Origin of the sequence: Clostridium kluyveri (assembly GCF_001902295.1) — a bacterium.
In the GTDB taxonomy this organism is placed as follows: Bacteria; Bacillota; Clostridia; order Clostridiales; family Clostridiaceae; genus Clostridium_B; species Clostridium_B kluyveri_B.
On the sequence record NZ_CP018335.1, the window covers coordinates 3,229,604 to 3,287,274 of the forward strand.

Consider the following 57,671-nt stretch of genomic DNA (forward strand, 5'->3'; position numbering starts at 1 on the left):
TAATTGTAACAAAACTCATAATTGTTCCTGTATAAATGTACCTATTAAATCAAATAAAAATACAATTGGATATATAACCCTTAGTACTATGACTGACTATGCATATCCCGCTCTGCTTAGTCCTGTTATAATTTATGCTAATTATATTGAAACTATGATATCAGATTCAGAAAATAGACAAAGTAACCAACCACTTTCACAAATTAACGATTTAATGGCAACTACAGTTCATGACTTAAAAAATCCATTAGCAGTAATTAGAGGTTTAGCACAACTAGGGAAAATAACTTCAGACAGAAATAAACTTAATGTATACCTAGATAAAATCATAAATCAAGCTGATGAATTAAACGATATTATCATAGAACTATTAAGCATATTTAAACCTTCCGAACTCTTTCCAAAAAAAGTTGCTCCAGTAATAGAAAAAGTAATTAAATCATTTCAATTTGAGTGTAATCTGAAAAAAATTAAATTATCCTTTAAAAATAATGGAGATAATTTTATATATATGTCTGAAAATTTATTTAAAAGATCTATACAGAATATTTTAATAAATTCCATTCAATTAATGGATAATGGAGGGCAAATTGAAATTGAAACAATAATAGAAGGAGACTATATTATTATTACAATTAAAGATACTGCTGGTGGAATACCGGAAGATATACAGGATTCACTATTCCAAGCATTTACATTTAGAAGAGAACAAGGTACTGGACTTGGCCTGTTTATGGTTTATCATACAATTACCAATACACATAAAGGCAAAATCTGGTTTAAGAGTAAACCAGATTTTGGAACTACATTTTTTATAAAGATTCCAATTGCTAAAAACGTAGAAAATACACCTCTTTCAAAACATAAATTGATTTGAACATAAAGATAACTATTTAACTAGAGAGTACAATGTGATTTCTCTAGTTATTTTTTATTAATAATTTTAACAGAAGCACTGGCACCTATCCTGGAGGCTCCTGCATTTATCATTTTTATGGCATCTTCGTAAGTCCTAATTCCACCTGATGCTTTTACCTTTAAATTAGGTGAAACTGCATCATACATTAGTGCTACATCCTCTGAAGTAGCTCCTGACATGTTAAAACCCGTAGATGTTTTTACAAAATCAGCCCCCGCCTTTTTAGCAAGCTTACAAGCTATAATTTTCTCTTCATCATTAAGGAGACAGGTTTCAATAATAACTTTAACCAGGGCTCTTCCATTAATTTTATTAACTAGAGTTTTTATATCTTCTTCAACATAATCATAATTTCCTGATTTTAAATAACCTACATTTATAACCATATCAATTTCAGAGGCTCCCCTATTTACCGCCTGTACTGCTTCAAAAGCTTTTGTTTCAGATGTGACGGCACCTAAAGGAAACCCCACAACTGTACACACTTTCACATCTGAGCCCTTTAATAACTGGTAGGCAGCATTAACATAACAGGAATTTATGCATACCGAAGCAAATCCATATTCTAAAGCTTCTTTACATAATTTAACTACCTGTTCATAAGTAGCCTCAGGTTTTAAAAGGGTATGATCTATCATTTTTGCTAGTTCCTTTTTATCCATTATTTTATCTCCTTCTTGCCGATGAATAATAAAAAATTATGGTTCACTTTCCTATTGCCCTTTTTAACACTCTAAAATGAGTAATAGGAAATGAACTTTATAGATACAGTTTTATATTACCATAGTTACATTTACTATGGAATAACCAAGTAGTAATTATCAATTTATTACTTTTCTATATAAGTTCTCCTAAAGTTCAGGTGGAGTTTCCTTACGAGCAAACTCCACCTGAACTAGATTCATTTCCCAGCATATTTAGGATTAGGACTAAATTTATTCGTATATATATCTGACGCCTTTATAGCTCCCTTTTCCAATATTCCAGTTTCTTCAGACATATCCAACCATTTTTGAATATATTCTGGATTTACATAGTCATTTTCGTCATACCAGAATGGTTCAACTTGAGAAATTTTCATATTAAATCTCTTCGCTATGATTTCATTTGCCTGCTGCTGGTGAGTATTAATCCACTTATGGGTTTTTACAAGCACTTTTACAAAACGCTTAACTGTATCTGGATGTTCTTTTATAAATTCATCACTGAATCCACGAGTAGAGGCTCCTCCTGCAGGTCCTTGTGTTACTTCATAGCTGGTAAAGAGAGAGCTTACTCCTCCATCAATTTGTGCTTTTTTAATATATGGAGGATGAAGAGCAGCTATGTCAACTAAACTCTGGCTCAATGCCTGTTCCTGCTGATTAGATGGCATAATTACAAATTCTGCATTTGACTTTGGAATATTATATTTCTTAAAATATTCAAGAGCTATTATTTCAGCACAAGAATTTCTATTTGCAACTGCAATTTTAAATTTTTTATTTTTTAAATCCTCTGGAGATTTTATAGAACTTTTACTATTTACCATATAGTTCATATGAACAAATTTTTCATTATCAATCATTCCAGTAGCTACCACTTTAATCTTTGCTCCTGCCAACTGAGCAAGGGCTACATCAATTGGATGTCCATCGAATACATCATTACTTCCTGTTAACACTGCTTGAATTGCTGTACTACCTTTAAGCACTCCAGTATATTCTAGTTGTATTCCCTCCTCTTTAAAAAATCCAAGTTCATCCGCAATATCAAATTCATTAAATCCAGTCTGAGTTGCTATTTTTATAACATCAAGCTTTTTGCCATCACTGGAAGTTGTGGTATTTGAATTTGTTTCACTGCTTTTTGATGAACATCCTACTACATTAAAAATTATAGCTAATGATAAACTTATCATTGTAACTTTCTTTAATAATTTATTCATACTTCTACACCTCATTTTTAAAAATTTAAATTTAATTTATTGCACTCTGGGGTATATCGTATAAATCTTTATTGGAGTCCTTTTCATCATCAGCTCTCTTTTCATTATCCCGACTATCCTTAAGTAATCCCCATATCCTATGTTTTAGTGCAGTAAATTCATCAGATGATTTTATGCTTCCACTTTCCCTTGGTCTTGGTATATCAATATCAATTATTTCTTTCACAGTTCCAGGATTCTTTGTCATAACAACTACTCTGTCTGACAAAAACACAGCTTCTTCTATATTATGAGTAACAAACAATATAGTCTTATGTGTCTTTTCCCATATATGAAGCAGCTGTATATGAAGATCCTCTTTTGTTTGCTCATCTATTGCTGCAAAAGGCTCATCCATTAGCAGCACTTCTGGATCATAGGCTAGTGCTCTAGCAATAGCTACCCTTTGTTTCATACCCCCTGATAGTTCATAGGGATATCTGTTTTCAAAACCCTTTAACCCCACCAATTCCAGATATTTTTTACTCATTTTCTTTCTTTCACGCTTATTGATTCTCTTAATTTCAAGTCCAAATTCTACATTTTTTTCTATACTCCTCCATGGGAAAAGTGCATATCCCTGCATAACTATGCCTCTATCTAGTGCAGGTCCATGTATTTCCTTATTGTCAATAAATATTTTCCCTGTATTTCCTTTTATAAGACCTGCTATAATATCCAAAAATGTTGATTTACCACATCCACTAGGGCCAACTATAGATACAAATTCACCATTTTTTACTTTAATACTCATTCCACTTATAGCAAGTAAATCTTCTTTATTTTCTTTTTTTCCATTTTTAACACCATATTTATATCCAACATCCTCAGATACTATCTTATAATTTGGTACATTATTATTTTTTATATATATGTCTCCAACAGTCATGAACAATTCCTCCTTTATTTTATATTTATACATTAGGCTCCTGTTTCCATTTCATAATATTTTTCTGCAGGAAAACAAGTAAATAATTCAACCCAAAGCCTATCAATGCTATAGTTACAATTGCAGCATACATATCAGCAACTTTGTAAGTTTCCTGAGATTGAAATATAAGAAAACCAAGTCCCGCATTAGCTCCTATCATTTCTGCTGCAACTAAAACAATTATAGCTGTAGTAGCACTTAATCTGATACCCGTAAAAATTGATGGAAACGCTCCGGGGAAAATTACCTTGTAAAAAAGAGCTAATGGTGATGCTCCCATGGATTTTGCAGATTTGATTAAAATGGGATCTACATTTTTGACCCCTTCAATAGTACTTATAAGTATAGGCCACTGAACTCCCCAAAATATAATAGCTATTTTAGATGTTTCTCCAATACCAAATACAAGTATAAACACAGGGAATAATGCTAGTGCTGAAGTTTGTCTAAAAATTTGCAGAAGAGGATCTATAAATCTCTCAAATTTTTTAAACCATCCGATAACGAGTCCTAGTGGAATAGCAACTAAAAGTGCCAGTGCAAAACCTGCCGCTGATCTTTTAAGACTTACGAATACATTTTCAAAAAGAGAACCACTAATTATTAATTGCCACAATGCTGCAAATACTTTGGAGAATGGCGGAAGAAAAACTGGATTAGCAATACCGATCCTAGGTGCTGCTTCCCACAGTATTAAAAATATAATGATAGAAAATAAACTGTATCCTATTCTACCAATTGTTTCAACAATTCTATCAATTATTTCTAATCCATACCTATTATCTTTTGATATATCTATTTCTTTTCTACTTTTGGTAGCATTCAATTTTATCACTCTCCATTTAGATTATATCTATTGAAAATCTTGAAGTATAACAGAATAAATATCTTCTATCAACCTCATTGCCCCTTCATATCCTAGATAAGAACGGCTAAGAATCATCCTGTCACTTATAGGTGTAGATGTTGAAAGCTGATATCCTTTTATTTCTTTTGAAATAACCCTGTCCCATCCACTTCCAAGTATTAATGGTTTAGTTCTAAAATTGCTATTTCTCAAATATTCATTTACTTTTCCTCCATCATTTGTAAATTCAATCTCTGGAACAATATCATTATAGAATCCTTTAAAATGTTGTTTTACTTGCTTTTCATATTCTTTGGGAACTCCTTCTGTTATAAACTGCTTTTTGGGTAGCAGCCCTAAGTCATTTATTAAAAACTTAGATAAAGCCAAAGAATAAGCACTATCTGCTACAGTTATAAAATGCTTTGGAAGTAGCCTAGTTTCAAGAAGAACATCTGCTGCTCTTTCTAAGTAATAAAAATATCTATCCTCCTGTCTTTCTATTTCATTTTCAATAATATTATTATCTATCCCCATAAAATTTCCCACAGCTCTTAAAAACTTTGCTGTTTCCTTTGGTCCTATTGGAAGAACAGGATATTGAAAATACTCTGTTCCAAACTTCTCTTTTAAATGTATTACATTTTCAAGTCCTACCCAGGGTGATATAATTAAGTTATATTGTGCCTTAGGTATATTATTTAATGTATTTATTCCCTTTCCATGTCCAAAAATAATATTAGCTTTTACTCCTATTGAATTTAAAAGTTTCTCAATAACCTCAAAATTTCCTGCCCAGAATGTATCTTGATATGGTACAGTAGCCCACACATTAACTAATCCTTTTTCAATTTCATCTGACGGTTTTAAATATTGATCAATTATTGCATCTATTATAAGTTGGTGACCTAAAAAATTGCTTCCTTTAAATCCTCCGGTCTCAGCATATACTATAGGCTTGCCCTCTTCTCTAAATTCATCTACTATCTCTCCTACATAATCTCCTACAATATCTGAAGTACATCCAGTTAATACAACATATAAGTCTGCATCCAATACCTTAAAGGAATTTGAAATAACTCTGTGCAATTTATCCACTCCCCCAAATATCACTTCTTTTTCTCCTACATTGGTACATGGTATTGAATGTCCCCCTATATAGCCGGTGCCCTGGCATCCATTCTGAAGCCCTAAAGTGGACCAGATTTTTGCTGCACACCCAGGTCCAGCATGTATTATGGGTACTGCCCTTTCTATAGCGAGTACGGATTCATATCCTCCAAGTGCACAGACATGTCTTAACTCTTCAACCACTCCACTCATTATTTCACCTCATTTTCAAGAAATTTAAATGTATCCTGCTTAAGCCACCAGGAAGTATACGGAAGCTTTATCCTCTTAGATAGGCTCTCTGCTAGGCTGTTATTTTCCAAAGTATCTATTATGCTGTGACCAAAATCTATAATTCCTCTATATCCAAAAGCACTGTATTCATCTGATATCATTATAGATGGGATTCCCATCTTAGTTGGCCATATTGTAGTACCTGGATGCCTGGCTATATAAAGATCTGGTTTTAATTTGTTTAGCAGATTTAATATTTCAAAATTTTGAACATCACATATGCTTATTGGGATATCTTCCTCCCTTTTGGATAGGGCAATGGATGATTCCGGTATGCTTCCATGATCATAATGTTGATCAAAATGCCAGGAAATTCCCCATATTACCTTAATACCTAATTCACCTAATACTCTCATATAATTGTGAGAAAAACTTGGTCCCATACCTACTATCGCTCTTTTACCTTTTAACTTTTTCCTGATTTTTTCAAGTTCCGGTGCTATTCTCCTCTTTTCACTATCTATATAATCTTCTACTTCTTTCTCTTTGCCTAAAGTTTTTCCAAGTCCTCTGAGCCAATTATCCATACCTGCAATACCATGAGGCTGAATAGATTTCACATAGGGAACACCATATTGCTGTTCTAATCCATTTCCCAAATATCCTCCTAAAGTACCGCATATGCTAATAGTAGCTGCAGCCTCCGACATTCTAGATATCTGCTCTATAGTAGCAAAAGGTACTACAAATTGAGGAATAAGTCCAAGTTTTGACAGTATTTCAGTTATATAATCTCTAGCACTTCCATTAAAATTTATCATATTTACAAGTTCCGGACGTCTCTTTCTAGGTGGTTTCACTATACGTGTCAATATGGCATGAAAGGCTGCATCAAAGCCTGATGCCCATATTTTCGATCTAAATCCCTCGCAGAAAACAGGTACCACAGGAATTTTTATTTCTTTTTCCATTTCATCTGTAATACTTTTAATATCGTCTCCAATAATTGCCGAAGCACAAGAAGTAGTGACAAATATGGCCTTGGGTTTAAATCTCTTATATGCTTCTTTTATACCTTCCCTTAACTTATCTCTGCCGCCAAATACAGTAGAATCCTCTGTCATATTAGTGTTTATCACATTTACATCTTTCTTTTCCCAACTTCTTATATTTTGTCCCCATTTGAAAGTAGTATTTTCCCCAATTACATCTGCCGAGCACCCAATGGCGCCGTGATTTACAATGGCAGCATCCAATATACGTGATAAGTACCCCTGAGCACATCCAGAACTACAGTTGCTAGCCTGACTAAAGCACCTTTCTTCATTTTTAAGACATCCACATTGCACTTTTTTAACAAGATCCTTAACTGTTCCACTATAACCAGTAATAGAATTAAGTCTGTTTTCCCTAGTTGCTGATTCTATTACCTTAATATTAATAGACATGAAAACATCTCCTTTATAAAAATTAATTTTTAACTGTATTAAGCTTTTACTTTTCAATCCCCTGGTATTTTATCTTAAATAATAAAAAACCAGAAACCCTTAAATAAAATTTAAATTTTATTTAAAGCCTCTGGTTTCCCAGTCAACTAAAATTGAATAATGTGAATAAAAAATCCCCTTTCAAAAGAAAAGGAATATGTGCTAAAATATTTTTTAACATTAATTTCCCTCATCTTTCAGAAATATATCTGCAGGATTTAGCACCTTGCATGTAAATAAAACATACGGGTTGCTGAAACTTCATCGGGCCAGCCCCTTAGTTTCTCTTGATAAGAATATTGATTATATTATTTTTGTATTGTATATATAGTTTCTAATTACATGGTTCATTAATTTTATCTATTCTAGAATAATATTTAATTAACTTTTTTAAAGCTTCGTCTATGGACTGATTTATATCAAAAGCTTCAATTCCATTTCTATTTAAAAATACAGCAGCTTCCCTACCTATTTGACTAACTAAAACTATTCTACACCCTGAAAGATGTTTAACAATAGACAAAATTTTATCATAGTGACCCTCTTTTTCACAGCAAAAAATATCATCTACCTTTCTCAATTCCATAAATTCATAATTGCCGTCTTCCACTTTATATATATAAAATTGACTTGCTTTTCTAAAATGTTCATTTACAAATTTGCCATCACTACTTGCAACTGCAACTTTATAATTCATATATGCCCTCCTATAAATCAATTAAATCTTGTAAGAACTACAGAATATATATCTTCCAAGAGTTTAAGTCCACCTGAATATCCTACATAGGAACTATTTATTATAAGCCTCTCAAAAACAGGCCATGAAATAGTAATATAATGTGCCTTTGTCTCTTCCGCTATTTTCTTTTCCCAGGAACTCCCTATGATCAACGGATATCCGTAAAAACCCGTACTTCTAATTTCATTATCTATCTTATATCCATCTGTACAAAATTCTACTTCTGCTTCTATGCCATCATTCAATTCTTTAAAATATTTTCTTACATTATTTTGATATTTTACAGGAGTGTCATCAGTTATATATTGTTTTGAAGGGAAGAGACCAAAATCATTTACTAAAAACTTGGTAATTGCAACACAGTACTGGGCATCTGAAATTACTACAAAACGCTTTGACATAACACGAGTCTCAAGAAATACATCTGCAAAACGTTCTATATAATAATAATATTCTTGTTCATGCCTTTCAATGATATCTTCTACTTTTTTTCTATCTATTTTTGCAAACTCACCCACCGCACGTAAGAATTTACTTGTTTCAAAAGCTCCTATAGGCAATACTGGATAGTGAAAATAAGGTGTATCAAATTTATTTTCTAAAAGTTTCATATTTTCAAGCCCTACCCATGGCGATACTAAAAGATTAAATTCCGCTTCTGGTATTTTATCTATATTACCAATCCCTCTTCCATACCCAAATATTGTATTGGGGATTAATCCAAGTTCTGAAACAAGCTTTTCTAATTGCCTTAAATTACCCAGCCAAAATGGATCATGAAGAGGTATACTAGCCCATATATTTACAAATCCTTTAGTCTTTTTATGGGAAGGTTTTAAATATTGTTCAATAATGGCTTCAATCACCCACTCATGACCTAAATAATTATTACCTTTAAATCCAGGCGTTGATGCATATATCACAGGTTTTTTTGCATTTTTAAATGAACGTACTACTTCTTCTGCATCATCTCCAACTATCTCTGAACTGCAGCTGGTTAAAACTACATAAAGATCTGCATCTATCACTTTAAGTGCATTTTCTATAGTTTCTTTGATCTTACCCTCTCCTCCAAAGATCACTTCTTTTTCACTTATATTAGTACATGGAAATATATGAGAGGAAAAATATCCTGAACTTCCAAAATCTCTTTCAAGCTTTTCAGCGCAACCAGGTCCAGAGTGCAACACAGGAATAGCCCTGGTTATTCCATGTACAGTCTGCATAGCTGCCATAGCACATTTATATCTTGGTTGTTCTAATATCTTTGTCATATTACCATACCTTTCTTCAAAAATGTTGAATTATTCTGCTCATACCACCAATCCGTATATGGCAACTTAACTCTAGAAGCAAGATTTTTTTCAAAACTCCTATTATTGATCGTATCCAGCACACTATATGCAAAATTCAGTGTTCCCCTATATCCAAAAATCATATATTCATCATTTACACACAAGGCAGGTATTCCCTGTTTTATAGCCCACACAGTAGTTCCAGGGTGCCTTGAAAAATATATATCTGGATGATATTCATTTAATATATTCAATATTTCATAATTTTGTTGTTCAGTTACACTTAATCTTATATTATGAGATGAATTTTTCATTAAATAATTGACAGCAGGGGGAATTATACCGCTATCGTGCTTTCTATCATAATGCCATGCACCTGCCCATGCTATTTCAATGCCAAGTTCCTGAAGCACACGGGATATTTCAAAAGTATAGCCAGGTCCCATTCCAAGTACTGCACTTAACCCCTTAAGCTCCTTTTTTACCTTTTCTATCTTTGGTAGGTATATTTCTCTTTCTCTTTTTATATAATTTTCTACTTCCTGCTGTTTTCCTATTATTTTACCTATACTCCTAAGCCAGGTCTCAAATCCTGCAATACCCAGTGGATTGATTGTTTTTATATATGGAACTCCATATTTTTCTTCAAGACCATTTCCCAAATATGTTCCAAGAGTTCCACATATACATACTGTAGCAAGAGATTCCGATAAACGGGATAATTCTTCTACTGTTGAATTCTGATATAGAAATAATGGTCTCACTCCAAAATTTGAGAATATATCTATTATTTCATCCCTGGCACTTTCATAAAAATTTTTAAAATTAACTATATTATTTTTTTTATTAGGAGGTTTCACAATACTGGTGAGAACTGCATGATCTGAAGCATCAAATCCTGAAGCCCACACTCTAGATCTAAATCCTTCACAATAAACAGGAGCTATTGGTACTGGTATCTCTTCTTTCAATTCCTCTATAACACTATCAACATCTTCTCCAATAATACCTGTTGCACAAGAAGTTCCTATAAAAATTGCTTTAGGCTTATATCTTTTATAAATTTCCCTTGTTATTTCTTTAAGACTGTCTGCAGCCCCAAATACTGTATCTTTTTCATTCATATCAGTTCCAACAAATACAGTGTTATTTATAATTCCTCTTTTAGTGGCCATTTGACTATTTATGACATTTATATTTGCTGACATGGCTGTACAACCTGATGGTGCATGGTTTATTATTGCTACATCTCTTATTCCAGAAAGTTGACCCAACGCACACCCTGCATTACAGGAACTGGATTGGCTAAAACATCTTTCTCTATTGGTTAAATTTCCACACTTTGACCTATTACATAAATCATGTAGATCCCCACTGTAACCTGTAATAGCCCCCAGCCGCTCTTCTCTCGTCTGAGAAAGCGAGGTTCTAAAATTAATTGACACACTTTTCATCTCCCTTTAGTATTTATTGAAATGATTATAATAAAAAAGAGATACTAAGTAAAATTCATAATACTTAATACCTCTGGTTTTCCAGTTAGCCTTATCTTAAATAACTTTTATTGTTACAGTAAATTAAAAAGGCCAGTTTTACTTTATAATAAAACTAGCCTCTAGTATCTCTAGTGAACTAACTAATATATTTGGCATGATTTGAATTAATCTTATACTTTTTATATATTAGATTTATAATTAACCTAATAGTATAAAATATAAGGTTAAGTGTATTTATTGTCAAATACACCATTTTTTATTACTATACTACTTGAGAAATTTTTTGTCAATATAATAATTATATAAATTTAAATCTATGTAAAAAATTACAATCTATATAGAAAATTTTTAAGCTAAAACTATACTTTAAACTTTTGAATGCTTTCATCAAGCTTTTGTGCCAAATGAGATTGTTCTTCCGCAGCTTTACTAACTTGTATAATACCTTCAGTGGCATAATTTATGGAACTCTTAATTTCATTAGTATTTTCTAATGATTTTTGTGCAATTTCAGAAACACTGCCTATGGTATTAGTTATTTCATCTACTGTAACTTTTATATCCTCTGTCATGGAGGCTAAATCTTTAGAAATATTATAAGTGATTTCAGAATCCTTAAAATATTGGTCTCCTGTATTTGAATAATTATCTAATTGTATATTTACATTTTTATCGATAAATTTCAATAATTCATTACTTGCCTTTGAAAGATTATTAAAAACTTCTTGAACCTTTATTACGGTATTTTGTATGATAGAAACTATTTCCGAAGATTGTTCTGCTAAAATTTTTACTTCTTGTGCAACTACACCAAATCCTTTGCCCTGTTCTCCTGCTCTTGCAGCCTCAATAGAGGCATTTAGAGCCAATAAATTAGTCTGTTCTGCAATACTTGAGATCATATCTGCCATTTCCTTTATTTCTACAACCACTTTTCCATCATCAATAGCTTTTAATATACTTGCTTCTTGCTCCTTATAAATGTTTCTACACTCATCTATGGCATTTTTTACATTCTCTTCTATGGAAAGCGCCCTTGCTTTAGCCTCATTTGCATTTTTATTCCCATTTTCAGCTTTATTTGATAATTCATTTACATTGCCATCTATTTCCTCTATGGATGCAGTTACTTCTTCTGTAGAAGAAGTAACTTCCTCAGAACAATTTACTATATTATTTATTGAACTATCTATAATTTTAAATTTTAAAGTTATTTCTTCTACCGAATTAGAAAGTTTTTTACTAAAAGAAGCAATATCTCTGGAGTTATCAATTATAGTCTTTATAAGTTCTTTAACATTTTTCTGTGCAGTATTAAGCAGCTCGGCGGTTTGTCCAAATTCATCCCCTCTTTTTATCTGTATAGGAGTACTAAAATCACAGGCAGAAAGACGTTTTGCAAAAGCCTGTATTCTTAAAAGGGGCCTAGTTATATATTTTACAATAATTATTCCACATATAATAACTACTCCAATTATAATAACCAAAATTATTGAAACCGTTATTATAATTGAGTTCAAATCCCCTATGTAATCACTTTCCGGAAGAACAGCTATGGATATCCAACCTGTTTCATCAGAACGGCTAAATCCGATCATATTCAAGAGTCTCCCATCATTATATTGTAACTCCCCACTTTTTTTATTCAAAATTATTTGTGCAGATGAAATTTCTTTTTTTATATTAGTCATTAATTTATTCTTATCCTTATGTGCAATAATTGTGCCATCAGACAAAGTTAATATGGAATATCCTGTTTTTCCGACTTTGGTAGATGCTATTTTATCACATAAAGTAGATATGTCCATGTCTATACCTACCACTGTTATCTTCCCATTACTAGATTGTACTTTTTTTGCAGCGGTTATAACAATTTTACCTGTAACAGCATCTTTATAAGGTTCAGTTATAAATACCTTATCGGGAAAAGTCACAGCCTGTTTGTACCAATCTCTAGTTGTAGGATCATATCCCGCAGGTAATTCAGTTTTAGGGTATATTGTAAAGTTTTTCTCTTCATCTCCCACATATGATTGCATTATATCCTTATTGCTATCAGTTATACTTTCAAGTTCATCGATCATGCCATTTTCATCACCATCAATTATAGATTTATCAATAGCTAAAGCTTGTATTGAATTTTTCACTGAATTAATATGTAATTCTATATATGAAGATTTCTCATTGGATATCTCCATAGTAAGCTGACTTGTTTTATTATATGCAAGCTTTGATGCCATATGAAAACTTATAATAGATAATAATAAAAGCGGTATACAGACAATTAATATTAATATAGTAATAAGCTTGTACTCTAACGATATTTTTTTAAACATATACTATATTTAGCCTCCTTCTTTACATTAGATATTTTTATTCATTTTTAGATGCCCATTCTTAAATCACATTATCATATATTACCATATATGTTTTTTAAAATCCATAAATATGCATAATTCAACACAAAATTTTTATTTATCAAAAAATAAAACCACCACTTAGCTAAATGACACTAAATGGTGGCTAAAATCCCAGCTCATATAAAAAATTTGGTTCTACTTGAATTTTTATCACCTTTCTTTTTCGGTTACTCTTTTATACTATTAAGCACATCATAAAACTTATAGTAATTTAAATATTATAAATCAGATGTCTCATAGGAACACATTTTACTAATAACTAATCTCTAACAGACTAACATTTGTACACAACAGCGATTCTTGTAAACTTAAACTTCTATTTACAAATAAACCAACTGTATTTCTTACCCTAACTATCTTTTAAAGTATTTAACATTTCAACTTACATTAAATTATGAGCTAGGATTTTCAAGAAGAATTTTTTACTTTCTTCTTGTTTACATTATACCTTAAAAATTTCGACAAGTCAACTGAATATTAAAAAAATTAATAGAACTAGTAAATTCCAATTATATTTCAAAATTAATAGAATTTTTTAAATATATAGCTTTCTTTAAATCACCTATATATTTTTCTTTATAAAAATACAAGCTTTCTGCATCCTCTAAGGAAATTTCCTTAAATATAATTTTTTCACCAGGTTTCATATGTACAATTTTCCCAATATCCACAGAAGCTATTTCTGCAATTTTAGGATACCCTCCCGTAGTCTGTCTGTCCGCCAACAGTACAATTGGATTACCATCTGGAGGAATTTGTACTGTGCCAAAAGAAACTGCTTCAGAAATCATGTCAAAAGTTCTTCTCAATTTCAATGTAGGCCCTAACAGTCTGTATCCCATTCTATCGGACTCATGGGAAATTTTAAAAGGATTGTGAAAAAATCTCTCTAAGCTCTCTTCAGTGAAATCTTTAAAATTCCTCCCCCTAATAACTCTTATAAAACTATATGTGGAATTTTCCTCCTTACATCCTCTTACATACCAATTCGCTGTAGTAAATATTTGTGATGGCAATTTCCTCCTCAGTACATTTATAATATTAACTGACTGTGCCTCTGGAGAATTGAGATTAATTCTATCACCTTTTTTCAGAGCTCTACCACTATAGCCTCCTATTCCAGCTTTAATATATGTACTTTTACTTCCCATAACTTCTGGCAGGTCAAATCCTCCTGCAACACACAAATAGCCATAACAGCCTACTCTACAATTACTAAATTTTAATATGGCATCCCTATTTAAATATACAGGTCTCCACATAGGTACAGGTTCTTCATCTATGGTTGGTAAAAAATCTCCTCCTGTTATGGAAAAAAGGGTGCCTTTTGTCATATTTAGACAAGGTCCAATTAGCGCAATTTCCAGTGCCCCCTCTCCTTCTTTATTACCAATTAAAATATTTCCCATACGGAGTGCATAAGTATCCATGACACCGCCCACTATAACCCCATACTTTTGATACCCAACTCTCCCCAAATCCTGAATAGTTGTAATAAGTCCTGACTGTAAAACATTTATATTCAATTTTCACTCTCCTTATACTTATCATATTCATCAGAAGAGATAGGATAAAATCTCACCACATCACCTGGGCGTAGAATACTTGGCGGACATTTAGAAGGAGAAAAAAGTACTTTTGGTGTATTCCCAATAATTTGCCATCCCCCAGGAGTACTGATTGGATAAACACCTGTTTGCATTCCTGCAATTCCAACAGAGCCTTTTGGAACTGATCTGCGGGGTGATTTGCGCCTTGGAGCAGCTATTTCTTTAGACATTCCTCCCAGATAAGGAAACCCAGGAGCAAATCCAATCATATATACAACATAATCATTATTAGAATGAAGTTCTATTACTCTATTTATAGAAATTTTATTATATTCAGCAACATATTGAAGATCCGCTCCAAATTTTCCCCCGTAACATACAGGAATTTTCACAATCCTTACTTTTTCGTCTATAGATACATTAAAATTATCAAGCATATTATTAATCAGAGAAGAAACTATTTCATAAGAGGGTTTTTTTATTCCTTTGTCAGCTTTCCTAGTTCTTAGTTTCATTATATCGTAAAATATAGTAATTGTTGAAAAAGCAGGCACATATTCTATCATCCCTTCAAAAGGATGCTTATCAAGGTATTCCCCAAACATTCTAACTGTCCTGTGAATGTCTTTATCAATTTTCCTCCCAAACTCTATTAAAATTGCAGACTCGCCTATGGGGAAAACATTCCATTTAATTTTATACTGTTTCATAATAATCTAATCACCTAACTTTAAATTATTCATGTGTTATTTTTTCTATATAAACGCCTAAATCCTTGAGATGTTTATTGATTTTACGTGTAAAAATCAATGAGTGAGGGCTATCACCGTGAATACATAGAGTGTCAGCCTTTATTCCAATGTCTTTTTTCTGCTCACACATAACTAATCCATATTTTATCATACGATAAACTCTTTCTGCTGCTTTATCAATATCTGTAATTATCGCAGCATTTCCTTCACTTCTGGGTGTAAGGGAACCATCTAATTGATAAGTTCTATCTGCGAATACTTCGCTGGCTGTTTTAAGTCCTATACTATTTCCTTCAGATATAAGTTCACTACCTGATAATCCAAAGAGAATAAATTCAGGATTCACATTATATACACCTTCTGCAACGGCCCTGGCAAGTTTTTTATTCTTTGCCGCCATATTGTAAAGTGCACCATGGGGTTTTACATGATGCATGACACCCCCTTCAGATTTTACAAAAGCATAAAGTGCTCCTATTTGGTATACCACCATATCATAAATTTCACCAGGAGATACATTAACATTGCGCCTTCCAAATCCAGCTAGATCCGGTAATCCAGGATGTGCTCCAATTGCCACATCATTTAATAATGAAAGCCTTACAGTTTCATGCATTATTTTAGGATCTCCTGCATGAAATCCACATGCAATATTAGCGGAAGTAATATATTTTAATATTTCTTCATCATTTCCCATTTTGTAGACTCCAAAACCTTCTCCTAAATCGCAATTCAAATCTATTTTATACATTTATCCACTCCTTTCCCAATGAAATAATTATTAGAGCCATATAGAATTCGCTACAGGAAATACTTTTCTCCACTTAAATTTTAGAAGAACCTACTGTAACTTTCTAAAATTAAATCTATTGTTTAATATCTATAATTATAGCTAACATTTATAAAGGCAACAACGAAGTAATTATTAATAGATATGTTATAAATAAAAAATATTATTATTTTTTATTTATAAATATGTTAAAATAGAGTAAATATTATAAATTTTAAGATAGAGGGGAAAATATTGATAGCTATAAGAACTAATAAGGAAATAAGCTACATGGCAGCAGCTGGAAAAATACTGGCATCCTGTCATAAGGAAATTAGAAAAATGATAAAACCAGGTTTAACCACTATGGAAATAGATTCTTTTGTAGAAAGATATCTAAAAGAACATGGGGCAAAACCAGAACAAAAAGGTTATATGGGATTTCCCTATGCGACCTGTGCTTCTGTAAATGACGAAATTTGCCACGGTTTTCCCACAAATAAACCTTTAAAAGAAGGAGATATCGTTACCATCGACATGGTGGTGAACCTAGATGGATGGTTAGCTGACTCTGCATGGTCCTATTCAGTAGGAAAAATTTCAGAAGAAGCTAAAAATCTTATGGAAGTTACAAAAAAATGCCTTTATAAAGGTATAGAAAAAGCTTTCTCTGGAAATAGAATAGGAGATATAGGACACACTATACAAACTTATGCAGAATCTTTAGGATATTCTGTAGTAAGAGATTATACAGGTCATGGTATTGGCAAGGTTATGCATGATGATGTGGTAGTGCCCCATTATGGAAAGCCGGGTAGAGGACTAAAACTTAGGGAAGGAATGGTAATTACTATAGAGCCCATGATAAATATAGGAACCTATAGAACCCTGTTGGATCTTAACAACTGGACTGCACGCACTGCTGATGGCAGCTTATCAGCACAATATGAACACACTATTGCCATCACAAAAAATGAACCTATAATTCTAACAGATCAAGATAATATATAAGTATATAACATAACTAATTTCAAATAATGATTATTGTTTGAAATTAGTTATTAAAAAATTATAAAAACTATTGAACAAATAATTTTTATGGTGTATAATTTATTTAAGAAAACATTTTATATAAAAACTTATCTCACATAAAAAAAGGGGGGAAGTAACCAAATACTGCTTTTAATACACGATTTTAAATAATATGTAAATGAGAGGAGGTATTACTTACATATTAAATTTTAATATTATGTAAGTATATGAATTATGATTAATAATAAAGCATTTTATAAACTAAGTTACGGCTTATATGTTATAAGCTCAATCTCTGAAGGTAAGAAAAATGGACAAATTGCCAATACAGTTTTTCAAATAACATCAGATCCGGCTAGAATTGCTGTAAGTATTAATAAACAAAATCTTACTCATGAATATATACAAAAAAGCAAGTTAATAGGGGTATCTGCCCTTTCCACTGAAACTCCTTTAGAATTTGTAGGTAAGTTTGGGTTTAAATCAGGAAGAACTACTGATAAATTTTCTGGAGTATCCTTCAAAACAGGTGCAAGTGGCGTTCCAATAGTTCTTGACAATGCTGCTTCATGGATTGAATTAAAAGTTGAACAAGAAATAGACATAGATACCCACACTATATTCGTTGGAAAAGTACTTAATTCAGAATTAATAAAAGATATAGATCCTATGACATATGCATATTACCAGGATGTAAAACGTGGTAAATCTCCACAAACCTCACCAACTCATGCAGCAAATAAAAATAATCCTGTAAAAGATGCTCCTAAATATCAATGTTCTGTATGTGGATTTATTTATGATCCTGCAGTTGGAGATCCTGATTCTGGTGTTGAACCAGGTACATTATTTGAAGATCTGCCTAAGAGCTGGGAATGTCCAGTCTGTGGCGTAGGCAAAGCTAAATTTAAACCTTTGGATTAAATAACCTAATCTGATTTTAAAATTTAAATTATAGAAATTTCTTAAAAGAAATTTCTATAATTTAAATTGACAATTATTAAATTTTGTAATAACATACAAATAAGAAATTAAAAACTTAATAATCAGTTGAAGGGGAGTAATTTTAAATTACAAAGTCAACATTTCGATCCAAATTTAAGGATCTGGTTTTGTAAGCCCTATGGGGTAATAAGACTTTTAACATAGTTCATAAGTTTATTTTAATTATGAATTACGTTAAAGGTCTTATTTTTATTATAAATGTAATGCCCTGATAATTAAGAATTTGGAGGTAAAATTTTATGTCTACAAGAAAATCTTTATTACGTCTATGCTTTTGGGTGGGACTTGCTTTAATATTTAACATAGGAATTTACATTTTTATGGGACCTGAAAAAGCTCTATCTTTTTTAGGAGGATATGTAATTGAACAGAGCCTAAGTCTTGATAACATTTTTCTATTCCTACTTATATTTGGAAGTTTTTCAATAAAACCAGAATACCAAAAAAGAGTACTTACTTATGGAATTTTCGGCGCAGTGGTATTGAGACTTATATTTATAATACTTGGAGTAACTATTATTAACAAATTTCACTGGATGCTGTATATATTTGGCCTGTTACTTATATTAAGCGGTATTAAAATGTTTTTTAAACATAATGAATCAAAGGATTTTCATAACAGCAAAATAATTAAATTATTTAATAAAATAATTCCTGTTTCCAAAGAATTAGACGGAGAGAAATTCTTCACTAAAAAGAATGGCATACTGTATGCCACCCCATTATTTGCTATATTAATACTAATAGAACTTTCAGATATAATTTTTGCAATAGATTCAATACCTGCTATATTCTCTATAACTACAGATCCATTTATAGTATATACTTCAAATATATTTGCTATATTGGGACTTAGAAACATGTATTTCCTTCTTGAAAAACTTCACAACAAATTTGATTATGTTAAATACGGGGTTGCGTGCATACTGATATTTACAGGTATTAAACTTTCAGTTACCTTTTTTCACATAAATATTTCAATAATAGCATCACTATTAATTATATTTATAATAATGTCAGCAAGCATTTTAACTTCTGTTATTTTAAATAAAAGAAAAAAATCACCTTGTTCTTCTGAAGTTTCTAAAAATATTATATAGATGTATAAAAAACTACCATCTTAAATAAAAGGAGGCTTAAAGTCTCCTTTATTTATTCAACTAACTTTTTAAAATACTTAAATAAGTTCATACCTTCTTACTAATACCCATGTATTATTTTTCCACATATAAAGAGAAATATTATCAAAATATTCATTAAAATTACAGGGATAGTTATTAACATAATTCCATATTTCTTTAAATCTATCCTTTATTCTCTTAGATACTATAGTACAGTGAAAAACTTTATTTTTTCCTTCATTGTGTTTTAACTTTATCCATGGTACCTTTTCTAATTCATCTATAAAACTATCGTGGACTTTTTTAGCTTGTGATGACATCTTTATATCCATATAAATTACATCTTCTCTAAATGCTCCGTAACCTTCAATTTTTATTGGTGACTTATAATTACTTTTAGAAAATTTATTTAAGATATTTGTTATATCCTGAATTTTATCAGTTTCAAAAGGTGCTTTTATTGTAAAATGGGCCGGTAATTTAGTACGTTTTTTATTGAATTTATAACAGACATCATTAGTCAATTTCTCATGAAATTTTAATGCACCGCCACCTATAGTACACATTATGACATATCTCTCCATATACTATATATTCCTTTCAATGGATTTATCATTTTTATCTTTTTCTAAAAATTCCATGAGCAGTTGAATTCTTTCATTTTGTTTTTCTTGTAAAAATTCTGGTGTCCAATTATAAAAACCTTTTCCAGTCTTGCTGCCTAGATTGCCACTGTCCACCTTACTTTTTAAAAGCTTAGAAGGTTCAGTATCGTTGCAAAGATCTTTAAATAGATAGGAAGATATATTATTAAATATATCAAGTCCTCCTAAATCCGCACTACATATAGGACCCGTAACTGGTAGTCTTCTTCCATGGCCATATTCTATAGCCTTATCTACCTCTTCTGCCGTTGCAAACCCCTGCTCAACTATATATAATGCCTCTCTAAGCAATGCAAGCTGGAGACGATTACCTATAAATCCAAGGCATTCTCTTCTCATTTTAACCCCTTTTTTACCTATATGCTCAATCCAATCCATAGTTATATCCACGGTTTTTGAATCAGTATGTTTTCCCGGTACCACTTCTACCAATGGTATAAACTGTGGTGGATTCCAAAAATGGGCAATCACCACCCTCTCAGGATGCTTTGTATTTATCGCTATATCTGTGGGGCTAAGTCCTGAAGTATTAGAAGCTAAGATAACTTCAGGAGCACATATTTCATCCAGCTTAGAGAATACTTCTTGTTTAAGTTTTAAATCTTCAGCTATACATTCTATTACAAAATCGACGCCTTCTACCGCTTCTTCAATAGTTTTAACGCCCTTTATCCTTCTTAATGTTTCTTTTGATATATTGGCTTTTATTTTTCCCTTTTCCTCAAGGTTCTTAAGACTACTTTTTATATTTGTAAACCCTCTTTCCAAACTAGCATCAGTTCTCCCGAACATATTTACATTTAATCCGCTTTCCGCACAAAGCTGAACTATTCCATTTCCCATAGTACCAGTACCAAGTACAGCTACATTTTTTATATCCATAACATCCTCCTGAATTCTATATTTATAGATTATATTATAACCCATATTCCATATTTTTTAAAATTTAGGACTTCCACTTTAATTCCATACATATATACATATATAAAAATATAATGTTCGGCAAGAACCATCTTTACCAAACATTATATTTAATACTTCTACGATGCTTCATCAGCACCTTATTTGATTAATCCCTTCTCTTTCAGGAAATCTTCTGCTATTACCCTAGGATCTTCACCATTATCTGCTCTATAATTCATTTCTCTCATATCCTCATCCGTAATTTTTCCTTCTAGACTTAAGAGTAATGGTTTAATTTCAGGATACTTTTCTAACACATCTTCTCTTACCAAAGGAACTGCATAATAAGGAGGGAAAAAGTTTTTATCATCTTTCAGAAGTTTTAAATCAAATTTCTTAAGCAGCCCATCTGTAGAGAAAGCATCTGTTACCTGAGTTTCATCATTTTCAAGAGAAGAATATCTAAGCCCTCCATCTAGACCTTTTACAGTCTTAAAGTTTAGTCCATATAATTTTTGAAGTCCCGGGTATCCATCATCTCTGTTGGCAAACTCCATAGTACAGCCTAAATTTATATTATTACTTATTTTTGTCAAATCCGATATGGTATTTATGTTATATTGATTTGCCAACTCCTTTTTCATTGCCAGCACATAGGTATTGTTAAATCCTAAGGGTTTAAGCCACTGCATACCATAGTTTTTCTTAAAATAATCTTCTACTATATCATAAACACGGTCTGCATCGCTTATAGATTCTCGTTTCATTATGTTTACAAGGCCTGTACCTGTATATTCCACATATAAATCTATATTACCGGACTTCATGGCACTAAAAACCACACTGCTGCCTCCCAAATTTAATTTTCTGTCTACTTTATAATCCGTATTGTACTCTATTAAAGAAGAAACCATATTTCCAAGTACTATCTGCTCATTAAAATTTTTTGAGCCGACCACTATGGTTTTTTTAGTTAATCCACTATACGTCATAAATGCAATAATACCCAATATCAATAAAGCCACCACTGTTAAAACAGGCTTTTTATTCTTTAATACTTTAGTAATAACTTTATTAGTTTTTTTCTTGGATTTTTTATGTGAAACTTTTATACCTCTAGGCGTTACTATATCTTCAATCTTTCCTATAATAAAATCAAAGAATATAGCTAGAAAACAAGCTGGAATTGCCCCTGCCAAAATCATATTATTGTTAACAGTCTGTACTCCTGAAAATACCAGATACCCCAGTCCTCCAGCTCCTACAAAAGCTGCAATAGTCATAAGTCCCACTGCAGTAACTGCGGATATTCTTATACCAGACATTATAACTGGCATTGCAAGAGGCAGTCTAACCTTTATTAAAATCTGACTTTTGGTAAGTCCAAGTCCCTCTGCAGCTTCAATTATAGAGCCATCTATGTTAGTAAGTCCTGTAAAAGTATTTTTTATAATTGGAAGTAGGGAGTATAAAACTACCATGGCAATTGCAGGTTTACTTCCTATCCCAAGCACTGGAATTAAAAAACCCAGTAAAGCCAGACTAGGTATAGATTGTATAACATTTGCAACTCCAATTATCCCGGCGGAAAGCTTCCTGTTCCTTATTATAAACATTCCCAAGGGAATTCCTATGATCACAGATATTAAAACTGCGAACAACGTCAGCTGTATATGTTCCATGAAAAGACTATATATTTGTAATTTTCTATCTATGACAAATTGGAAAAAATTATTTATAGTATTCACTAGATATCCACATCCTTATTAATAAACTGATTACTCATTACGGACAAAAGACTGCTTCTAGTAATAAGCCCTACTAAAGTTGATTTATCATCTATAACAGGAATATATCCCATTTTGTTATATTCCATTTTTTCTAAAGCATTTACTATGGAATCTTCAAAGCTAACTGTTATTACCTCTGTTTCCATAATATCTTTCAACCTCTTATTTTTATCCATATTAAGTCTGATTTTTTTCAAAGTAACAAGTCCCATTAGATTATTATTCTCATTCACTATAAGCAAACTATCTACATGATTTGATTTCATTATTTCAAGTGCCTGTACCACTGTTCTTTCACCACTTGACTTTATTGGATTTTTTATCATTATATCCTTTGCCTTAATTAAATTCGGTTGATTCCAAATTCTGTTTTCTCCAATAAATTCCCGTACAAAATTATTAGCTGGATTTTTCAGTATTTCTTCTGGAGTATCAAATTGCAGTATAGTCCCCTTTCCCATAATACATATACGGTCACCAAGTTTTAGTGCTTCATCCATATCATGAGTTACAAAGACAATGGTCTTTTTAAAATTTTGTTGAATATTAAATATTTCATCTTGAAGTTGACCTCTTGTTATTGGATCCAATGCATTAAAAGGCTCGTCCATTAATATTATATCCGGATTCATAACCAGTGCTCTCACTATTCCAACTCTTTGCTGCTGTCCTCCACTTAATTCATTAGGATACTTATGCATGTAATCCTTAGGAGACATACCTACCAGAGTCAATAGCTCTTCCATCCTTTCCTGGATTTTTTTATTGTCCATTTTTTCAATATTAGGTATTAAAGATATATTCTCAGCTACAGTCATATGAGGAAAAAGACCTGTCTGTTGTATTACATAACCTATATTTCTCCTAAGTTTGATGGTGTCCTCCTCTTCAATTTTATTTCTATTTATAAAAATTTCACCTGAACTTGGAGTTATCAATTTATTGATCATTTTTAAAGTAGTAGTTTTTCCACAACCGCTTGGGCCGATAAAAGTTACTAATTCTCCCCTATCTACATTTAAACTTATATTATTAATAATAGATTTGTTGTTTATAGTTTTACTTACATTCTTAAATTCTATCAACATAATCCCTCCTTTTAAAAACCAGTAACAACTTTAATTTATCACAAAGTTGTCACTTTGTAAAGATTTCCGCCATTTATCCAACAGTATCATAAGACTTATCTAAGTAAATAATAGTAAAAAAATTGTTAAAAACTATCCATATTTTAATATAATATAACAAATTTACTATAAAACTGAAGCTTATATGGTCTTAAAAAATCTTTTTGTAATATATATTAAAATAAAAAATTTAAAGTTTTGAAATTTTAAAATAATAATATCATATCTAATTATTTGTCAAATCAAAAAATTTAAGTAAAAATACAAAATTAATTGTATTATGTATACTAATATAGATGAAAATAAAAGAACATAGACTTTTTTAAATAAAATCTATGTTCTCTAAATTATATATTTAAATTAGCAAATAAATTTTTTAATTCTATAATAACTTGCCTCATCACCTATGGCTATAAAAACATCCTCTTCTTCAAATACAGCATAGGGTCCTGGAGAAAGTATTAAATTACCTCGCCTTCTTATACCTATTATAGTGGCAAAAGTATTTTGCCAAAACCTACATTCAGATATAGTTTTTCCAATAATATTAAATCCCTTATATATTTTAAACTCAAAAGGTATAAAAGAATTAGTGCTGGTAAATCTATTAGAATAATCTATAAGTTCATTAAGTACTCCTTCAATTTTTTTCTCTAATATATTCTTTTCATCCAATAATTCAAGCATTTCCTTTTTCAAGAAATTCATAGAATCTATATCTTTAAATTTACCTATAAATTTTAAACAGTTATCTACAGATTTAACAATGATTCCACTGCCTTTTGTTACTTCCACAATATCCATATCATTTAAAAGAATCATTGCCCTTCTAATAGTTTCAGGAGAGACATTATAGTGGCTTGCAAGAGAGGATCTGCCATAGAGTTTATCACCTATAGAAAAATCCCCAGCTACTATTCTATTCGCTATATCTATTGCTATTTTTTGATACACAGGTTTCATAACATATTGTGATGACATTTTAGATTTACTTTAAGACTGTCTAATCCTAAAGCAATTCCCCCTTTCAAATACATTCTTTAAGCCATTAATTAGTATAGATTATTCTTAGCTGTATGTAAATAATAATTTAACTAATTTATAAATAAAAATTACTGCTGCACAATATTCATAATAAAAATAAGTACAAATAAAAAAAATAAAATATAATTAGTTATTAATGACAACAAACAACTTTTATTGTATAATAAAGTTGTTGATATTATTAAATACTAATCTATATCAAGAGAAGACCTTATCCAGGCGCGTTAGCCACGCTTATCTCCCACTTTGAAGAATATGGGAGCACTAGATAATTGCCGCGTTCGGATAAATTAAACTTTATAAAAATAAAAAGGAGGTAACCAACATGATTAAAGTAGGCTTAATAGGTTTAGGTAAAACAGGACATCATATAGCCCGAGGAATTTCAGAACAAAACAATATGAAAATCGTAGCAGCAATATGCAGCCCTGAAAGTACAAAGAAAGGCATGAACTTAGGAGAATTACTTGGAACTCATAAAACAGAAATAAAAATAAGCACTTCTGATGAGCTTCAATCCATTATTTTTAAAACTAAGCCAGATGTAATTGTAGACTTCTCAAAGCCTTCATCTACTATGGAAAATGCTTTGACAATCTCCAAGATGAAAGTAAACTTAGTAATAGGTACTACAGGTTTTACTAAAGATGATATCAGTAAATTTCAAGACATGGCTTATAAATTTAATAACGGCATAGTATACACTCCAAATATCACTTTAGGAGTCAATGTATTAATGCTTTTAAGCAATATTGCCGCAAACATATTAAACAAATATGATTTTCAAATTACAGAAATTCACCACAAAAATAAAAAAGATGCACCCTCTGGCACTGCTTTAAAAATATCTTCCGAAATAGAAAATGGACTTGAATCTGCAGGAGTATGTAACAAAAATATACCTATAAATTTTGTACGTGCTGGTGGTGTAGTTGGGAAACATCATGTTCTCATAGTAGGAGAGAATGATAAAATAGAGATAAGCCATGAATCCTTTTCAAGAAAAGCTTTCGCCGAAGGAGCTATTAATGCAGTAAACTATATCTATAAAAAATCTGGATATTATGAAATGAAAAATATACTGGATCTTAAAAGAATACTTTATAAATATATTGATACTATGGATAGCGCTTTATGTTAGCATAAAATCGGTTTTTTATAACTTTCAAACATTTTACCTATTGACAAATTTCACATAATAATATAAATTCATTTCTTACATTATAATTTCACCATAAAAAATCAAAAATTTAAAGGCTTATCATCATTATGATAAACCTTTAAATTCACAGAAAATTCTTAATTATATGTTCTCTCTTGCAGAACATATAATTGATTTAATCATTTGAGCTGCTTATATGAAAAAGATTTTCAGTATAATTTATCCATATATGATTATTCATGTTAAATAAATCGTCTAGCGGACTTCCTCTTTGTATAATAAATTTTTGCTCACCTGTGACTTGCCCATCATACATGGAAATCACACTCATACCGTTTAAATAAATATTACGTGCATCACCATAAGTTATCTGTTTTGTCTCAAATTTGTCCAAACTAAATTGTTGAGTTCCAGCTGTATTTCCAGGGTTTTCTCCATCCCTTATATAAATTGTAATAGCCAGCTTTTTATCCGTACTGTTTGTAAACTTTTTTATTCCTGCCATAAGACACCTCATAATTTTAATATTTTAACTTAACCATCTTAAAGAATTTTAGCCTTATTTGAAAAATCATATGCTTCCATTGCAACCTTTTCCCATTCAGATATAGCCACACTTATATTGATGCTGGCTATAAAAGGTTCATCTACTTGAATCTCTCTATTAAATATTAAATCAATATAGTCTAAATCTTCCTTAATTGAGACCCAAACACCCCTAAACCTCTGTATATCTGCCAATGGAGGTGTATGTATTTTAATCATAAGTAAAGAAAGTTCAACTATAGCTTGAATTGTTTGTTGTACAATATCCATCCCACAAGTATTTTTCATTTTCGAATTAGAGTCTATATTTATTATCCAATCATTTGCCCTTATATACATATATTGTTGGCATTCTCTATATGTATTTTCAATAGAATTTGAAAAATCTATCAAATCATCTACTACTATTGACGATAAATTAATGATATTTTCAATCTCATTAATACAATTTAAAATAGTGTTATGAAATAGTAATCTATCATGTTCTGATGGCTTCATACCCTGAACAGAACACAAAATATCCTTAAGCTTACAATATTCTACTTTTACCGTTTCCATTCCAAATTTATACAAATAATCTGAAAGTTTAATAATATTTAAGAATGTAGACTCCTCCCATCTAGCTGCACACTTTTTAAGTATCTGAAAAGATGAAATGAATACCTTAATATTTTCCTCGGCTTCGCTTCCTATTTTTGTGATTTGATTTGCATAACCTTTAATAATGCCCCACTCGTCAATAGTAACTTCAAATGGAGTATTGTTTGAAATTTTTAACAAATTAGGTCCAATTCCTTTTATCGATTCTAATATTTTCATTTTTAATTTAATCTCCTTCGTTAAAATATTCAATTTTAATGAGCAATAACATTACCTGCATATTCAATTTGAATTGCTTCAAGTGTAGACAAATCAACACCTTGATTATAGGCTTCAGGCACACTTATAGTCCACTGTGTAAATGGCGTTGGCTGAAAATATTTGTATTTACTGCGTTCTTCCACTTCGCCCTCTATAATTATGGAACTCTCATTTCCCACTATTCCATTATATTTAAATACACGTCTTAAAGATGCTGAAGAAAATTCAAAATTTTCCTCTCTAAGTCTATCATAGTAAATACCTGATGTTGTAATTTCTATATACACTGGATTATTTTTGGAAGCCACGACCCCTATAAGCCAAACTCTCACTCTTGTAAGCCGTACACGATCTAATCCATTGAATTCTGCAGCATCTGGACTGATAGGTATAGTTGCTGAACGATTCTTTTTAAGATTTTGTACAACATTATGAAAATTGCTCTGCTCCACATCTGAGATTGTAACTACAATACCACGAAAATCCTGGGGTGGAGGATTAAAAGATTCAAGTACCTCTGAATATTCCTGTGTAATTATACCCATATCTTCTTCTAATTTTTCTACAGGCTTTACTATAGACAATGTAATTCTCGAATCCCTTAATCCCCAGTAACGATATGCTCCTGCATAATTTTGTACAGCAATGAATATCCAACATTTTACATTCAATTCTCTTTCAAAGAAAGCCTGCATTATCTCATCATCTTTCTTGATCTGGTTTAAAAGTTTATCTACATATTCTTTTAGTCTTAATTCCTGACTCTGATCTACTTCTTTTTGAAGTATTAACCTGGCAAGCTCCTGTCCGGCCTTTACCACTGCAATCTGAGTGGCCATATAGGCTTTTCCGTATATAGCCAGCTTATCTATCTCTGCCTTATATTCCAGTGCACCAGGAATTCCATCATCTATTGCTGGTTTCATAAATAACTCAGCATCCACTAGAAATGCATCCCAATCTGCTTCCGTGGAAATTGAATCTGTATCAGGAATTTCAACGCTTATATTTTCATCTGCACTTGAAATTTTCTTTGCAGCAGTAATAATTTTATCAATTGTTTCATATGTGGTCTTAAGGAATTTTGCTAATTTTTCCAAGTTATTCATTGATTTTGAGAGATTTTCCATTGCCTTTGCAAAAGCCGATAATTCTTTTACCTTATCTGCAACTTTTGCTGCATCATCTGCTGCAGCAATTCCATTCTTCACAGCACCTGCTGCTCCCGCAGCTGCTGCTTCATCGCCTACCATCATAAGTGCTATAGCAGCAGAAAATTCTACAAGTGCTGCAGCCATTGAAAATACAGCTTTGATAATTTGATCACGTTCCCACTTTTTTGACTCATATTCAAAGGAAATTCCCGCCTGTTTTACTTTATATTGTTGTATGTTTAAGGTTGACCTGGCCTGAATCTCTGACCCCTGAGCCATTCTGTAATTACTATCAGCTTGTACAATCAATTGTTTATTATATTTACAGATATCTTTGTAGTTATCAAGCATATTCTGTGCAGCACTTTTACGATCATCAAAAGAAAGTTTTTCATCACTGTACCTCTGATATTGGGTTTCATATGAACTTGCTGAACATATAAATGAGTCAAAGGAATCTGCATAAACATCCTTGTCAAGATATGGTACAAAAGTCACCGGACTCATTGACATTCTAAGATTCACAAGAAGGGCAGAACTTTTAATATTAAGATCAACGGCAGCTTTAGACCCTGAAGTTATATTACATATCCATTCTAACATGGATTGTGCAATATCGGGAGATGAATAAAAGAGGACGGTGGCAAACTGAAAAATTGAAACAATATTCATTCTAAGGGGTTTTCCATATTCAAAACCATCCTCATAATACTTGTCCAAATCCTCTATTGAAAGTCTCCCCTCTGAAGAAGAAACTACTATACCTTTCTTTTTTGGGGTAATAAGTTCTAAAGTATCTGGTTTATTTCCTGGAAATACACCTTTTACTTTAATATTGCTTTGAAACTCATGTGCATATATAACTAACTTACCTATTCCACCTTCTCGATAATCTAGTATTATACTGCTGTCTATGTCAAATTCAATACGGCGTGCAACTATAAAAAGAGCTGAATCCCTATTTATTAAAATACTATTTTTATCTGTCTTCCTAACTACATCTGCAAAAATGGAAATAATTCGTGGTTTTATTCCTTTCTCTCTAATCTCACTATAAACATCTTCAAGATTTACAAGCATATCCCTTACAGTAACTGTTTCTCCAGACAGGTCTTCACTTGATGTAGATGGTATATATACCTGTTCTAAAACTGATTGATATAATTCGCCCCAATCTTTTGACTGGTCTCCATTCATATTTATAATCCTTCCTTTCACACTTCACTGAAGGCACAAAAACATAGTGAATTCTTATCTTATGCTGTTTCAGGAATAATATATTTTTCAGGTTCTGCTTTTATATCATCTTCTGTTGTCACTGTTATATAAGCATTTACTCTATAATTATCTGCTATAGCAGCTGCTTTCGCCCATGCATCAATAGCCTCCTGGACACCAAGATCCTTAATGATCCATTCTGCTTCTTTAATATCCCTTTGAATTGCACCAAGTATATTATTGAGATCATCAGAAAGTGCTCCCCAAATTCCTTCCATTTTTTCAATAACAGGTAATGCTAATTGCAGTTTTTCAAGTATTCCGTCCATACTACCATTTGCAAGTCTTAGATCATTACTCAATGCAAGAGCTTTTCCGAGATCTCCTTGTGCAGATTCCAGTCTTTTTTGATATTTGTGTATATCATCAAGGGCATCTGTTGCTTTTTTCCCGTATATTCCAGCAACAATTCCGGCAGCAATAGTTCCAAGTGGTATTATCCATGCATAGGTAGGAGTTGTAGCTGCAACAGTTACATCGTGTTCATATTCATCCTGCCATCTCTTAATCTGTTTACTATCATTGTCTATCTCCTTCAAGAGAGTATCTATTTCACCACCCTTACCTTCGTAAGCTTTTCTATATCTATCCGACAGAGGATCTAATAAACTTTTATCACTCTTTGTATCTTCTGCAAATTGAATAATATTTTCTTTAGCTGTTTTACAATCATCTGCATAGACCTGAGCTGTATTTTGAAGATTTGTCAGTATAGCTGTCAATTTTTTTGTTGCATCTTCCTCTGATAAAGATCCATTATTATAGGCAGCAATAATCGGATTCAGTGCTCCATAATACACTGGTACTTTAGTATTATAGTGACTTATATTAGCCGCAAGAGTAACAGTCATAGGAAAAACTACTGTTTTAAAATTGTAGCAGTGATCATAAATACTTTTATATACATTAATCAAATCACTAAATTCATTGACATCTTCAGCACTTATCTTCAGCTTACTTGTCATCTCTTCCGCTGATTTAGGCAGTGAAGTTCCATTCTCAACATAAGCCTGAACAGCCAAAAATTCCGCTCTTGACATTAAAAATGGATTATTATCTGCTGGTAATAATTCTCTTGGATTCAAATCTACTTTAAGAACATTTCCATCTTTTAAAACTATTTCCTTCATAAAGTTATCCTCCTTATTTATATATATAAATATACTTTTTGTATTTCTCAAGTATTATTAATCAGATTATAATACTTGGGAGGAATAATATGTTAAATAACGCATAACAAGCAAAATTATTGTTTATACAGTTGACTGTGATGTGTAAATAATAAAGGGGCGTCGCATTAGTATAAAAAATATACTGATGTGACAGCCCCTTTTAAATATTAAAGACTAACTTTAACCACTTTACCTTATTTCTACTGAATGGAATAATATCATCCATTCCTTTTAAATACATATATTACTTATCTATTAATTTAGAAATCTCATTCTGAACTTCATCAGTAATAACTCCTGTTCCACCGAAAATCGCAGCTGATTTTAAATTTAAGTTCTGTAAAAATGATTTTTCTTCATCATTTAAATCATTATTAATCAGAACTATTGGTGCATTATTATTTGCTGCGTAACTGCTTCCTGCTAATGCATCTGCGAAATTGTTTCCCGATGCCACACATATTTTATCTGCTGATGAAGCAAAATATTTTGCTACATTAAGAGAAGTTGTGAATCTATCTGCTCCACCTATTCTCACTACATTTGTTTCATCTACTTCTGCTATCTGGGCAATCTGATTTTCTACTGCTGTACTTATAACTCCCTGTGCTCCTATAATATATACTTTTTCTGGCTTTACACTCAAAATTTCTTTTTTTACACTCTCGGCCATTTCATCTTTACCCACCATTAGTACAGGGTACTGTTTTGCTGCTGCAATACTGCTTGCAGATATTGCATCCGGATAATTTTCTCCCGATACTATAACTATAGGTGTTCCTTCTTTTATTGATAATATGTCAGCAACTTCCACACCTGTTTCATATCTATCTTTCCCACCAATTCTGCTAATATTCTTAAATCCGGCTGCATTCATCCTAGTTTCCATATCAGTACCTACTGAAGCAGTACCTCCTAAAATATATGCGGTGCCTAAACTATCCATATTTTCTTTCATATAAGCTACTACTTTTTCTTTACTTTCGCTATCACTTCCAACTAATAGTATTGGAGCCTTTAGCTTATATGCCAGTACACTTCCTGATAATGCATCAGGGTAATTATCTGATGATGCAAGAATGACATTTGAAACTTTATCTTTATAAGTTGCCTTTGCGATTGCAATAGCTGTATCTATTCTATCCTGTCCTGATAACCTTTCTATCGTTACATTTACAGGTACAGTACCGCCCCCGCCATATCCTCCACTGGAACCACCGCTGCTTCCTCCACTTGAAGATGGAGTGGTATTTTTAACTGTAATTACCAAGGCTTGAGTATCTCCTGCACTAAAATTGAAAGTTAATGTGGTTGTTCCTAAGATTTGCTGTGCTAAATAACTTTTTTTAATTGTTACCACATTATCATTGACTTCGTAATCTGTTCCATTTACTAGAGTTTCGCTTCCATTTACAATACCAGTTAAAGTATTTCCACTCAAAGTTATTGTTGTACTTATATCTGACTGTTTAGAAATATTTTTATCAAACTCTGCCGTAACTGGATCTATAGTTGAATTTGATGATGCTGTATCCTTTACTGTTATTACTAGAGCTTGTTTAGCTCCTGCACTAAAGTTAAAGGTTAAAGTTGTTATACCTACATTTTGCTGTGCTATATAGCTCTTTTTAATTGTTATCACACTATCGTTAACTTCGTAATCTGTTCCATTTACTAGAGTTTCGCTTCCATTTACAATGTCAGTTAAAGTGTTTCCGTTTAAAGTCATTGTTGTGCTTACATCTGCCTGTTTAGAAACATTTTTATCAAACTCTCCTGTGTCTGGACTTATCACTGAATCCTGTGATGCCGGTACTGATTTATTCATTTGAAAGTCATGTTTTACAATTTCCTGCTCTACTGAAATAGTAGGGCTTGTATATTTATCATATCCCTCTTTAGTTGCTACTATATAGTAATCTGTAGTTGGGAATACCATAAAACCATAGTCTCCAGCAGCATTACTTACTTGTGGATTTTTATTATTATTTGGCTTAAATCCATCTATGCCTGGCAGCTGTACCACAGCATCTGGTGTTTTCCCATTTACTTTATTCCTATCAGTATTTGCATAGTAAAGTGTTACGTCAGCTCCATCAATTGCCTTTCCTGTATCTGCATCAGTTATTACTCCATAAGGGTCAACTAATGCACTGGTTAAGCTTATACTCCCATCTTCTGAGACCTTAATATCTATAGTTCCAATAACAATCTTTTGTCCATTTCCTAGAGCAAAAGTCACACTAATTTTTTCTTCAGTACCCTTTTCTAAATTTTTAACTTTAATAGTTCCATCTTCTGCAATTGTTACATTAGAACCTTCTGAAGATGAAAAACCTAATTTAGAAATATCAGCCAATGGCGTTATTGTGCCATCTGGTGATCTTAATACTATAGCTTCTTCTGATTTTACTGACACGGTTTTAGTTCCATCTGTTTCTGTTGTTACGGTGCATTCTATGCCTTGAACTTCCTCACCTGTTATCGGATCTATCACAGTACCTGTTGTTTGTGTAGGTGGTGTAGGTACTGTGGTATCTGGTGCTGCTGTCGCCTGTGATGTCATTGTATACACACTTTTATTTCCTGCTTCGTCCTTTACTATTACATTGAAATAATAAGTTGTACCTGCACTTAAACCTGTTGCTTGCCCACTTGTTAAATTTGCACTCCAATCTTGTACTGTTGTTCCATTGGCCTCTGCATTAGCTAATGTATCTATATTGTTACTTGTTGACCTTACTACCTTGTATTGCAGATTTGCTGGTGTCGTTACATTGTCACTCCCTGCACCCCAGCTTAAATCTATACTATTTTCCGTCGCATTGTCTGCTGTAATTGCTCCGCCATTTCCTGCCGCTGGTACTGTGGTATCTGGTGCTGCTGTCGCCTGTGATGTCATTGTATACACACTTTTATTTCCTGCTTCGTCCTTTACTATTACATTGAAATAATAAGTTGTACCTGCACTTAAACCTGTTGCTTGCCCACTTGTTAAATTTGCACTCCAATCTTGTACTGTTGTTCCATTAGCCTCTGCATTAGCTAATGTATCTATATTGTTACTTGTTGACCTTACTACCTTGTATTGCAGATTTGCTGGTGTCGTTACATTGTCGCTTCCTGCACTCCAGCTTAAATCTATACTATTTTCCGTCGCATTGTCTGCTGTAATTACTCCGCCATTTCCTGCCGCTGGTACTGTGGTATCTGGTGCTGCTGTCACCTGTGATGTCATTGTATACACACTTTTATTTCCTGCTTCGTCCTTTACTATTACATTGAAATAATAAGTTGTACCTGCACTTAAACCTGTTGCTTGCCCACTTGTTAAATTTACACTCCAATCTTGTACTGTTGTTCCATTAGCCTCTGCATTAGCTAACGTATCTATATTGTTACTTGTTGACCTTACTACCTTGTATTGCAGATTTGCTGGTGTCGTTACATTGTCACTCCCTGCACTCCAGCTTAAATCTATACTATTTTCCGTCGCATTGTCTGCTGTAATTACTCCGCCATTTCCTGCCGCTGGTACTGTGGTATCTGGTGCCGCTGTCGCCTGTGATGTCATTGTATACACACTTTTATTTCCTGCTTCGTCCTTTACTATTACATTGAAATAATAAGTTGTACCTGCACTTAAACCTGTTGCTTGCCCACTTGTTAAATTTACACTCCAATCTTGTACTGTTGTTCCATTAGCCTCTGCATTAGCTAATGTATCTATATTGTTACTTGTTGACCTTACTACCTTGTATTGCAGGTTTGATGCTGTTGTTACATTGTCGCTTCCTGCACTCCAGCTTAAATCTATACTATTTTCCGTCGCATTGTCTGCTGTGATTGCTCCGCCATTTCCTGCCGCTGGTACTGTGGTATCTGGTGCTGTTGCCTGTGATATCATTGTATACACACTTTTATTTCCTGCTTCATCCTTTACTATTACATTGAAATAATAAGTTGTACCTGCACTTAAACCTGTTGCTTGCCCACTTGTTAAATTTACACTCCAATCTTGTACTGTTGTTCCATTAGTCTCTGCATTAGCTACTGTATCTATATTGTTACTTGTTGACCTTACTACCTTGTATTGCAGGTTTGATGCTGTTGTTACATTGTCGCTTCCTGCACTCCAGCTTAAATCTATACTATTTTCCGTCGCATTGTCTGCTGTGATTGCTCCGCCATTTCCTGCCGCTGGTACTGTGGTATCTGGTGCTGTTGCCTGTGATATCATTGTATACACACTTTTATTTCCTGCTTCATCCTTTACTATTACATTGAAATAATAAGTTGTACCTGCACTTAAACCTGTTGCTTGCCCACTTGTTAAATTTGCACTCCAATCTTGTACTGTTGTTCCAGCCTCTGCATTAGCTAATGTATCTATATTGTTACTTGTTGACTTTACCACCTTGTATTGCAGGTTTTCTGCTGTTGTTACATTGTCGCTCCCTGCACTCCAGCTTAAATCTATACTATTTTCCGTTGCATTGTCTGCTGTAATGGCTCCGCCATTTCCCACTACCGGTGCCTCTCCATCTTCTAATGAAAGCCAGATACCATCAAAATCAACATAATCAATACTTCCGTGTTCTGGTATATCTGCAATAAGTGAAATTCTGAATTTTCTTGTACCACTTGGTACTTTCTCAGTATCTAATACTTTTGTTTGCCAAGCAGGCTCTTCATCATAATAATCACTAAACACCACACCACCCTCATATACCAACTCATAAGAATTAAGTACATGATCACTTGTATCTAATGCTTCAAGCTTAATCTCAGCAGTTGAGGTAGTAAAAATCTTCCTTAGAATACCAGAAAGTTTGAACTTGACCTTACCTGCATCAACTTCTGTGGCACTACTAGATATATCTATATTTTGAGACATAGTGTCACTAGCCGGCTCATCCCCACCTGGATAAAAATCAAAACATTGTCCACCGTTGCTACTAGGTGTACTAGGAAAACTTGAAGGGTCTACACTAAAAAAACTCCCACTAGTATCAGCCCACCCAGTTAAATCGCCAGTTTCAGCATCTCCATTAACTACTAAATTTACTCCATAATTTACAAGGGCATATACCTTCCCCTCTCCAAAGTTTAAACCTGGCATTATGCTCAGCAGCATAAGTATTACAACTAATATAGAAATTTTCTTCTTGAAGGTGCTTTTATTCATCCTCTATCCCCCTATACGCTTCATAAAACAATCTTAAAGCGCCTTAAAAATAATGATTTTTAACCTATTTTTCACTTCTAAACAACTAACTCTTTACTATGGTAAGCACATAATCTCTACTATCAGACATTCCTGAATAGGACACTTTTATGGTTACCTGATTGCTTGTATTAGACAAGGAAATTGCAGTTGATTGGTTACCACTCATTACATTTTGTCCATTCACATTTATTATAACCGCAGCATCCTCAGCATAAGGTGTAATTATAACTTGAGTTGCTTTTGTCGAAGTATTAGTAGTATAGCTTAAATTTGTATGATCCATACTAACAGTACCACTACTAGTATATCCTCTCCCTGAATAACTCGAATCTACTTTAGTAAGATATAAATTTGGAGTTCTCATCACAGTAATTGTGTAGGTCTTTGTAGCTGTACTATTGGTTACAACTACAGGTATAGCATTACTTCCTACTGCCAAATCAACTGTAGCCGATCCTCCTGTTAATCCTACCCCATTCACAGTAATAGCAGCACCACTGATGTTCGTGGTAGGTGTTACAACTATTTTATCTACATCATACCCCACACTAGCAGAATATGTTAAAGTGTTTTTATCAAAAGGAGTCGGTGTATACGGAACTGAAACATTTCCAGTGGTCGCAAGGATAAGAGCTGTTAAGTATGCATCTGGTGCCTGCCTTACAACAGTCACAGTATACATCTGTTGAGCCGCTCCATCCGATCCTGTTACCTGTACAATTATGGTGTTGCTTCCCACAACTAACGAGATTGGAGCTGATGCAGTATTGTTTTTGACAACTGTATTATTCACTTCTATGGTTGCATTAACATCTTCCGCAATTGGAGTTAATGTAACATATGCCACATCATACCCTACACTTGCAGCATATTCAAAAGTCGTCTTACCTGCAAATGGTGTAGGGCTGAGAGTTCCGCTGCTGAGAGTGATTCCTGTAAGATACGGGCTTGAAGGTGCTGGATAAACCTCAAACTCCATGACTGAGGCAAGCTGTGGATTACACTTAAGACCCTTAGTCACATATACTCTTACATATCTACAATAGACAGGATTAATGGTTCGATCCGTTATAATGGAAAGATTACCTGCAATACTATCCAGATCCCTCCATATATTATTATCTGTACTTCCTTGAAGCTTAAAATCAGTCATGTTATAATCAGATGAGGCCCAGCCTGCAGTACTCATATGTCTTACAACCCACCTATTTATCCAATAATTTGCACCTAAATCTACACACATCCAGCCGGGTAAAGTATTACATAACCATCTGCTAATTGGTACTAATGTGCCATTGACAGCATTTGCCGCTGCATATGGCATTACAAAGCTGCTTGCTGTTGCAGGCCTATTTAAGGCTAAGTTCGTTTTTGTCCCCATTTATTTATCATCCTTTCTTCCACTTAAATCAAATTAATATATACCACTCACATAATTGACATATATCGTCATAAAATGTATAATAATATCATATCATAGTTTTTTTGGATGAGGAAGGTATTAATTATGGATTATACTTTAGGACAAGTTTGCTTATTTCCATTTCAATTTAAAATGATAGGCTCTATGTCTTGTCAGGGTTAAACTTTAACAATTACCCAAAATCAAGCCTTATTTTCCTTACTTAGTATCTAACTATGGTGACGACAATAAGACAACCTTTGCACTACCTAATTTGAAAGGTGCTGAACCGTTATCAACTATGAGGTATTTCATTGTAACTGAGGGTATATATCTAGAAAGGCAATAAAATATCCCTCAATTTTTAAACAGCTAATCCAAAAATAAATAGATATAAGGAGGAATATATTAATATGGATTATACTATAGGTGAAATTACTTTATTTGCATTTCCATTTGCCCCAGTTGGGTGGATGTCCTGTGAGGGTCAAATTTTAACAATTGCCCAAAATCAAGCTTTATTTTCTTTAATAGGAGCCACCTATGGCGGTGACGGCAGAACAACTTTTGCATTACCTAATTTGAAAGGCGCTGAACCAGTACCACAGATGAAATATTACATAGCAGTTCAAGGTATATATCCACAAAGAAACTAAAATAGAACTTGATAAAAAATCAATACAATTTTGTTTTTTAACAAATAAGTCAGAAAATATTATTACAGCTAAATATTTTCTGGCTTATTACACAATCAGCATAAACCATCACTAAACATCTACTTTATGTATAAAACTAGGGTTTTCACTTATACTATATTGAAAACCCACCCTTTTCACAGGATTGTTTATCCAATCTATATCCAATACCTTATATGGTAAATTTAAAGAGCACTGCATATATGTTAACTTTTCTTCTTCGAAAACCTGTATATTGGTTAACAAATTTAACCTCCTTAATTCTTTTTTATACTTTTTCATAGACTACCTCTTAAAAATTTTTTAAAAAATTATAAAAATACGGACTCATATATAATCTACATCTGATTACTGTTAATTGAATTTCATAAAAAGCTCCATTTTCTTTAATCAACTGAAACCCTAGTTTACTGTGAATTTAGTTATTTAGCAACTTAAATTATAATACTACAAACAAAAATATGTTAATTAACGCATAACAAGCAAAATTATTGTTTATACAGTCGACTGTAATGTTTAAATAATGAAAGGGCTGTTACGCCAATAATAAATGCTGCCATATATTGCGACAATCTTTGATTCACAAATCAATATATGGCATGTAAATTATTTAATGCAACAGCACCTTTTAAATAAAAACCCAAAAAATTTTAAATATTAAAGAACATCTTCAATTGTTTTACCTTATTTCTACTGAGGGGAATAACATCATCTATTTCTTTAAAATACATATCATAAGTATAATTAATTCTTGGTTTAAATCTATCTATTTTAGCCAAGTTAACTATATAACATTTATGTGACCTGAAAAATGAGCGTTTTTTAAGCTTTTCTTCATAAAAATTAAGGGTTTTATTACCTGTATATATGTTATTCTTTAAATGAATAAAAACTTTTCTATTTAGCATTTCAATATAAAAAATTTCATCATAGCTTATCAAAACTATTTCTTCATTGTTAAAACCACAAATCATTTCTAATTCATATTCATAGCTGTTACTTATTTCATTTATATTATATGTGTTATTTTTTGGTAAATTCATCATTCTTTTTATACTATTTTCTATCCTTGATTCAGTGAAGGGTTTTAATATGTAATCAATAGCATTAATCTCAAATGCTTTTATTGCAAAATCATTGTATGCAGTTACAAAGCATATTCTAGTCTCTGGATACAAATTGATTACCTGCTCTGCTAAATACATTCCATTAATACTCGGCATTTCAATATCCAAAAAAATTGCATCACATTGATTTTTTAATAGGTAGACAAGTGCTTCAACAGAATCAGTAAAGGTCTTTTCAATAGTAATATTTTCATAAATATTAAGTATATTTACTAGATAGTTAAGTGCGTTAATTTCATTATCAACAATAACTATTTTCATATTTTTCCTCCAAAGAAATCCCCAAAAAAATACTTTTACTGCTTACAGGGTAGATAAATTCCACTACAAAAACTTTTATATTAATAAATTTTCACTTAACTATCCAGCATGCCGACTTTAATTAAATTTTTACAATTCATCAACAAATCTCCTGGTGTTATAAAAAACTCTTCACTATCAATAATGGTTTTAATAGGTGCAGATATTAAGTTATCGCCACAATTTAATAATAATGATGTTTGTTCATTATTAAATAAATAATTTATAACAGTGCAAAATTCATGAGTTGTTATTACAAATTCTTCCTGTAATTCATTTAACACATTTGTATCCTGTTCTTTCTGTAATTCATAATAAATATTTTCAAGTAACTTTTCTTTATCTATTGAATTATATGCATTTTCCTCATTTATCTTATTCATGTTATCAATTAGTTTTGATTTTAAACCTTTTCTATCTTTATTTTTATTTATGTAATCCTGAACCTGATTTAATAAATTATTTATGAAATTTTCATTACTGACAATAAGTTTATATTCCCTACCTGCTTTTTCATAACAATTGTAAACAAACTGAGAACATACCATAGGATGTGAACCTTTATAGACTCCTTTATTAATAAGTACTATTAGATCACTAATGATGTGTTTCATCAAAGGAATCAATAATTTTTGAAGCGTAGGACTTATTAAAGACTTTTTAAATAATATAAATAAACCAACAAATACCAAATCCATTTTTGTATAGGGTTCTTTATTGGCAACATAATTTTTTCCAATATTAAGAACCTTAGACATGTCCTCTTTAAAAGGGGTAAGCCTCATTATTGTAATCTTACGGTTAACTATTCTATCTTTTATTGAATTAATCTGTGCATAAGGTGGAATTTCCTCAATAATCTCATTATAATCATAATATGACATAGCGGCATGACTTACAGGTGATTTAGTAATTGAAGCTATTAATCTTGATTCCCAGTCTTCAGTGGGTGAAAACAACAGTATATCCCCCTGCTTTAAATCCTTTATTTTTATTGTTTTAATATTACCCATTTATTCTCCTCCGATCTTATATTTATTCTCAGGAATCTCAAAGGATATGCTTGTCCCATATGATAATTCACTTACAATTTTTAATTTTGACTGATAACACTTCATTAATCTAAAACTTACATTTTTAAGTCCTACTCCTGATATGGAATCTCTATTATGGAGTAATTGTGAAATCACTTCTTTCCCTATACCTTTTCCATTATCTGAAACAATTATTTCCAAATTATTATCCTTTTTTGAAACCTTAATATTTATTGTTATTCCATAAGAGTTTAAGCCATGCTTAATTGAATTTTCTACAATAGGCTGTATTAATAACTGAGGAATTGGAGTGGACATATATTCTTCTTTTATATCTACAGCCAGATGAATGGAATCATTAAATCTTGTATTTTCAATTTTTACATAGGATTTTATCAAATCAATTTCCTCTCTTAGGGAGTAAAATACATTCCTTCGATAATCAAATTTATGTTTCACCCTTAAAAAATCACAAAAATTCAAAATTAAATCTTTTGATTTAGATACGGATTCATCCATAAGACAATATATGTTATTTAAAGTATTGAAAAAGAAATGTGGTGCTATTTGTGCCTGCAAAAATGCAATTTCCATATCTTTTGCTTTATTTGAACTTTTAAAGGCATCAATTACATCCACAGACAATACATATATTTCACATAATAAAAAGAATAAAAGTCCCAATATATAATTACTTGAGGAAAAATAGATATTTACATAATTATTAGTATATAAAATATCAATAATTGTAGTAAAGATCATACCAGCAATTCCTATTAACAAAAGCCATGCAAATTTGCGTTTTTTAAAAATTGATTTTACTAATGTTATCATTGCTGCCAAACAATTAATTATTAGTATGGTCATATAAATCACATCACTATAACCAAAGATTTTAATTGGTGTTAAAATTATCAAGCCTAAATAAATAAAATTTATTAAATTTATCAATATAAAACTGGATCTATTTGATTCATTAGGGTAAATTGATTTTATAAACAGCTGTAGGGCTATATTTATACCCATATAAGATAAATATTCCAATTTAGATATGACATTAAAGGATATATTTTTAAACACGTAATATATAATATTAACATCAAGAATTGACTCAAGAATTATGGAAGAAATACAAAATAGGGCTAAGTACATGTAAGTATATTTTCTACTTTCTAATTTGTATAAAAGCAGCAGATAAAATCCAAGCCCTGCAAACACACCAATTATCAGTGCACTTTTAATCATATTTATTGAAGCTATATTATCTACGACATTAAACCTGCCAAATACAATATTGTTTATAATTCCCCCTTTATTATGATGGTAATTAGAAACTTGTATAATTATTTCAATATCTTTTGACTGAGTATAAAAGGGAACAACTCTAAGCTTCCAGCTGGGGATTTCATTTATATGGGAATTATTTACAGCTCCATTCACAATAATTTTTTCATTATTTATAATCAATTTATATGCACTGGAAATAAAGTTAATTTTAAGACAATATAGGCCTTTTTCAGGCACTTTTAACCTAAGCCTGTAAGTTCCACAACCATAAGTGTTCATTTTCCCACCATTATATGTATAATTATTCCATTGATTTGGAACATCTATGTAGTTTATTGGTTCAAAATTACTTGTTCTAAATTCATAGGGATAAAATTCCCACTTTCCTTGTAAAATTATAATGTCATTATCAAAATCAGCAGAAGATAAGTCCATATAGCCCAGATTTGCCTTAATATCCTTTTCATAACTTATACCATTAAATAATCTCAAATAAATCAGGAAAATAGCAGTCAAAATTATAGCTAAAATTATTTTAGCAATATCCTTATTATGCATTAGTACTCCCTTCTTAAACTTTTGATTTGATTTTTAAATCAAGTGATTCTTAGGTTCAGGTGGAGTTTGCTATAAAGAACTACTTATCTCCATTTAAACCTTATAAACAGTATTCTTAGTGTCCTTAGCACTATAGAATACGTTATCCTTTAGGGGAAGAACTTATCCAGGCGCGTAACAGTGCTTATCTCTCACTTTGAAGAAGATGGGAGTATTAACACTGGTAGCGTTCGGATAAATATAATGACAAAACTATAAATAACTTCCTACTTCCTTTCTTTTCTATATATTATACCGAATTTTTACATAAATTTCACTATGATTGATGAAAAATAGCCTAGAAATTACAAAAAACACTATAGAATCAAATTATCTAAAGAGATACAACTTATTTACAATCACTTCTTTATTTCAATACTATATATAGAATTATGATAATTCTTAGATATATTTTCCAATGCAGGAATATGTCTTAAAGTTATTTTTTTATAATAATGTTTTTCTGACCCTTCTGCTGTAATACTCAAATCATTACCATCCATTTCTAGATTTACATTTTCTTCTTCTATTCCGGGTAGTTCCACTACAATTATGATTTTATCTCCTTCATCAAATATGTGGGTTATAGGATCAATTATCTCTTTACTGTTTTCAGAAATATTTACCAAAGAGCTTGTATGTGATTTATGATTATCGTTTTCAATCATATCCAAAATCATATTCATAAATTCATCACTATTTCTAATTAAGGATTTAATATTATTTGACCCATTACATTCTTTCCTTTTCATAATTTTAATTCCCCTCAGTAATTATAATTTTTTAATATCATGAAATGAATTTATATGTACTATAACTATTATATGCATCAATGGTATTTATAATCACTTGATATTAATATCATAAGCTGAATCGATAAAATCGATTCAGCTGTAAATATAATTAATATTATGCAGGCAGAACAGGTCTTTAGCATAAGTTTTTAATTTATTTAATGTTTTATTTTAACATACTTTGTCAATATTTAATAATTCATCACCAATTTTTTAAAGATCCTGCCATTATAAATTTTAAGCTTCTGTGAATCTAATATCTATTAATCCCTTTTAAATGTCTATTGTGTCTTTAATATATACTATTATTGCCCCTTCATATCTGTTACAGATCTTTAGCTTTTTTACATTAAATTATGCTGAATCCAAGAACGGCTTCATGGAAAGTTAATTTATGGTATAATGTGTTTGTAAAGTTATCTGAAAGAGGCTGTCAAAGTGGCATTCTTCAACTGAAAATTATTTACCAAATATTTATCACACATTTTTTTAAATATTATAAAAAACCCCGAAAAATGATTGGAGGAAAACACTTGAATAATCCACATAATGATTACATTAATAGATTAAAAATCTACACAGATTCAATTAAAGAACAAAATAGTTCAATAAAAACTATAGAATACTTGAGACTTCTTACTCTAATAGTAGGTATTAGTATTACCATTTATACTTTCAATACCAATAATTATTTTGTAAGTATAATAATTTCTATTTTCTCATTGGCTATCTTTATTTATTTAGTTAACCAGCACAACAAAGAGGTAAGAAAAAGAAAATATTTCACTGCTTTAAGGGATATAAATGAATCTGCCCTAAAGAGACTAAAAGGGCAATGGAGAAATTTCAAAGATGACGGAAGTGAATTTAAACATAAAGAACATCCTTATTCAGAAGATCTGGATATATTAGGTGAGAATTCCCTATTTCAGTGGATTAATACTTGCAAAACATTTATGGGGAGAGAATCTCTAAAAAACCGACTTTTAAATCCCCTTGAAACACCTTCTGATATAAGTATGGTTCAAGAATCATTACAGGAACTAGCTGTGGATTTAAAATGGCGTCAACTATTTGAATCTGAAGCAATAGTTATTCCTTCAGAACCTATTAACCCAGAGGAACTATATAAATGGGGAAAAGCCAGAAATAAGTTATATATAAAATCCTGGTTTGCTTTCACAATTAAATTACTGCCTTTTTTAACAATAATGTTAATGATTTTATCTTATAGTACTTCTTTGATAAGTTTCAAATTGCCCTACATTATGCTTATAATTCAAATATTACTTTTATTTATAGATGTAAAAAAAAGAAATACCACATTTAAAAGTCTTTACAAATACAAAAATAGTATAACTATATATTTAAAAATGTTAACTTTAATCGAGGAAAAAGATTTTAAAAGCAGATATTTAAAACAATTGAGAGCTAATCTGCTAACTTCTAAAAATATATCTGCAGTAAAATCCATAAAAAAACTATCTGCTATATATAATAAAGTATGTGATAGAAAAAATATGTTGTCTATAGTCCTTAATATATTATTTTTATGGGACTATCAGTGTATAGTAGAATTTGAAAAATGGAGAGTTAAATCGGGCAATGATCTGGAAAAATGGTTTAACACCATAGGTGAATTTGAGGCATTAAATAGTATTTCAAATATTATCTACGATAATCCAGATTGGGTTATGCCCTTAATTTCAGATAATACTTATATAATCAAAGCCACTGAATTAGGCCACCCTCTTTTAGGTGATACGAGAGTATGTAATAACATTACAATAGATAATAAAAAAAATATTTTATTAATAACAGGTTCAAATATGTCTGGTAAAAGTACTTTTCTAAGAACTGTAGGTTTGAATTTAGTACTAAGTTACATTGGAGCTCCTGTATGTGCAAAAAAATTTCAGTGCTCACTTATGCAAATATTTACCTGTATGAGAATAAGAGATGACTTAGAAAATAATATATCCTCCTTTTATGCAGAAATATTAAGGATAAAGATGATTGTTCAGAATGTAAAGAAAACTGCAAAAGTATTTTTCCTCTTAGATGAATTATTTAAAGGAACTAATTCTATTGATAGACATCTTGGAGCAAAAGCACTAATAAAACAATTAGGGGGACAGGGGGCATCAGGACTGATTTCCACCCATGATTTGGAATTATGTAGTTTGGAGAAGGAATATCCTAGAATCAAAAATTACCACTTTCGGGAATACTATTTAGACAATGAATTAAAATTTGATTATAAAATTCGAAATGGAATATCTACTACCAGAAATGCTAAATACCTTATTAAACTGGCAGGTATAGATTTTGAATAACAATAAAAAGACTTATCAATTTTTAAGATAAGTCTTTTTATACAAATTATATATACCTAAATACCTTTATATAGACTTTTCTATTCCTTGGTCCATCAAATTCACAAAAATAGATACCCTGCCATGTTCCCAATTTCAGCTCTCTATTTTCAATAATAACATTACAAGAAGAACCCATTAATGATGCCTTTATGTGAGCATGAGAGTTGCCTTCTATATGTAAGTATCCATTCTGCTTTGGAAAAGTCTTATTAAGCCCTGCTAAAATATCCTCTACAACATCAGGATCGGCATTTTCATTTATTGTAACCCCAGCAGTAGTATGAGGAATAAAAATTACAGCCATGCCATCTTTCACATTATTTTTTCTTATAGTTTCCCTAACAAGCGCTGTTATGTCTATAAATTCTTGTTCTTGTTTAGTTTTCAATAAATATTCCATATCAATCCCCTCATATTCTATTAATCTTTGACCCCTACGGCCTTTTTAGCTAATAGATCAGCCATGTCATTATACTTGTCTTCTCCAGAGTGAGCTTTAACTTTTTTAAACTTTATATCTATTTTTTTCATGTATTTTTGCATAAATTCTTTATAATCCTTTGTCAATACCTTGTTGGCCTTCCATTCACCTTTAGCCCAGCATTCAATTCCCATATAATCGTAAACTATGGTTATCTCTTTAAAGTCATTTGCAATAGCCAATTCAACAGCTTTTAATGCTCCCCTTATTTCTCCAAAAACATTTTTGCTTTCATTCATTTCCATGCTTCTAAACGCACCCAAATCTTTAAAAATAACCTGATCATTTTGTACCAGAACCAAACCATAGCCTGCCACTTTTTCTTTGTTATTAAAGGAACCATCTACGTAGGCATAAAGTGCATTATGTTCTTTTTTAGTATCTTCAGGCTGCATATTTTCATCTATATTATCTTTCTTATCCGTAAGTCCTGCAAATATTTCAGCTTCTTTACGACTGGTAAATTTCTTATACTTAGCGCCAGAAAAACCCTTTATCTGTTCTTCACACTCGGCCCATGTATCATAAACCCCTGGTTTTCGTCCCTGTTTAACAGCATAAAAATTTGCCACAATACATCCTCCTAAAATAACAATTTTATAGTAAATTAATTATACCCTAGAAATACATTTATTTCTATAAAAACAGTATAGGGATTATTTTTTACAACTACAATATCTTAGCTATTAAAAACATAGTTTTCATCCCAAGACTAGTAAATTTCTCTTCATATTCTGTGACTACATTGTTAGGAAAACCACTATTATGTAAATCATAAGTTATATAATCTATACTAAATCCACTTTCCACAAAATACTCCTGTGATTCCTGAAAAAGCCCCCTATCATCTGTTTTAAACCATATTTCACTTTTAGGCTTTAGAAACTTTTTATAAATATTCAAAAATCCAATATGGGTAAGCCTCCTTTTTTTCTGTCTCCTTTTTGGCCAGGGATTACAGAAGTTTATGTATATCCTCCCTACCTCATCTCTATCAAAAACATCTTCAATCTTTGATATATTCATAGGTATTATCCTTATATTTTTAGCTTCAGCTTCTACAACCTTTTTCAGTGCATAAATTAAAACTTCATCCTTTAAATCAATTCCAATATAATTTATATATTTATTGTTCAATGCCTGTGTACATAAAAATTTCCCTCTTCCACAACCCAATTCCAAATGTATTTCTCCGTCATTTTTAAATTCATTCTTCCATTTTCCTTTAAATAGAGAGGGATTTATTATAGTCAGGTTACTAGCTTCCATCTCAGGTCTAGCCCACCACTTTTTTCTCAGCCTCATAATTTGAAAATTCCTTTCTTTTATTTAAAATTTTTTATCAGAATTAAAGCTATTTCTACAATATACGATAATTATAAGTACTTATATTATACTAATTTATATTCAGGTTGTGAAAATTATGGAATACTTTGTAGAAGAACTTAAAAATAAAAAAATAATTGCTGCTGATGACATAAAAATTCTTAAAAACTATATTAATAAAAAGTACTCCAAAGCTGATACTAAAGAGAAAGCAAAAATGCTTTCTAACACTATACATCGTATTTTAGATTCAAATCTAAAAGAACTTCCAGAAGATTATAGGCAAACTATAAAAATAGATATTCTAAAAAGTACATTTTCTCAAAATAAGACCTCTATTTTCATGTATGATGCATTTAACTGCTGCATGAAAAATGAATATTTAAAACAAAATTCCAAAAAAGAAATCCTCAAATGGATAAATGCACACATAAAAAATAAGATTGAAGAAAATGATTTAAATATATACGTAGGTATACCACAGAATACAATTTCACAGGATATAAAAATAGACCTGTCAAAAGTTAATGATGGTTATCCCACTGCATCTTTGAACTTAAAAGCCCCTATAGTTATTCCTGATAAATCAATAAAAATAACAAAAGATTACAAATCAAATAAAAAACCCTTAATTTTTGCCATACTGAGTGCTATATTAATTCTTAAAATAATGGGACAATCCTTTTACGGAAAAAATATTCTAAAAGCTTCTTTTTCCCTTATTTCAGCTTCCGAAACAAAGGGCATATATATAAAAAATATTATTGAAGAAGTGACTCTAGAGGATTATAACAAGAGCCACCCCAATAAATATCTTCCCGAGTATTTAAAATACCAAAAAGTAGATACACGTAAACTAAAAGCCTTTTTAAATAGTCGTAATTCACTTTTATACAAAGAGCCTTACTTTTCCACTATAATGACTACAGCAAAAGAATTCAATCTAAATCCTATTTTACTCTTTGCTATAACTGGACAAGAACAAAATTTTGTGCCTATAAATACTGATAATGCATACAAGATAGCAAATAATCCCTTTAATGTATATCACAGCTGGCAGGAATATAATACCAACATAAGTGATTCATCAAAAATAGCAGCTAATACAATTATAAATTTATCTGAAAACAGACCAGAGGAAAACAATCCTTTCATGTGGATAGGGAAAAAATATGCGGAAGATACAAACTGGGGAAATGGAGTTCAATCTATTTTCGAAGAAATCAACAGCTATTTTTCATCTAATAACTAAAAATAAAACTTCCAATTCAATTTATTGGAAGTTTTATTCAGTTGTCAATTAAAATATACTATTGGCTATACTGATAAACATATTATATAACATATAAGATGGAACACCTACTATATATCTGGCTAAAGGTGTAGCTACAAACAGTACCAGTATAATCAGCTGATATCTATATACAGTACCTGATATTCTATAAAATACTGAAGGAAATAAATCTTTTAGTATATGGAATCCATCCAGGCCAGGCAGAGGTATTAAATTAAATACAGCCAACATGCAATTTATATTTATAACATACAAAATAATTTTGATTATTATATTGGAAATTGAAGTAGACTCCATAGATAATAGTCCAAATCTATATATAACTACTGTTAAAATAGCCGCTAAAAAGGCTATTATTAGATTGGCCAAAGGTCCTGCCACGGAAACTTTTAAATCATCCTTATTTTTATTTTTAAAAGCACCTGGATTTATTTCAACAGGTTTAGCCCAGCCAAATCCTACCAGCAGTATCATTATAAATCCTATAATATCTACATGTGCAAATGGATTTAAAGTAAGTCTTCCCTGAAATTTAGGGGTTTTATCTCCCAATCTATCTGCTACAAATGCATGCGCAAATTCATGAAAAGTAAGACCTATAAGTATAGCTGGTATAATAAGTATTTTTTCCAGTATTTTTTCATTCAAATGATTTCATCCCTTCTTTTCAACTAATTCAATAGCGTTTTTTCTAATTTTCCATTACTTACAGAGGCAATTCCTCCATCATATATTCCTATAAAATTCCCTCTATACGTATATTGTTTCCCACTTCCTACTTCTTCAACAATTCCTTCCAGAGCATTGTTTATATATATTTTCCCGGAAGGCATTACAAACACATTTTTTTTATCTACAAGTTGGTTTAAATTTATATTTTGATAATCATACTCACCAGAATTTATGGTTCCACAATATATATTTGATATCTTGCCATCTTTCTCATCTCCTATATATACTCTATCATTTTCATCTATTCCTACCCATACGGGTTTATTTTCAATTCCATGAATAGTAAGGGGCTCATCTTCATCAGTTATATATATATCATTATGTACACTATCTTCATATATCAATTTGTCTTGAAGATATAAAATTCCTATTTCACCCACTATATAAGAATTTACAGGTATTTTTTCTACTTTTTTCATTATATCCACTCTGTATATAGTGGTTCTCATACCTCTGCTTTCCATTTTAACATATATTACATTAGTAAGATGCGATTCCTGTATATTATCAATTTTAGCTTCCGTGTCTGACCAGTCTAATTCTTTTATATTTTCCTTTATATCCTTATCCACTTCATAATAAGACAATTCAAATTTTGAACCTTCCTGTGAATCTTCTTTTTCAGCAATAAGTAGCCTATTTCTATCCTGGAGCCACTTATAAAAAGATACCTGAACTCCATCCTCAAATTCCAAGCTTTTCTCATCACCGGTTTTTGAATCCACTACTTTCAACGTGTTTTCCTGACAATATGCCAGATATCTCCCATCAAAGGATACAGTAATATTTTCGGCATCTTCTGGAATTTTTATTTCAACTTCTGATTTTTTAGGCTCACTTTTTACAATTTTTTTAGTCTTTAATTTTATTTCAGAAGATAAAAAATAATTATTTATATAAAGCAGTCCTGCAAATTGTATTATCAAGGATATAGCGATCCAAATAGCAGTTCTTTTAAAAATTTTCATCTTGTACTCCCCTTTTAATAGTCATATTAATACCTTCATTTCTCTACATAGACAATAGAAGGTATTGATCTTTCACCTAAAGGATCGCAGGGATTATTTATTATTTCTCCTTCATAGTACATGGTAGAAGAAGAACCTCCATCTAAGTTTATAGCATTTACAGCACCATATTCAAGCATTATATTTTGGACATCCTTCAAAGAGGCCCCTATACTTTTAGTCTGTCTTCCATCTATAACAAGAAACAGCATAGCACCATCTTCTCTTTGACCTATGGCAGTTCTAGGAGCAATTCCCCAGCCGCCATCCCCAGATTTTATAGTTCCTTTTCCATTTACCACTAGTGCAGGTTCAAAAGATATAGCTTCTGTAACACCCTTTTCTTTCATTTCATTTAAACTGTAACTTCCCACAAGAAGCTGTCCTTTATTTGTAATTGCCATTGCCTGAGTTTTTTGGTCATCATCATTTATATCATTAGATATGACATTTCCCTCACTCATAAGTATACCTGTAGGTTTTCCACCAGTACCGGTCCATTCACTATCTTCAGAAGATCTGTCTGTAAATCCTCCTCCATTTATGGCCGCTACAGCATTATTATCCTTTGCAATCTTACTCGTAAGTTCTCCTGCTACTCCTAGCTTCTTGCTATAGCCTACCTTAACCCTAGTAGGATCATGTACTATAAGCATATATCCCTTGAATTTTTTACCATCACTTACTTCTTCCATCTCTATACTGCTGTCATGTTCATTTTTAAATTCCAGAGTTCCTGAATCATCTTGTTGTATTTGTTCTGCTGTATTTCCACTCAATATTTTCTTTATTTCATTATCTGACAAAAATAGTTTTGCAATATACTGATGGCTTAAAGTTGTCATGGCAGCACCTACTATAGTCCTTTTTACATTCTCAAAAGGACCGTAAAATACCAAAAAAGGAGCTGTCATACCTGTAAATATAAATTCAAACACAAAAAAACAAATTACAAGTTTCCAAAATGACTTCTTTTTTTTACCTCCAGTTTCCCTTTTTTTCATATATTAAAACTCTTCCTTTCTAAAATTCTACAACTAAATTAAAAATACACTCTTCAATATTGTACAATAAATGATAAAAGTTTTAAATAGAAATAATTTCATACATCAATGAATATTTTGTAAAAGGCACTCAAAAAAGATACTAAATTTGCATGTCCTTTACTTTTTTAGACAAACACATAATTTAGTATCTTTTAAATATACAAATTACAATTTTTTAGAAGCCTCATAGGCCAGAGGAGATCTTTCACATTCATCATGCTTTAAAGTAATCTGATAACAAAGACTGCTTCCTTTCATTTTTTCTGATGCATAACATAATCCATTGGATCTAGAATCTAAAAAAGCTTGATCTATTTGTTCAGGATCCCCTACTAATAATAGTTTAGTGCCGACCCCTACTCTAGTTATAATGGCTTTCACTTGTTTAGGTGTCAAATTTTGCGCTTCATCAATTATAAGCCAATTTCTAACAATAGAACGTCCTCTTAAATAACCTACAGCTTCTGTGGTTATAATTCTTCTATCAAATAGTTCATGAATCTTGTCCTCTAATTCCTTTTCATTTTTATACCTTTCCTTTTCATCTGAATCTACCAATATTTCTAAATTATCTAAAATAGGCCTCATGAAAGGGGATATCTTCTCCTGCTCTGTACCTGGAAGAAAGCCTATATCTTCGTCCATGGTAACATTAGGCCTGCAAATCAGCATTTTTCTATAACTTCCCTTATTTTCTTCTATTATATTGTGAAGTCCTACCGCTAATGAAAACAAAGTTTTTGCTGTTCCTGCAGGTCCCTTTATTATTACAAGAGGTGCTTTACTGGCGTCTGTAAGCAGTGCCTCCAGCATAAATTTTTGCCCTACATTTCTAGGAGTTATACCCAAAGGTGTACTATCTTTAAAATAAAGCTGTACTATCTTTTTACCATCAAATCTTCCAAGAGCGGTTTGTTTAGGATTTTCAAGACAATGTATTATAACAAATTCATTCATATAAAAGGTTGGAAAAAAATATTTTTCAGTATTCTCATCATAACAAGTAACTTTGTCTATTTCTATACATTTGTCTTTATAAAAATTTGTTATATTGTCTTTAGAAGTATACACGTCTATTCTGCCTGTATATTGACTGTCATCTTCTGGTACACCTTTTTCATAAAAATCTTCCACATTTATATTTATAATATCTGCTTTAATTCTTTCAAAAATATCTTTGGTTATCAAGCAAGTATTTTCTCCTCGCTCATTAAGACCTTTACATACTTGTATTATTCTATTATCTGGTTTGCTTCTGTCCCAAGCTGGTGGTATTTGAGTATCATAATGGTTCATCTCAACCCTAAGCTTTCCACCACCTGGCAGCTCCACCCCTTTATTGAGTTTTCCTTTTTTTCTAAAGTAGTCTATTAATCTAGCTGCATGTCTTGCACTAACTCCCAGATCGCTTTTATCCTTTTTAAAGTCATCTAATTCTTCTAATACAACTTCAGGTATGACCACATCATTATCTCCAAAAGATAGGATCGCCCCAGGTGAATATAGAATAACATTTGTATCTAAAACATATGTCTTCTTCAAATCCATTCCTCCCCTCTTCTAATATTATAATATATTCATTTAAATATATAAATGTATTTATTTTTACAAAAAAAGTTATATCAGGCTAGTGAAGAAGCTAAAAATGCTCATGATATAAAGAAAAAGCATAGAATAACTTCTATGCTCTTGAAAAAACTTCCGTAAGCCCCGCTATGACTCCATTTTTAACTTCTGCCTTTAACTCTACAAGCCATTCAGGAGATAAAACTAAAACAGTTCCGTCCTCCTCATCAAAATTGAATTCATCTACATTATATTTCTGAAGTTCCTCTGGAATACTTAAAACATTAATGTTCTCCGTTTCCTTGCCCATTAAAAATTGGTTTACCTTTTCTTTCAATTTATCATCCATAACTTACCCTACCCCCTTTGTTTACTTTATTGTAAATTTTTTCCTTTTAATTGTCAATAGTTTTTCCCTCTTTATATATATATTTTCTTGAAATAGTTGCTATAATATAAGTAATCCTATAAAAATAAATATAATTGACTTTTCGATGAAAGGATATTTTAATATGATTGAATTAATTAATGTAACTAAAAGTTATAGTAAAAAAATAAAAGCTGTGGATAGTATAAATCTTACTATAAATGACGGAGAGATATTTGGCTTTTTAGGACATAATGGAGCTGGAAAGACAACTACACTAAAAATGATAACAGGTATATTACATCCTGATGAAGGGGATATAAGACTTAATGGCATAAGCATAAAAAACCATCCTATAAAAGCTAAAATGGAGATAGGATATGTACCTGACAATCCTGATATGTTTTTAAGGCTTAAAGGCATTGAATATTTAAATTTCATGTCAGATATGTATGAAGTTCCTTCAAGTATAAGAAATAAAAGAATTGAAGATTTATCCAAAAGACTTAACTTATATGACGAACTAGATGACAAAATTCAAAGTTATTCCCATGGAATGAGACAAAAAATCGTTTTAATAGGAGCCTTGATTCATGAACCTCCTATTTGGGTATTAGATGAACCAATGACGGGACTTGATCCAAAAGCATCCTTTATACTTAAAGAAATGATGAGAGAACATACAAACGCAGGAAAAACAGTATTTTTCTCCACACATGTTTTAGAAGTAGCAGAAAAAATTTGTGATAAAGTGGCTATTATAAATAAAGGCAGAATCTTATTCAGCGGTACCCTGAATGAAATGAGAGAGCATTTCAAGGTTAACCAATCTCTTGAAAGTATGTTTTTGGAGCTTACAGAAAATGAATAAATATATTTCTCTTACAAAAGTATTTTTAAAAAATAGTTCCTCAAACTTTTTAAAAGATAAAAGGGGTTCTCTCTCAAAAACTATAAAACAACTGCTGCTTTACGCTGTAATAATACTTTCTCTACTCCCCCTTATTAGTATGTTTGGAGTAGCAACTACATCCTCTTATGATATTTTAAAGCCATTAAATCAAGAAGGTATAATTCTATCTGCTGCCATGTCAATTTCAAGTGCTGTTATATTTACCTTTGGTATATTTTTTATAATGTCTGTATTTTATTTTTCTTCTGATGTAGATACTATTTTAGTATTGCCAGTTAAACCCTGGATAATCCTGATGTCAAAATTTACTATAGTTTTAATATATGAATATATTACTGAAGCCGTAGTACTTATGCCCGTCATGGTGGCCTTTGGAGTAAAAAGCAGTGCAGGATTGATTTATTACATATATAGTATAATAGTATTTTCAACTCTACCTATTGTACCTCTGATAATTGCAGGATTAATTACCATATTGATTATGAGGTTCTCAGGCTTTACTAAGAATAAAGATCGTTTCAAAACCATAGCTCAAATAGGCATTTTAATCTTTGTACTGGGTATAAATTTGATATTACAGAAAGTAGGAAAAGGATTTTCCAGTGGTGCAGATATGGCTAGACTTCTTGCTCAAGGAAATAATTCACTATTAAAATCCTCCTCTAAACTATTTATTAATATAAGATATGCTGTGGAATCACTTATAAATAGCAGCAGTTTGGCTGGAATATCAAATATGCTTTTATATTTATTGACTACAGCAATACTTCTAACAATATTTATAATTTTTTCAGAAGCTTTTTATATAAAAGGTGTTATAGGAATGAATCAAATTCAAGCAAAACATAAAGTACTAACTTCCTCTGAAATAACTAAGAAATCTGCTAAAAAATCTAAAGTATTAACCTATACAATTAAGGAACTGAATATTTTATTTAGAACACCTGTATATTTTATGAACTGTGTAATTATGAATTTCATATGGCCTTTATTTTTTATTATACCTTTAGTAAGTCAAAAAAATTTCATCAAAAATTTCACATATATGCACAGCTATTTTAATGCTATAATGTCAAATAGTATAACATTAGGCATTTCTATATCCATAGTTTTTGGTGTATCTTTAATGCTTTCAGTAATAAATCCTATTGGATGCACTGCAATTTCAAGGGAAGGGAAAAATATTTTTGTAAATAAATACATCCCTATGGACTATAAGAATCAATTACTATCTAAAGCACTGGCAGCTTTTATAATAAACTTTTCAGGCATCATGCTTATAATTTTTTTAATCACCATTATCATAAGACCTCCCTTATATATTTTTATTATAATAATTTTACTGTCAGTTATAGGAACTATATTTTCAATTTTTTTAGGTATAATTATAGATCTTAATTATCCAAAACTTAACTGGGATAATGAACAAAGGGCAGTAAAACAAAATTTTAATGTCCTAATAAGTATGATTTTAGGTTCACTTATCACTGGAATATTAATATTTTCCACCATACAGCTCCATATACCTTTTCATATAATATTACCTTTAATTATTATAATATTTTCAATTACAGATATTGTATTATATAAAATAATAACTACAAAAGGAGTTGCTCTTTATAAAAATATTGAATGAAAAACAGGCACTGGTAATACCAGTGCCTATAAGGCAATAATGCGTTTTTAAGGGGTATAACATTATTCTATTTTTACTGTAAGCTTTATTCTTACATGATTACATTTTATAAACTATTTATGACAATATAGTGTCATATTAATTAATATTTTATAAAGGTAAAATTTAATTACTGCACTAAATTTAAAATTGCTTGATAAAAAATTGGAATAAATATGGCGGGAAGCAAATTAGCAACTTTTATTTTTACTATGCCTAACAAATTAAATCCAAGTCCTATTATTAAAAGACTTCCCACTGCAGTCATATCCGTAATCACAGATTGAATTAAAATTGTTTTTAATCCAAAGGCAGCAATAGTTATAATTCCCTGATAAATCAAAACAGAAATAGAAGAGATCATCACACCAATACCTAGAGAAGAAGAAAAAATTATTGATGTTATACCATCTAACATGGATTTTGCAAAAAGTATTTTATTATTCCCTTCAAGTCCACTTTCAAGTGATCCCACTATGGCCATTGAGCCCACACAGAATAAGAGACTTGCAGTAACAAAACCCTCTGAAATTTTTACATTCTTGTTCTTAAATTTATCTTCAATTTTATTTCCAAGCCTTTCAATACTATTATCAATATCTATAATTTCTCCTATAAATCCTCCTATAACCATAGAAGTTATAATTAATACAACATTAGAACTTTTAGCAACTCCTAATATTCCTATGTAAATTACACAAAGTGATACCCCCTGAATAATCGTATTACTTACTTTTTCAGATACACCTCCTTTAAATAAGAGTCCAACTAAACTACCTCCAACAATAGCTATAAAATTTACAATGGTTCCGATTAACACCCAATATCCCCCTCTCTGAATTTATTAAATAAATCAATCCTGAAAATTATATCATACACTCCATATTTTAGATATATTTTTACAAAATAAAAAGAGACAAGCCTAAAGCTTACCTCTTTCAAGTAACACCATATCATATTTTAAACTTTTGTACTATCTGGTTGAGATTTTGTGTAACTTCTGACTGACTCTGGGCTGTTAATGCTACCTGCTCTATTTCTCTTG

General features: G+C 31.3%; 49 protein-coding genes and 1 riboswitch (2 of these 50 running past the window's edge). Of the genes, 10 read left to right on the forward strand and 39 right to left on the reverse strand.

Annotated elements, in window-relative coordinates; all coding sequences use genetic code 11:
* Positions 1-877 carry the 3' portion of a sensor histidine kinase gene (locus tag BS101_RS15585; RefSeq protein ID WP_073539665.1) on the forward strand. Its footprint begins 443 nt before the window's first position, so 877 of the gene's 1,320 nt are visible here — the last part of the coding sequence; its start codon lies beyond the left edge, outside the window; it ends in the stop codon at positions 875-877.
* Between the two features lie 47 nt (positions 878-924).
* Here the strand turns inward: BS101_RS15585 and deoC are convergent, their stop codons facing one another.
* The 13 genes from deoC to BS101_RS15650 form a co-directional block, all read right to left on the reverse strand.
* A complete protein-coding gene (gene deoC / locus BS101_RS15590) occupies positions 925-1,581 on the reverse strand; it encodes a deoxyribose-phosphate aldolase (protein ID WP_073539666.1) in 657 nt (218 codons plus the stop codon).
* Between the two features lie 239 nt (positions 1,582-1,820).
* Positions 1,821-2,846, reverse strand: a complete 1,026-nt coding sequence (locus BS101_RS15595) for an ABC transporter substrate-binding protein (RefSeq protein ID WP_073539667.1) — start codon at positions 2,844-2,846, stop codon at positions 1,821-1,823.
* Positions 2,847-2,877: 31 nt separating this feature from the next.
* Positions 2,878-3,774 carry an ABC transporter ATP-binding protein gene (locus tag BS101_RS15600; protein WP_073539668.1) on the reverse strand — a complete coding sequence of 299 codons (897 nt, stop codon included), beginning with the start codon at positions 3,772-3,774 and terminating at the stop codon, positions 2,878-2,880.
* A gap of 25 nt (positions 3,775-3,799) precedes the next feature.
* Positions 3,800-4,642 carry an ABC transporter permease gene (locus BS101_RS15605; protein WP_242951302.1) on the reverse strand — a complete coding sequence of 281 codons (843 nt, stop codon included), beginning with the start codon at positions 4,640-4,642 and terminating at the stop codon, positions 3,800-3,802.
* 27 nt (positions 4,643-4,669) lie between these two features.
* On the reverse strand, positions 4,670-5,986 hold the full coding sequence (locus BS101_RS15610) for a nitrogenase component 1 (protein ID WP_073539669.1): 1,317 nt from the start codon (positions 5,984-5,986) through the stop codon (positions 4,670-4,672).
* The gene (locus BS101_RS15615; protein WP_073539670.1) at positions 5,986-7,455 is read right to left on the reverse strand and encodes a nitrogenase component 1; all 1,470 of its coding nucleotides are present in this window, start codon (positions 7,453-7,455) and stop codon (positions 5,986-5,988) included. The genes BS101_RS15610 and BS101_RS15615 overlap by 1 nt, the downstream gene beginning before the upstream one ends.
* A gap of 226 nt (positions 7,456-7,681) precedes the next feature.
* Positions 7,682-7,791, reverse strand: a riboswitch (SAM riboswitch).
* Between the two features lie 37 nt (positions 7,792-7,828).
* Positions 7,829-8,191, reverse strand: a complete 363-nt coding sequence (locus tag BS101_RS15620) for a NifB/NifX family molybdenum-iron cluster-binding protein (protein WP_073539671.1) — start codon at positions 8,189-8,191, stop codon at positions 7,829-7,831.
* Positions 8,192-8,208: 17 nt separating this feature from the next.
* Positions 8,209-9,507 carry a nitrogenase component 1 gene (locus BS101_RS15625; protein ID WP_073539672.1) on the reverse strand — a complete coding sequence of 433 codons (1,299 nt, stop codon included), beginning with the start codon at positions 9,505-9,507 and terminating at the stop codon, positions 8,209-8,211.
* Positions 9,504-10,973, reverse strand: a complete 1,470-nt coding sequence (locus BS101_RS15630) for a nitrogenase component 1 (RefSeq protein ID WP_073539673.1) — start codon at positions 10,971-10,973, stop codon at positions 9,504-9,506. The genes BS101_RS15625 and BS101_RS15630 overlap by 4 nt, the downstream gene beginning before the upstream one ends.
* A gap of 410 nt (positions 10,974-11,383) precedes the next feature.
* A complete protein-coding gene (locus BS101_RS15635; protein WP_073539674.1) occupies positions 11,384-13,360 on the reverse strand; it encodes a methyl-accepting chemotaxis protein in 1,977 nt (658 codons plus the stop codon).
* Positions 13,361-13,953: 593 nt separating this feature from the next.
* On the reverse strand, positions 13,954-14,970 hold the full coding sequence (locus tag BS101_RS15640; protein ID WP_073539675.1) for a biotin-dependent carboxyltransferase family protein: 1,017 nt from the start codon (positions 14,968-14,970) through the stop codon (positions 13,954-13,956).
* On the reverse strand, positions 14,967-15,704 hold the full coding sequence (gene pxpB / locus BS101_RS15645; protein WP_073539676.1) for a 5-oxoprolinase subunit PxpB: 738 nt from the start codon (positions 15,702-15,704) through the stop codon (positions 14,967-14,969). Before pxpB ends, BS101_RS15640 begins: the two co-directional genes overlap by 4 nt.
* Before the next feature lie 25 nt (positions 15,705-15,729).
* Positions 15,730-16,497, reverse strand: a complete 768-nt coding sequence (locus tag BS101_RS15650) for a LamB/YcsF family protein (RefSeq protein WP_073539677.1) — start codon at positions 16,495-16,497, stop codon at positions 15,730-15,732.
* A gap of 273 nt (positions 16,498-16,770) precedes the next feature.
* Here BS101_RS15650 and map point away from each other — a divergent pair, with 273 nt between their 5' ends.
* The 3 genes from map (at position 16,771) to BS101_RS15665 (ending at position 19,652) form a co-directional block, all read left to right on the forward strand.
* A complete protein-coding gene (gene map, locus BS101_RS15655) occupies positions 16,771-17,526 on the forward strand; it encodes a type I methionyl aminopeptidase (protein WP_073539678.1) in 756 nt (251 codons plus the stop codon).
* A gap of 255 nt (positions 17,527-17,781) precedes the next feature.
* Positions 17,782-18,471, forward strand: coding sequence for a flavin reductase (locus BS101_RS15660; protein ID WP_073539679.1), 690 nt, complete (start codon positions 17,782-17,784; stop codon positions 18,469-18,471).
* Positions 18,472-18,791: 320 nt separating this feature from the next.
* Entirely contained in the window at positions 18,792-19,652 is an 861-nt protein-coding gene (locus tag BS101_RS15665; RefSeq protein WP_073539680.1) for a TerC/Alx family metal homeostasis membrane protein, read from the forward strand.
* Between the two features lie 77 nt (positions 19,653-19,729).
* On the opposite strand, the gene BS101_RS15670 is transcribed toward BS101_RS15665, so the two are convergent.
* From BS101_RS15670 to BS101_RS15690, 5 genes are all read right to left on the reverse strand, one after another.
* Positions 19,730-20,257, reverse strand: a complete 528-nt coding sequence (locus tag BS101_RS15670) for a 2'-5' RNA ligase family protein (protein ID WP_073539681.1) — start codon at positions 20,255-20,257, stop codon at positions 19,730-19,732.
* A gap of 3 nt (positions 20,258-20,260) precedes the next feature.
* The gene (locus tag BS101_RS15675) at positions 20,261-21,220 is read right to left on the reverse strand and encodes a 3-hydroxyacyl-CoA dehydrogenase family protein (protein ID WP_073539682.1); all 960 of its coding nucleotides are present in this window, start codon (positions 21,218-21,220) and stop codon (positions 20,261-20,263) included.
* Positions 21,221-21,399: 179 nt separating this feature from the next.
* The gene (locus BS101_RS15680; protein ID WP_073539683.1) at positions 21,400-22,989 is read right to left on the reverse strand and encodes a glycine betaine ABC transporter substrate-binding protein; all 1,590 of its coding nucleotides are present in this window, start codon (positions 22,987-22,989) and stop codon (positions 21,400-21,402) included.
* On the reverse strand, positions 22,989-24,116 hold the full coding sequence (locus BS101_RS15685) for a betaine/proline/choline family ABC transporter ATP-binding protein (protein WP_073539684.1): 1,128 nt from the start codon (positions 24,114-24,116) through the stop codon (positions 22,989-22,991). The genes BS101_RS15680 and BS101_RS15685 overlap by 1 nt, the downstream gene beginning before the upstream one ends.
* A gap of 402 nt (positions 24,117-24,518) precedes the next feature.
* Entirely contained in the window at positions 24,519-25,139 is a 621-nt protein-coding gene (locus BS101_RS15690; protein ID WP_073539685.1) for a GntR family transcriptional regulator, read from the reverse strand.
* Positions 25,140-25,527: 388 nt separating this feature from the next.
* Between BS101_RS15690 and dapB the strand changes: the two genes are divergently transcribed.
* Positions 25,528-26,343 (forward strand): 4-hydroxy-tetrahydrodipicolinate reductase, encoded by an 816-nt coding sequence (gene dapB / locus BS101_RS15695; protein WP_073539686.1) that lies wholly within the window; start codon positions 25,528-25,530, stop codon positions 26,341-26,343.
* A 196-nt stretch (positions 26,344-26,539) separates the two neighbouring features.
* Here dapB and BS101_RS15700 read toward each other — a convergent pair whose 3' ends face one another.
* The 6 genes from BS101_RS15700 to BS101_RS15725 all read right to left on the reverse strand — a co-directional run bounded on the left by BS101_RS15700 (position 26,540) and on the right by BS101_RS15725 (position 37,986).
* Complete coding sequence (locus BS101_RS15700) at positions 26,540-26,869, reverse strand: hypothetical protein (protein ID WP_073539687.1); 330 nt, start codon at positions 26,867-26,869, stop codon at positions 26,540-26,542.
* Positions 26,870-26,907: 38 nt separating this feature from the next.
* Positions 26,908-27,729: a hypothetical protein gene (locus BS101_RS15705; protein ID WP_073539688.1), complete on the reverse strand. Its 822-nt coding sequence runs from the start codon at positions 27,727-27,729 to the stop codon at positions 26,908-26,910.
* Positions 27,730-27,764: 35 nt separating this feature from the next.
* On the reverse strand, positions 27,765-30,122 hold the full coding sequence (locus BS101_RS15710; RefSeq protein WP_073539689.1) for a hypothetical protein: 2,358 nt from the start codon (positions 30,120-30,122) through the stop codon (positions 27,765-27,767).
* Between the two features lie 59 nt (positions 30,123-30,181).
* A complete protein-coding gene (locus BS101_RS15715; RefSeq protein ID WP_073539690.1) occupies positions 30,182-31,333 on the reverse strand; it encodes an alpha-xenorhabdolysin family binary toxin subunit A in 1,152 nt (383 codons plus the stop codon).
* A gap of 286 nt (positions 31,334-31,619) precedes the next feature.
* Positions 31,620-36,563 carry a cell wall-binding repeat-containing protein gene (locus BS101_RS15720; RefSeq protein WP_073539691.1) on the reverse strand — a complete coding sequence of 1,648 codons (4,944 nt, stop codon included), beginning with the start codon at positions 36,561-36,563 and terminating at the stop codon, positions 31,620-31,622.
* An 85-nt stretch (positions 36,564-36,648) separates the two neighbouring features.
* Positions 36,649-37,986, reverse strand: a complete 1,338-nt coding sequence (locus tag BS101_RS15725) for a cadherin-like beta sandwich domain-containing protein (RefSeq protein ID WP_073539692.1) — start codon at positions 37,984-37,986, stop codon at positions 36,649-36,651.
* 434 nt (positions 37,987-38,420) lie between these two features.
* Between BS101_RS15725 and BS101_RS15735 the strand changes: the two genes are divergently transcribed.
* Positions 38,421-38,663 carry a phage tail protein gene (locus BS101_RS15735; RefSeq protein WP_073539693.1) on the forward strand — a complete coding sequence of 81 codons (243 nt, stop codon included), beginning with the start codon at positions 38,421-38,423 and terminating at the stop codon, positions 38,661-38,663.
* Positions 38,664-38,774: 111 nt separating this feature from the next.
* Here the strand turns inward: BS101_RS15735 and BS101_RS15740 are convergent, their stop codons facing one another.
* The 5 genes from BS101_RS15740 to BS101_RS15760 all read right to left on the reverse strand — a co-directional run bounded on the left by BS101_RS15740 (position 38,775) and on the right by BS101_RS15760 (position 43,799).
* Positions 38,775-38,984, reverse strand: coding sequence for a hypothetical protein (locus BS101_RS15740; RefSeq protein WP_073539694.1), 210 nt, complete (start codon positions 38,982-38,984; stop codon positions 38,775-38,777).
* 368 nt (positions 38,985-39,352) lie between these two features.
* On the reverse strand, positions 39,353-40,090 hold the full coding sequence (locus tag BS101_RS15745) for a LytR/AlgR family response regulator transcription factor (RefSeq protein WP_073539695.1): 738 nt from the start codon (positions 40,088-40,090) through the stop codon (positions 39,353-39,355).
* A 95-nt stretch (positions 40,091-40,185) separates the two neighbouring features.
* Positions 40,186-41,142 carry a hypothetical protein gene (locus BS101_RS15750; RefSeq protein ID WP_073539696.1) on the reverse strand — a complete coding sequence of 319 codons (957 nt, stop codon included), beginning with the start codon at positions 41,140-41,142 and terminating at the stop codon, positions 40,186-40,188.
* Positions 41,143-43,008 (reverse strand): sensor histidine kinase, encoded by a 1,866-nt coding sequence (locus BS101_RS15755; protein ID WP_073539697.1) that lies wholly within the window; start codon positions 43,006-43,008, stop codon positions 41,143-41,145. It abuts the gene before it with no gap.
* 398 nt (positions 43,009-43,406) lie between these two features.
* Positions 43,407-43,799 carry an Hsp20/alpha crystallin family protein gene (locus BS101_RS15760; RefSeq protein WP_073539698.1) on the reverse strand — a complete coding sequence of 131 codons (393 nt, stop codon included), beginning with the start codon at positions 43,797-43,799 and terminating at the stop codon, positions 43,407-43,409.
* A gap of 575 nt (positions 43,800-44,374) precedes the next feature.
* On the opposite strand from BS101_RS15760, the gene BS101_RS15765 reads away from it, so the two are divergent.
* On the forward strand, positions 44,375-46,177 hold the full coding sequence (locus BS101_RS15765; protein ID WP_073539699.1) for a MutS family DNA mismatch repair protein: 1,803 nt from the start codon (positions 44,375-44,377) through the stop codon (positions 46,175-46,177).
* A 46-nt stretch (positions 46,178-46,223) separates the two neighbouring features.
* Here the strand turns inward: BS101_RS15765 and BS101_RS15770 are convergent, their stop codons facing one another.
* The 3 genes from BS101_RS15770 to trmB all read right to left on the reverse strand — a co-directional run bounded on the left by BS101_RS15770 (position 46,224) and on the right by trmB (position 48,005).
* Entirely contained in the window at positions 46,224-46,619 is a 396-nt protein-coding gene (locus BS101_RS15770; protein ID WP_073539700.1) for a secondary thiamine-phosphate synthase enzyme YjbQ, read from the reverse strand.
* Positions 46,620-46,639: 20 nt separating this feature from the next.
* The gene (locus tag BS101_RS15775; RefSeq protein ID WP_073539701.1) at positions 46,640-47,272 is read right to left on the reverse strand and encodes a viroplasmin family protein; all 633 of its coding nucleotides are present in this window, start codon (positions 47,270-47,272) and stop codon (positions 46,640-46,642) included.
* A gap of 97 nt (positions 47,273-47,369) precedes the next feature.
* Positions 47,370-48,005: a tRNA (guanosine(46)-N7)-methyltransferase TrmB gene (gene trmB, locus BS101_RS15780; RefSeq protein WP_073539702.1), complete on the reverse strand. Its 636-nt coding sequence runs from the start codon at positions 48,003-48,005 to the stop codon at positions 47,370-47,372.
* A 118-nt stretch (positions 48,006-48,123) separates the two neighbouring features.
* Between trmB and BS101_RS15785 the strand changes: the two genes are divergently transcribed.
* Positions 48,124-49,278 (forward strand): hypothetical protein, encoded by a 1,155-nt coding sequence (locus tag BS101_RS15785; RefSeq protein WP_073539703.1) that lies wholly within the window; start codon positions 48,124-48,126, stop codon positions 49,276-49,278.
* A 48-nt stretch (positions 49,279-49,326) separates the two neighbouring features.
* On the opposite strand, the gene BS101_RS15790 is transcribed toward BS101_RS15785, so the two are convergent.
* The 5 genes from BS101_RS15790 to BS101_RS15810 form a co-directional block, all read right to left on the reverse strand.
* The gene (locus tag BS101_RS15790; RefSeq protein WP_073539704.1) at positions 49,327-49,968 is read right to left on the reverse strand and encodes a site-2 protease family protein; all 642 of its coding nucleotides are present in this window, start codon (positions 49,966-49,968) and stop codon (positions 49,327-49,329) included.
* A gap of 23 nt (positions 49,969-49,991) precedes the next feature.
* Positions 49,992-51,020 carry a hypothetical protein gene (locus BS101_RS15795; protein WP_073539705.1) on the reverse strand — a complete coding sequence of 343 codons (1,029 nt, stop codon included), beginning with the start codon at positions 51,018-51,020 and terminating at the stop codon, positions 49,992-49,994.
* 35 nt (positions 51,021-51,055) lie between these two features.
* Positions 51,056-52,063 carry a phosphodiester glycosidase family protein gene (locus tag BS101_RS15800; protein WP_073539706.1) on the reverse strand — a complete coding sequence of 336 codons (1,008 nt, stop codon included), beginning with the start codon at positions 52,061-52,063 and terminating at the stop codon, positions 51,056-51,058.
* Positions 52,064-52,270: 207 nt separating this feature from the next.
* On the reverse strand, positions 52,271-53,647 hold the full coding sequence (locus BS101_RS15805) for a PhoH family protein (protein ID WP_073539707.1): 1,377 nt from the start codon (positions 53,645-53,647) through the stop codon (positions 52,271-52,273).
* 139 nt (positions 53,648-53,786) lie between these two features.
* Entirely contained in the window at positions 53,787-54,020 is a 234-nt protein-coding gene (locus BS101_RS15810) for a hypothetical protein (RefSeq protein ID WP_073539708.1), read from the reverse strand.
* 163 nt (positions 54,021-54,183) lie between these two features.
* On the opposite strand from BS101_RS15810, the gene BS101_RS15815 reads away from it, so the two are divergent.
* Positions 54,184-54,909, forward strand: a complete 726-nt coding sequence (locus BS101_RS15815; RefSeq protein WP_073539709.1) for an ABC transporter ATP-binding protein — start codon at positions 54,184-54,186, stop codon at positions 54,907-54,909.
* Positions 54,902-56,587 carry a transporter gene (locus BS101_RS15820; RefSeq protein WP_073539710.1) on the forward strand — a complete coding sequence of 562 codons (1,686 nt, stop codon included), beginning with the start codon at positions 54,902-54,904 and terminating at the stop codon, positions 56,585-56,587. Before BS101_RS15815 ends, BS101_RS15820 begins: the two co-directional genes overlap by 8 nt.
* Positions 56,588-56,756: 169 nt before the next feature.
* Here the strand turns inward: BS101_RS15820 and BS101_RS15825 are convergent, their stop codons facing one another.
* Both BS101_RS15825 and BS101_RS15830 read right to left on the reverse strand, forming a co-directional pair.
* Positions 56,757-57,446 (reverse strand): DUF554 domain-containing protein, encoded by a 690-nt coding sequence (locus tag BS101_RS15825; RefSeq protein ID WP_073539711.1) that lies wholly within the window; start codon positions 57,444-57,446, stop codon positions 56,757-56,759.
* A 133-nt stretch (positions 57,447-57,579) separates the two neighbouring features.
* Positions 57,580-57,671: the 3' portion of a methyl-accepting chemotaxis protein gene (locus BS101_RS15830; protein WP_073539712.1), read on the reverse strand. It continues 1,621 nt past the right edge of the window; the window shows 92 of its 1,713 coding nt (coding positions 1,622-1,713); the start codon falls outside the window, past its right edge — the gene reads right to left on this strand; its stop codon occupies positions 57,580-57,582.

Bases quoted from the DNA above. Each gene is read 5' to 3' on its own strand.
- trmB (WP_073539702.1), bottom strand. From the start codon at position 48,005: ATGAGGCTGAGAAAAAAGTGGTGGGCTAGACCTGAGATGGAAGCTAGT.
- BS101_RS15755 (WP_073539697.1), bottom strand. From the start codon at position 43,008: ATGCATAATAAGGATATTGCTAAAATAATTTTAGCTATAATTTTGACT.
- BS101_RS15660 (WP_073539679.1), top strand. From the start codon at position 17,782: ATGATTAATAATAAAGCATTTTATAAACTAAGTTACGGCTTATATGTT.
- deoC (WP_073539666.1), bottom strand. From the start codon at position 1,581: ATGGATAAAAAGGAACTAGCAAAAATGATAGATCATACCCTTTTAAAA.
- BS101_RS15705 (WP_073539688.1), bottom strand. From the start codon at position 27,729: ATGAAAATATTAGAATCGATAAAAGGAATTGGACCTAATTTGTTAAAA.
- BS101_RS15690 (WP_073539685.1), bottom strand. From the start codon at position 25,139: ATGTCATCACAATATGTTATGAAACCTGTGTATCAAAAAATAGCAATA.
- BS101_RS15800 (WP_073539706.1), bottom strand. From the start codon at position 52,063: ATGAAAAAAAGGGAAACTGGAGGTAAAAAAAAGAAGTCATTTTGGAAA.
- BS101_RS15725 (WP_073539692.1), bottom strand. From the start codon at position 37,986: ATGGGGACAAAAACGAACTTAGCCTTAAATAGGCCTGCAACAGCAAGC.
- BS101_RS15815 (WP_073539709.1), top strand. From the start codon at position 54,184: ATGATTGAATTAATTAATGTAACTAAAAGTTATAGTAAAAAAATAAAA.
- BS101_RS15720 (WP_073539691.1), bottom strand. From the start codon at position 36,563: ATGAATAAAAGCACCTTCAAGAAGAAAATTTCTATATTAGTTGTAATA.
- BS101_RS15670 (WP_073539681.1), bottom strand. From the start codon at position 20,257: ATGGAGAGATATGTCATAATGTGTACTATAGGTGGCGGTGCATTAAAA.
- BS101_RS15820 (WP_073539710.1), top strand. From the start codon at position 54,902: ATGAATAAATATATTTCTCTTACAAAAGTATTTTTAAAAAATAGTTCC.
- BS101_RS15625 (WP_073539672.1), bottom strand. From the start codon at position 9,507: ATGACAAAGATATTAGAACAACCAAGATATAAATGTGCTATGGCAGCT.
- dapB (WP_073539686.1), top strand. From the start codon at position 25,528: ATGATTAAAGTAGGCTTAATAGGTTTAGGTAAAACAGGACATCATATA.
- BS101_RS15650 (WP_073539677.1), bottom strand. From the start codon at position 16,497: ATGTATAAAATAGATTTGAATTGCGATTTAGGAGAAGGTTTTGGAGTC.
- BS101_RS15785 (WP_073539703.1), top strand. From the start codon at position 48,124: ATGGAATACTTTGTAGAAGAACTTAAAAATAAAAAAATAATTGCTGCT.
- BS101_RS15635 (WP_073539674.1), bottom strand. From the start codon at position 13,360: ATGTTTAAAAAAATATCGTTAGAGTACAAGCTTATTACTATATTAATA.
- BS101_RS15595 (WP_073539667.1), bottom strand. From the start codon at position 2,846: ATGAATAAATTATTAAAGAAAGTTACAATGATAAGTTTATCATTAGCT.
- BS101_RS15735 (WP_073539693.1), top strand. From the start codon at position 38,421: ATGGATTATACTATAGGTGAAATTACTTTATTTGCATTTCCATTTGCC.
- BS101_RS15750 (WP_073539696.1), bottom strand. From the start codon at position 41,142: ATGGGTAATATTAAAACAATAAAAATAAAGGATTTAAAGCAGGGGGAT.
- BS101_RS15760 (WP_073539698.1), bottom strand. From the start codon at position 43,799: ATGAAAAGGAAAGAATGTAATGGGTCAAATAATATTAAATCCTTAATT.
- BS101_RS15715 (WP_073539690.1), bottom strand. From the start codon at position 31,333: ATGAAGGAAATAGTTTTAAAAGATGGAAATGTTCTTAAAGTAGATTTG.
- BS101_RS15770 (WP_073539700.1), bottom strand. From the start codon at position 46,619: ATGGAATATTTATTGAAAACTAAACAAGAACAAGAATTTATAGACATA.
- BS101_RS15620 (WP_073539671.1), bottom strand. From the start codon at position 8,191: ATGAATTATAAAGTTGCAGTTGCAAGTAGTGATGGCAAATTTGTAAAT.
- BS101_RS15710 (WP_073539689.1), bottom strand. From the start codon at position 30,122: ATGAATGGAGACCAGTCAAAAGATTGGGGCGAATTATATCAATCAGTT.
- BS101_RS15740 (WP_073539694.1), bottom strand. From the start codon at position 38,984: ATGAAAAAGTATAAAAAAGAATTAAGGAGGTTAAATTTGTTAACCAAT.
- BS101_RS15610 (WP_073539669.1), bottom strand. From the start codon at position 5,986: ATGAGTGGAGTGGTTGAAGAGTTAAGACATGTCTGTGCACTTGGAGGA.
- BS101_RS15600 (WP_073539668.1), bottom strand. From the start codon at position 3,774: ATGACTGTTGGAGACATATATATAAAAAATAATAATGTACCAAATTAT.
- BS101_RS15615 (WP_073539670.1), bottom strand. From the start codon at position 7,455: ATGTCTATTAATATTAAGGTAATAGAATCAGCAACTAGGGAAAACAGA.
- BS101_RS15675 (WP_073539682.1), bottom strand. From the start codon at position 21,220: ATGGATATAAAAAATGTAGCTGTACTTGGTACTGGTACTATGGGAAAT.
- BS101_RS15795 (WP_073539705.1), bottom strand. From the start codon at position 51,020: ATGAAAATTTTTAAAAGAACTGCTATTTGGATCGCTATATCCTTGATA.
- BS101_RS15665 (WP_073539680.1), top strand. From the start codon at position 18,792: ATGTCTACAAGAAAATCTTTATTACGTCTATGCTTTTGGGTGGGACTT.
- pxpB (WP_073539676.1), bottom strand. From the start codon at position 15,704: ATGAAACAGTATAAAATTAAATGGAATGTTTTCCCCATAGGCGAGTCT.
- BS101_RS15810 (WP_073539708.1), bottom strand. From the start codon at position 54,020: ATGGATGATAAATTGAAAGAAAAGGTAAACCAATTTTTAATGGGCAAG.
- BS101_RS15745 (WP_073539695.1), bottom strand. From the start codon at position 40,090: ATGAAAATAGTTATTGTTGATAATGAAATTAACGCACTTAACTATCTA.
- BS101_RS15700 (WP_073539687.1), bottom strand. From the start codon at position 26,869: ATGGCAGGAATAAAAAAGTTTACAAACAGTACGGATAAAAAGCTGGCT.